General features: G+C 67.1%; 56 protein-coding genes and 1 tRNA gene (2 of these 57 only partly in view). 23 read left to right on the top strand and 34 right to left on the bottom strand.

What is annotated here, in order from left to right; all coding sequences use genetic code 11:
- From A3M1_RS0100975 to A3M1_RS0100930, 10 genes are all read right to left on the bottom strand, one after another.
- Positions 1-552, bottom strand: partial view of an ATP-dependent helicase gene (locus A3M1_RS0100975; RefSeq protein WP_018387078.1) — the 5' end (the start) only. It extends 1,521 nt beyond the left edge of the window; 552 of the gene's 2,073 nt are visible here — the first part of the coding sequence; the start codon lies at positions 550-552; the stop codon falls past the left edge of the window.
- A 187-nt stretch (positions 553-739) separates the two neighbouring features.
- Entirely contained in the window at positions 740-1,084 is a 345-nt protein-coding gene (locus A3M1_RS0100970; protein WP_018387077.1) for a hypothetical protein, read from the bottom strand.
- A 313-nt stretch (positions 1,085-1,397) separates the two neighbouring features.
- Positions 1,398-1,697, bottom strand: a complete 300-nt coding sequence (locus A3M1_RS0100965) for an HdeA/HdeB family chaperone (protein WP_018387076.1) — start codon at positions 1,695-1,697, stop codon at positions 1,398-1,400.
- A gap of 80 nt (positions 1,698-1,777) precedes the next feature.
- Positions 1,778-2,083, bottom strand: coding sequence for an alkylphosphonate utilization protein (locus A3M1_RS0100960; RefSeq protein WP_026221072.1), 306 nt, complete (start codon positions 2,081-2,083; stop codon positions 1,778-1,780).
- A gap of 123 nt (positions 2,084-2,206) precedes the next feature.
- Positions 2,207-4,039 (bottom strand): dihydroxy-acid dehydratase, encoded by a 1,833-nt coding sequence (ilvD, locus tag A3M1_RS0100955; RefSeq protein ID WP_018387074.1) that lies wholly within the window; start codon positions 4,037-4,039, stop codon positions 2,207-2,209.
- An 87-nt stretch (positions 4,040-4,126) separates the two neighbouring features.
- Positions 4,127-4,435, bottom strand: coding sequence for a hypothetical protein (locus A3M1_RS0100950; protein ID WP_018387073.1), 309 nt, complete (start codon positions 4,433-4,435; stop codon positions 4,127-4,129).
- Positions 4,436-4,769: 334 nt separating this feature from the next.
- Positions 4,770-5,099 (bottom strand): hypothetical protein, encoded by a 330-nt coding sequence (locus A3M1_RS0100945; RefSeq protein ID WP_018387072.1) that lies wholly within the window; start codon positions 5,097-5,099, stop codon positions 4,770-4,772.
- Positions 5,100-5,155: 56 nt separating this feature from the next.
- Positions 5,156-5,386 (bottom strand): hypothetical protein, encoded by a 231-nt coding sequence (locus A3M1_RS0100940; RefSeq protein ID WP_018387071.1) that lies wholly within the window; start codon positions 5,384-5,386, stop codon positions 5,156-5,158.
- 190 nt (positions 5,387-5,576) lie between these two features.
- Complete coding sequence (locus A3M1_RS0100935) at positions 5,577-5,876, bottom strand: hypothetical protein (RefSeq protein WP_018387070.1); 300 nt, start codon at positions 5,874-5,876, stop codon at positions 5,577-5,579.
- A gap of 179 nt (positions 5,877-6,055) precedes the next feature.
- Positions 6,056-6,131, bottom strand: a tRNA-Ile gene (locus A3M1_RS0100930).
- A gap of 370 nt (positions 6,132-6,501) precedes the next feature.
- Between A3M1_RS0100930 and A3M1_RS0100925 the strand changes: the two genes are divergently transcribed.
- On the top strand, positions 6,502-7,236 hold the full coding sequence (locus A3M1_RS0100925) for an SIMPL domain-containing protein (protein WP_018387069.1): 735 nt from the start codon (positions 6,502-6,504) through the stop codon (positions 7,234-7,236).
- A 54-nt stretch (positions 7,237-7,290) separates the two neighbouring features.
- On the opposite strand, the gene A3M1_RS0100920 is transcribed toward A3M1_RS0100925, so the two are convergent.
- The 3 genes from A3M1_RS0100920 to A3M1_RS0100910 form a co-directional block, all read right to left on the bottom strand.
- The gene (locus A3M1_RS0100920) at positions 7,291-8,256 is read right to left on the bottom strand and encodes a diacylglycerol kinase family protein (RefSeq protein ID WP_018387068.1); all 966 of its coding nucleotides are present in this window, start codon (positions 8,254-8,256) and stop codon (positions 7,291-7,293) included.
- A gap of 192 nt (positions 8,257-8,448) precedes the next feature.
- Entirely contained in the window at positions 8,449-8,838 is a 390-nt protein-coding gene (locus tag A3M1_RS0100915; protein WP_018963929.1) for a hypothetical protein, read from the bottom strand.
- Positions 8,839-8,858: 20 nt separating this feature from the next.
- Positions 8,859-9,845 carry a tetratricopeptide repeat protein gene (locus A3M1_RS0100910; RefSeq protein WP_245261540.1) on the bottom strand — a complete coding sequence of 329 codons (987 nt, stop codon included), beginning with the start codon at positions 9,843-9,845 and terminating at the stop codon, positions 8,859-8,861.
- Between the two features lie 327 nt (positions 9,846-10,172).
- Between A3M1_RS0100910 and A3M1_RS0100905 the strand changes: the two genes are divergently transcribed.
- The 4 genes from A3M1_RS0100905 (at position 10,173) to A3M1_RS0100890 (ending at position 13,998) form a co-directional block, all read left to right on the top strand.
- Positions 10,173-12,482: a TonB-dependent siderophore receptor gene (locus tag A3M1_RS0100905; protein WP_018387065.1), complete on the top strand. Its 2,310-nt coding sequence runs from the start codon at positions 10,173-10,175 to the stop codon at positions 12,480-12,482.
- A gap of 86 nt (positions 12,483-12,568) precedes the next feature.
- Entirely contained in the window at positions 12,569-13,252 is a 684-nt protein-coding gene (locus tag A3M1_RS0100900) for a Fe2+-dependent dioxygenase (protein ID WP_018387064.1), read from the top strand.
- Between the two features lie 84 nt (positions 13,253-13,336).
- On the top strand, positions 13,337-13,603 hold the full coding sequence (locus tag A3M1_RS0100895) for a SemiSWEET transporter (protein WP_018387063.1): 267 nt from the start codon (positions 13,337-13,339) through the stop codon (positions 13,601-13,603).
- Positions 13,604-13,641: 38 nt separating this feature from the next.
- Complete coding sequence (locus A3M1_RS0100890) at positions 13,642-13,998, top strand: DMT family protein (RefSeq protein ID WP_018387062.1); 357 nt, start codon at positions 13,642-13,644, stop codon at positions 13,996-13,998.
- A 3-nt stretch (positions 13,999-14,001) separates the two neighbouring features.
- On the opposite strand, the gene A3M1_RS0100885 is transcribed toward A3M1_RS0100890, so the two are convergent.
- From A3M1_RS0100885 to A3M1_RS0100875, 3 genes are all read right to left on the bottom strand, one after another.
- Positions 14,002-15,141, bottom strand: coding sequence for a PQQ-dependent sugar dehydrogenase (locus A3M1_RS0100885; protein WP_018387061.1), 1,140 nt, complete (start codon positions 15,139-15,141; stop codon positions 14,002-14,004).
- Between the two features lie 226 nt (positions 15,142-15,367).
- Entirely contained in the window at positions 15,368-15,724 is a 357-nt protein-coding gene (locus A3M1_RS0100880) for a hypothetical protein (RefSeq protein ID WP_018387060.1), read from the bottom strand.
- A 174-nt stretch (positions 15,725-15,898) separates the two neighbouring features.
- Positions 15,899-16,540 carry a glutathione S-transferase family protein gene (locus A3M1_RS0100875; protein ID WP_018387059.1) on the bottom strand — a complete coding sequence of 214 codons (642 nt, stop codon included), beginning with the start codon at positions 16,538-16,540 and terminating at the stop codon, positions 15,899-15,901.
- Between the two features lie 145 nt (positions 16,541-16,685).
- Between A3M1_RS0100875 and A3M1_RS0100870 the strand changes: the two genes are divergently transcribed.
- From A3M1_RS0100870 to A3M1_RS0100855, 4 genes are all read left to right on the top strand, one after another.
- Complete coding sequence (locus tag A3M1_RS0100870) at positions 16,686-17,888, top strand: pyridoxal phosphate-dependent aminotransferase (RefSeq protein ID WP_018387058.1); 1,203 nt, start codon at positions 16,686-16,688, stop codon at positions 17,886-17,888.
- Positions 17,889-17,996: 108 nt separating this feature from the next.
- Positions 17,997-18,488: a DUF992 domain-containing protein gene (locus A3M1_RS0100865; RefSeq protein ID WP_018387057.1), complete on the top strand. Its 492-nt coding sequence runs from the start codon at positions 17,997-17,999 to the stop codon at positions 18,486-18,488.
- A 166-nt stretch (positions 18,489-18,654) separates the two neighbouring features.
- Complete coding sequence (gene msrP, locus A3M1_RS0100860) at positions 18,655-19,653, top strand: protein-methionine-sulfoxide reductase catalytic subunit MsrP (protein ID WP_018963930.1); 999 nt, start codon at positions 18,655-18,657, stop codon at positions 19,651-19,653.
- Between the two features lie 345 nt (positions 19,654-19,998).
- Positions 19,999-20,517, top strand: coding sequence for a DUF2380 domain-containing protein (locus A3M1_RS0100855; RefSeq protein ID WP_245261539.1), 519 nt, complete (start codon positions 19,999-20,001; stop codon positions 20,515-20,517).
- A 7-nt stretch (positions 20,518-20,524) separates the two neighbouring features.
- Here the strand turns inward: A3M1_RS0100855 and A3M1_RS0100850 are convergent, their stop codons facing one another.
- Together A3M1_RS0100850 and trxB are read right to left on the bottom strand one after the other, a co-directional pair.
- Entirely contained in the window at positions 20,525-21,424 is a 900-nt protein-coding gene (locus A3M1_RS0100850; RefSeq protein WP_164714572.1) for a LysR family transcriptional regulator, read from the bottom strand.
- 47 nt (positions 21,425-21,471) lie between these two features.
- The gene (gene trxB / locus A3M1_RS0100845; protein ID WP_018387053.1) at positions 21,472-22,452 is read right to left on the bottom strand and encodes a thioredoxin-disulfide reductase; all 981 of its coding nucleotides are present in this window, start codon (positions 22,450-22,452) and stop codon (positions 21,472-21,474) included.
- A gap of 284 nt (positions 22,453-22,736) precedes the next feature.
- Between trxB and A3M1_RS0100840 the strand changes: the two genes are divergently transcribed.
- From A3M1_RS0100840 to A3M1_RS0100825, 4 genes are read left to right on the top strand one after another with little or no spacing between them, the layout of a single operon-like run.
- Entirely contained in the window at positions 22,737-23,213 is a 477-nt protein-coding gene (locus A3M1_RS0100840; RefSeq protein ID WP_018387052.1) for an Lrp/AsnC family transcriptional regulator, read from the top strand.
- Positions 23,210-24,106 carry a glycosyltransferase family 8 protein gene (locus A3M1_RS0100835; RefSeq protein WP_018387051.1) on the top strand — a complete coding sequence of 299 codons (897 nt, stop codon included), beginning with the start codon at positions 23,210-23,212 and terminating at the stop codon, positions 24,104-24,106. Before A3M1_RS0100840 ends, A3M1_RS0100835 begins: the two co-directional genes overlap by 4 nt.
- A gap of 2 nt (positions 24,107-24,108) precedes the next feature.
- Positions 24,109-24,747 carry a methyltransferase domain-containing protein gene (locus tag A3M1_RS0100830; protein WP_018387050.1) on the top strand — a complete coding sequence of 213 codons (639 nt, stop codon included), beginning with the start codon at positions 24,109-24,111 and terminating at the stop codon, positions 24,745-24,747.
- Positions 24,744-25,790 carry an ELM1/GtrOC1 family putative glycosyltransferase gene (locus tag A3M1_RS0100825; protein ID WP_018387049.1) on the top strand — a complete coding sequence of 349 codons (1,047 nt, stop codon included), beginning with the start codon at positions 24,744-24,746 and terminating at the stop codon, positions 25,788-25,790. Before A3M1_RS0100830 ends, A3M1_RS0100825 begins: the two co-directional genes overlap by 4 nt.
- A 59-nt stretch (positions 25,791-25,849) precedes the next feature.
- Here the strand turns inward: A3M1_RS0100825 and A3M1_RS0100820 are convergent, their stop codons facing one another.
- The 5 genes from A3M1_RS0100820 to carA form a co-directional block, all read right to left on the bottom strand.
- A complete protein-coding gene (locus A3M1_RS0100820; protein ID WP_018387048.1) occupies positions 25,850-26,926 on the bottom strand; it encodes a glycosyltransferase family 4 protein in 1,077 nt (358 codons plus the stop codon).
- Between the two features lie 19 nt (positions 26,927-26,945).
- The gene (greA, locus tag A3M1_RS0100815) at positions 26,946-27,419 is read right to left on the bottom strand and encodes a transcription elongation factor GreA (protein ID WP_018387047.1); all 474 of its coding nucleotides are present in this window, start codon (positions 27,417-27,419) and stop codon (positions 26,946-26,948) included.
- Between the two features lie 142 nt (positions 27,420-27,561).
- Entirely contained in the window at positions 27,562-30,882 is a 3,321-nt protein-coding gene (gene carB, locus A3M1_RS0100810; protein ID WP_018387046.1) for a carbamoyl-phosphate synthase large subunit, read from the bottom strand.
- A gap of 348 nt (positions 30,883-31,230) precedes the next feature.
- On the bottom strand, positions 31,231-31,665 hold the full coding sequence (locus A3M1_RS0100805; protein WP_018387045.1) for a hypothetical protein: 435 nt from the start codon (positions 31,663-31,665) through the stop codon (positions 31,231-31,233).
- Between the two features lie 174 nt (positions 31,666-31,839).
- Positions 31,840-33,042 (bottom strand): glutamine-hydrolyzing carbamoyl-phosphate synthase small subunit, encoded by a 1,203-nt coding sequence (gene carA, locus A3M1_RS0100800; RefSeq protein ID WP_018387044.1) that lies wholly within the window; start codon positions 33,040-33,042, stop codon positions 31,840-31,842.
- Between the two features lie 244 nt (positions 33,043-33,286).
- On the opposite strand from carA, the gene A3M1_RS0100795 reads away from it, so the two are divergent.
- The 3 genes from A3M1_RS0100795 to A3M1_RS0100785 are packed head-to-tail and all read left to right on the top strand — an operon-like array spanning position 33,287 to position 34,818.
- Entirely contained in the window at positions 33,287-33,742 is a 456-nt protein-coding gene (locus A3M1_RS0100795; protein WP_018387043.1) for a GatB/YqeY domain-containing protein, read from the top strand.
- Between the two features lie 45 nt (positions 33,743-33,787).
- Entirely contained in the window at positions 33,788-34,513 is a 726-nt protein-coding gene (locus A3M1_RS0100790) for an AzlC family ABC transporter permease (protein WP_018963931.1), read from the top strand.
- The gene (locus A3M1_RS0100785; protein WP_018387041.1) at positions 34,510-34,818 is read left to right on the top strand and encodes an AzlD family protein; all 309 of its coding nucleotides are present in this window, start codon (positions 34,510-34,512) and stop codon (positions 34,816-34,818) included. Before A3M1_RS0100790 ends, A3M1_RS0100785 begins: the two co-directional genes overlap by 4 nt.
- A 63-nt stretch (positions 34,819-34,881) precedes the next feature.
- On the opposite strand, the gene A3M1_RS0100780 is transcribed toward A3M1_RS0100785, so the two are convergent.
- Both A3M1_RS0100780 and A3M1_RS0100775 read right to left on the bottom strand, forming a co-directional pair.
- Positions 34,882-35,430 (bottom strand): SRPBCC family protein, encoded by a 549-nt coding sequence (locus tag A3M1_RS0100780; RefSeq protein WP_018387040.1) that lies wholly within the window; start codon positions 35,428-35,430, stop codon positions 34,882-34,884.
- The gene (locus A3M1_RS0100775; protein ID WP_018387039.1) at positions 35,427-35,807 is read right to left on the bottom strand and encodes a helix-turn-helix transcriptional regulator; all 381 of its coding nucleotides are present in this window, start codon (positions 35,805-35,807) and stop codon (positions 35,427-35,429) included. Before A3M1_RS0100775 ends, A3M1_RS0100780 begins: the two co-directional genes overlap by 4 nt.
- Before the next feature lie 187 nt (positions 35,808-35,994).
- On the opposite strand from A3M1_RS0100775, the gene dnaG reads away from it, so the two are divergent.
- Both dnaG and rpoD read left to right on the top strand, forming a co-directional pair.
- Positions 35,995-37,935 carry a DNA primase gene (gene dnaG, locus A3M1_RS0100770; protein WP_018387038.1) on the top strand — a complete coding sequence of 647 codons (1,941 nt, stop codon included), beginning with the start codon at positions 35,995-35,997 and terminating at the stop codon, positions 37,933-37,935.
- 175 nt (positions 37,936-38,110) lie between these two features.
- The gene (rpoD, locus tag A3M1_RS0100765) at positions 38,111-40,114 is read left to right on the top strand and encodes an RNA polymerase sigma factor RpoD (protein ID WP_018387037.1); all 2,004 of its coding nucleotides are present in this window, start codon (positions 38,111-38,113) and stop codon (positions 40,112-40,114) included.
- A gap of 53 nt (positions 40,115-40,167) precedes the next feature.
- On the opposite strand, the gene A3M1_RS0100760 is transcribed toward rpoD, so the two are convergent.
- Entirely contained in the window at positions 40,168-40,443 is a 276-nt protein-coding gene (locus A3M1_RS0100760; protein ID WP_018387036.1) for a DUF2798 domain-containing protein, read from the bottom strand.
- A gap of 298 nt (positions 40,444-40,741) precedes the next feature.
- Here A3M1_RS0100760 and A3M1_RS0100755 point away from each other — a divergent pair, with 298 nt between their 5' ends.
- On the top strand, positions 40,742-42,577 hold the full coding sequence (locus tag A3M1_RS0100755) for a peroxidase family protein (RefSeq protein WP_018387035.1): 1,836 nt from the start codon (positions 40,742-40,744) through the stop codon (positions 42,575-42,577).
- A 22-nt stretch (positions 42,578-42,599) separates the two neighbouring features.
- On the opposite strand, the gene A3M1_RS27050 is transcribed toward A3M1_RS0100755, so the two are convergent.
- The 3 genes from A3M1_RS27050 to A3M1_RS0100740 form a co-directional block, all read right to left on the bottom strand.
- On the bottom strand, positions 42,600-42,731 hold the full coding sequence (locus tag A3M1_RS27050; RefSeq protein WP_018387034.1) for a hypothetical protein: 132 nt from the start codon (positions 42,729-42,731) through the stop codon (positions 42,600-42,602).
- A 174-nt stretch (positions 42,732-42,905) separates the two neighbouring features.
- On the bottom strand, positions 42,906-43,079 hold the full coding sequence (locus A3M1_RS25595; protein WP_018387033.1) for a DUF1328 family protein: 174 nt from the start codon (positions 43,077-43,079) through the stop codon (positions 42,906-42,908).
- A 72-nt stretch (positions 43,080-43,151) separates the two neighbouring features.
- Positions 43,152-44,516: an MFS transporter gene (locus A3M1_RS0100740; RefSeq protein ID WP_018387032.1), complete on the bottom strand. Its 1,365-nt coding sequence runs from the start codon at positions 44,514-44,516 to the stop codon at positions 43,152-43,154.
- 98 nt (positions 44,517-44,614) lie between these two features.
- On the opposite strand from A3M1_RS0100740, the gene A3M1_RS0100735 reads away from it, so the two are divergent.
- A complete protein-coding gene (locus A3M1_RS0100735) occupies positions 44,615-45,529 on the top strand; it encodes an aldose 1-epimerase family protein (protein ID WP_018387031.1) in 915 nt (304 codons plus the stop codon).
- Positions 45,530-45,623: 94 nt separating this feature from the next.
- On the opposite strand, the gene A3M1_RS0100730 is transcribed toward A3M1_RS0100735, so the two are convergent.
- From A3M1_RS0100730 to otsB, 4 genes are all read right to left on the bottom strand, one after another.
- Positions 45,624-46,655: a c-type cytochrome gene (locus A3M1_RS0100730; RefSeq protein WP_018387030.1), complete on the bottom strand. Its 1,032-nt coding sequence runs from the start codon at positions 46,653-46,655 to the stop codon at positions 45,624-45,626.
- A gap of 91 nt (positions 46,656-46,746) precedes the next feature.
- Positions 46,747-48,168: an alpha,alpha-trehalose-phosphate synthase (UDP-forming) gene (gene otsA / locus A3M1_RS0100725; RefSeq protein ID WP_018387029.1), complete on the bottom strand. Its 1,422-nt coding sequence runs from the start codon at positions 48,166-48,168 to the stop codon at positions 46,747-46,749.
- Positions 48,153-49,949 (bottom strand): glycoside hydrolase family 15 protein, encoded by a 1,797-nt coding sequence (locus A3M1_RS0100720; protein ID WP_018387028.1) that lies wholly within the window; start codon positions 49,947-49,949, stop codon positions 48,153-48,155. The genes otsA and A3M1_RS0100720 overlap by 16 nt, the downstream gene beginning before the upstream one ends.
- Positions 49,946-50,716 (bottom strand): trehalose-phosphatase, encoded by a 771-nt coding sequence (otsB, locus tag A3M1_RS0100715; protein WP_018387027.1) that lies wholly within the window; start codon positions 50,714-50,716, stop codon positions 49,946-49,948. The genes A3M1_RS0100720 and otsB overlap by 4 nt, the downstream gene beginning before the upstream one ends.
- Before the next feature lie 373 nt (positions 50,717-51,089).
- On the opposite strand from otsB, the gene ettA reads away from it, so the two are divergent.
- The 3 genes from ettA to A3M1_RS0100700 are packed head-to-tail and all read left to right on the top strand — an operon-like array spanning position 51,090 to position 54,825.
- A complete protein-coding gene (ettA, locus tag A3M1_RS0100710; protein ID WP_018387026.1) occupies positions 51,090-52,745 on the top strand; it encodes an energy-dependent translational throttle protein EttA in 1,656 nt (551 codons plus the stop codon).
- Between the two features lie 24 nt (positions 52,746-52,769).
- Positions 52,770-53,537 (top strand): trans-aconitate 2-methyltransferase, encoded by a 768-nt coding sequence (gene tam, locus A3M1_RS0100705; RefSeq protein WP_018387025.1) that lies wholly within the window; start codon positions 52,770-52,772, stop codon positions 53,535-53,537.
- Positions 53,538-53,592: 55 nt separating this feature from the next.
- Entirely contained in the window at positions 53,593-54,825 is a 1,233-nt protein-coding gene (locus A3M1_RS0100700) for a lytic murein transglycosylase (RefSeq protein WP_018387024.1), read from the top strand.
- A 57-nt stretch (positions 54,826-54,882) separates the two neighbouring features.
- Here A3M1_RS0100700 and prmB read toward each other — a convergent pair whose 3' ends face one another.
- Positions 54,883-55,206 carry the end of a 50S ribosomal protein L3 N(5)-glutamine methyltransferase gene (gene prmB, locus A3M1_RS0100695; protein WP_018387023.1) on the bottom strand. 618 nt of this gene lie beyond the right edge of the window, so 324 of the gene's 942 nt are visible here — the last part of the coding sequence; its start codon lies off the right edge, out of view; it ends in the stop codon at positions 54,883-54,885.

Raw genomic sequence — 55,206 nt, 5'->3', positions numbered from 1 at the left:
CGGGAAGGCGCGGCCGATCACCTCCTCCAGCTTCTGCTCGGCGTTCACCGCGCGGGAATAGATGGCGATGAGCGTACCCTTGGTGGGAAAGCGCTTCTCGGTCTTCGAGAAGCCGAGCTCATGGCGGATGAGGTTGATGAGGTCGGCGCTGTCCTCACGGTCGTGGATGGTGAAGTTCGGGTCGAGGCCGATATCCAGCGCATGGTCGCGCAGCAGGCGGGCGCCGATGCCGTGGAAGGTGCCGGCCCAGTTCAGCCCCTCGGTCAGTGCCCTGGCGTCGGGGCCCAGCACCTTTGCGGCGATGCGCTCGACGCGGCGCGCCATCTCCGCTGCCGCCCGGCGCGAGAAGGTGAGCAGCAGGATGCGGCGCGGATCGGCCTTGTTGACGATGAGATGGGCGACGCGATGGGCGAGGGTGTCGGTCTTGCCCGAGCCGGCCCCGGCAATGACGAGCAGCGGCCCGCCAATCACCTCGCCGATACCGGCGATGCCATGTTCAACCGCGCGCCGCTGCTGCGGGTTGAGCCGGTCGAGATAGGCGGCGGGGAGCATGGGCGGACGAATCTCCGGGTGGGGAACCTCCTGCCCAGAGAGCACGTTTCGCGTTTTGTTCCAATCGCACCGCACGTGGAGGGGCGGTAGGAACAGGGGTCGCCATGCCTCTCAGCCCCTCTTCCGAAACGAAAAAGGCCGCCCCGGGGAGAGGCGGCCTTTCCAGTAAAGCAACGGTTGCGCGCGATCAGCAGGGGGTCTGCTGGCTGGTGCAGTCGCGGTTGGAACTGGTGTCGTCCGGCCGGTCGGCATTGGCCGGGGCGGTCGCGCCGGCATCCGTGCCCATGGTGCCGGAGGTGGTGTTGCGACCTTCCGACGAGTTCATGCCCGAGCCCGCAGCGGGGTTCATGCCGCCGGCAGTGCTGTCGGTGGTGCCCGAATTGCCCGTCGCCGAGCCGCCAGTGTTGCCCGAGTCTGAAGCGCCAGCGCTCGACGATGAGCCGCCCGTGCCGGAGCTCTGGGCGAAAGCCGGGGCGCTGAGAGCAAGCATCGCGGCGAGAACGGCCGCCGAAGTCGTCTTGACGTTAATCATAGGATATCCTCCGGTTTGTGTGAGGAATAATCCTGAAGATTACGTATGGTTCCGAGATAAGTTATGTTATCTCTGCCTTAAATTGCTACCACTCGACTGCAAAATGGTAGTCATTATGCGTCTGTTGCACCAGATATTACCGGTGATACATGAAAATAACACCGGCAAAGGCGCCGGGACGGGGTCTCGTCGCGAGGCGTTTTTACGCCAGAGGAAAGCCAGCGCCGACCAGCCCGCGCCGCAGGCTGATCGGACAAAGTGTCGTCGATACTAAAGTGAGGGCGTCCCGCGACGGCCCGCCCCCGCGAGCGCCTCAGTTGTCGAACATCTCGTCGGCGGCGGTGATGAGGCCGATCGTGGGATTGGCGGCGCAATATTCGCCGAGCTTGCCGGCATTCTCGACGAATTTGTCGGTGTCGATGACAGGCGGCGCGTCGACATCCTTGTAATAGGCGTCGAGCCAGGCCAGCGTCAGCATGATCTCGGTCTTGTCACTCTCCAGGAACTGCGCGCAGGTCGTGGTGGAGAGGTCGATCTTATCCGCCAGAGCGGCGTGGGGCAGGCCTGCGGCGGCAGCGCCGGCAAGGGCGAAGGAGAGGACAAGCTTTCTCATGGATCAACCTGCGGGGGGTGAGCGGTGGCACGCCGAAAGCTACCATGCCACCACGCCGCGCGCCACGCGGCCCCGCCCTCTCAGCCGCGCTTGCGCACGAATTCGGTGCGCAGGACCAGGCCCTTGATGCCCTCGAAGCGGCAGTCGATTTCCTCCGGATTATCGGTGAGGCGGATGGTCTTGATCACCGTGCCCTGCTTCAGCGTCTGGCCGGCGCCCTTCACCTTCAGGTCCTTGATGAGGACGACGGAATCACCGTCCACCAGCACGGTGCCGGAGGCATCGCGCACTTCCGGCGCGGCGGTGGCGGCCGCTTTCATTTCCGAGGCCGGGCGCCATTCGCCGGTGGCTTCGTCATAGACATAGGCGTCGTCTTCGTCGGCCATGCGGGCCTCCATGGGTCGTCTTCAAAGGATCGAAGCGAAGAAGGCGGAGCCCGCGGCCCCGCCTCCTGTGCTGTTGCGGCTGACAGCCGGCGCGGTTGGCGCGGCCATCGGGTCATTGCCCGCTCAGGGAATCTGCCGCACGGCGCCCTTGGCGGCGCTGGTGGCGAGCGCGGCATAGGCCTTGAGCGCGGTGGTGACGTTGCGCTTGCGCGGTTCGGCCGGAACCCAGCCCTTGGCCTGCTGCTCCTCGCGGCGGGCGGCGAGTTCGGCCTCGTCCACCGCGAGGTGGATCCGCCGGTTGGGGATGTCGATCTCGATCACATCGCCCTCGCGCACCAGCCCGATCGTGCCGCCTTCCGCCGCTTCCGGCGAAACATGGCCGATCGAAAGGCCCGAGGAGCCGCCGGAGAAGCGGCCATCGGTGATGAGCGCGCATTCCTTGCCGAGGCCCTTCGACTTCAAATAGCTGGTCGGGTACAGCATTTCCTGCATGCCCGGCCCGCCGCGCGGACCCTCATAGCGGATGAGCACGATCTGGCCCGGCTTCACCCGGTTGCCGAGAATGCCGGAGACGGCGTCGTCCTGGCTCTCGAACACACGGGCGGTGCCGGTGAACTTCAGGATGCTCTCGTCGACGCCGGCCGTCTTCACGATGCAGCCATCCTCGGCAAGGTTCCCGTAGAGCACGGCGAGGCCGCCATCGCGGGAGAAGGCGTGCTCCAGGTCGCGGATCACGCCCTTTTCGCGGTCGAGGTCGATTTCGTCATAGCGGGCGGCCTGGCTGAAGGCGACCTGGGTCGGCACCCCGCCCGGCGCGGCGCGGAAGAACTCGTGCACCGCCTCGCTTGCGTTGCGCTTTACATCCCAGTGCTCCAGTGCCGCGCCGAGCGAGGTGGCGTGGATGGAGCCGACCGAGGTGTCGAGCAGGCCGGCCCGGTCGAGCTCACCCAGAATGCCCATGATGCCGCCGGCGCGGTGGACGTCTTCCACATGCACATCAGGCACCGCCGGGGCGACCTTGCACAGCACCGGCACGCGGCGCGAGAGCCGGTCGATATCGGCCATGGTGAAGGGCACCTCGCCCTCATGGGCGGCGGCGAGCAGATGCAGCACGGTGTTGGTAGAGCCGCCCATGGCGATGTCGAGCGTCATCGCGTTCTCGAAGGCGGCGAAGCTCGCCACCGAGCGCGGCAGGATGCTGGCATCGTCCTGCTCGTAATAGCGGCGGGCGAGATCGACGATGGTGTGGCCGGCCTCGACGAACAGCCGCTTGCGGTCGGCATGCGTCGCCAGCGTCGAGCCATTGCCCGGAAGAGCGAGGCCGAGCGCCTCGGTGAGGCAATTCATCGAATTGGCGGTGAACATGCCCGAGCAGGAGCCGCAGGTCGGGCAGGCCGAGCGCTCGATGACGGCGACGTCTTCCTCGGACACTCGGTCGTCGGCGGCGGCGACCATGGCGTCGACCAGGTCGAGCGCCTTGGTCTTGCCGTTCAGCACCACCTTGCCGGCCTCCATCGGGCCGCCGGAGACGAACACGGTCGGGATGTTGAGGCGCAGCGACGCCATCAGCATGCCGGGGGTGATCTTGTCGCAATTGGAGATGCAGACCATGGCGTCGGCGCAGTGCGCGTTGACCATGTACTCCACGCTGTCGGCGATCAGTTCGCGCGAGGGCAGCGAATAGAGCATGCCATCATGGCCCATGGCGATGCCGTCATCGACCGCGATGGTGTTGAATTCCTTAGCGACGCCGCCCGCCGCCTCGATCTCCCGCGCCACCAGCTGGCCGAGGTCCTTCAAATGGACATGGCCGGGCACGAACTGGGTGAAGGAGTTGACCACGGCGATGATCGGCTTGCCGAAATCGCCGTCCTTCATGCCGGTGGCGCGCCAGAGGCCGCGCGCGCCGGCCATGTTGCGCCCATGGGTGGTCGTGCGGGAACGATAGGCGGGCATGGAATTCCTCCAAACTCTTTGCCGCGCTTATGCCCCCCGTCGGCGTATCGCGCAACCGTTTAGGAGGTGCGGAACCCCGGCATGGCCTCAACGCCAGCGAAAGCGCCGCTCGCGGCAGAGCTGGCCGACGAGGCATTGGGGATTGTCCCGCGTGGCGATCCAGGCCGGCTTGGAGCGCTGGGACTGGCAATAGCCGGCATCGGTGACGAAACGGTCATAGAGGTTCGGCCCGGTGCCGATGACCACCGCCCCCTCGCGCTGCACCAGCGCCCGCGCCTGCGCGCAGCTCATGGTGAGCGAGTTGGGCATGGACTGCGCGGCGGCGGGCAGGGAAAGACCGAAAAGGGCGGCAAAAGCTGCCGCCAGCCAGGCGGAGGTGACGGAAGGGGTATGCATTATCGGGCCTCGTCGTTTCTCTCTCCATGGGCGGAGCGTCGCCCTCGAAATGACGCCGGGGTGCCGAAGGTCAAGTGCCGCCGCTGGCGGAGGCGATCACACGCGCGCGCGCCGCCGTGCGGGCACTGACGCGGCGTCGCGGATCGTGGCCTTGCGTGCCCCAAAAGGAAAGGGAGGGGGAGACGCTCGTCTCTCCTCCTCCCATCGGTCCTGGAAGCGCGGCTACCCCTGCATCCAGAGACGGTCGCAGGGGCACGATCAGCCTGCCGCGCCCTATTTGAGAAGGAAGGCTGTGCCGGGTTGGGACTCAGGCCGCAGCCCAGCGCCGGACGTCCTAGCGACGCCCAGAGGCCAAATAGGCGATCAGCCCAATCGTCAACAGGCCGGCGATCGCGATGGCCGGATGCCGGCGGACCTGCGCCGCCACTTCGTCGGCCGCGTGCCGGGCGTGGCCGCCGGCTTCCTCCAGCAGGTCGGCACCACCATGCGCGGCATAATCCAAAGCCGCGCCGGCCCGTGCAGCGCCCTGACGCGCGTAGCGGCTGGCGTAGCGTCGGACACTGTCGCCTCCCTGGCTGGCAAGCGATCCGGTCAGCTTCGCCACGTCGCGGCGGAGGACATCGAGATCGCGCGAGAGGGTGGCGAGGTCGGTAGAGGTGGCCATGATTTTGCTCCTTCGTGATGAAGGGGAAACGCGGTACTGACGACCGGGTTCCGCCGTCAGGACGCATGCCGAGCAGGCATGGACGGCAGCGGCACGGCATCGACCTCTACCACGTCAACGACCAGCCGGCGGACCTGCGGACAGCCGGCCATGACGCCCCAGCCATGCACCAGCACCGCAGCTTCGTCGTAGTCGGGAACCACCGGCTGCAGCTTCATGGCCAGACGTCCCTGCTGCCGATCGAACGAAAGGCTGGAGGAGTCGATGTCGAATTTATGCGCGAGCATGGAGCGACCTCCCGTTGCAACAATCGTTAACAATTGGTGAACGAGATTGTTCCCGGCGAAGGCGGGCGACGTTCGGCCGGCGGACTGCGGGACCTGACGACGGCGTGGCGGATCAGGACGGTTGTCTCTGCGACATTGGCGGCGGGAGAGCCGGCAAACCTCGCAATCAATGGCCGGCCATGACTTTCATCTATTGCGTCTTTCCATCGATCGCGACGCGCGTCGTGCGGGCGTTCTCAAATTCGCACACAGCGGATCGCAATTCATCGTTGCGTATGAAGGCGCCCTGAACCTTGCCGTTCTGCGCGTCGCCGGTAACCGTCATCGCGGAGACCTCGCCAGCACTGAGATCGTGGCCTGTCGCGGTTTCAAGGTGGCTCTCGCATTTCAACCTAGCGGTTGTGGCGGGGGCATCGCCGCGCATGACCCACAGGCCGCCGATACCGGCACCGATAATGACGAGAGCTTTCAGGCCCGGATAGAGTTTCATGATGCCTCCTGAAAATCACTCGCTCTGCGCCGGGCGTTGCCCGCGCCGCAGGTCGCTCCCGTTGGCGAGAGCATCACAGGATGTGATGATGGAAGCTTGTGGGAAGCTTGTCGGGACGCGGCCGCACCTGAACCCGCGCGAAGCGCGGCAGGCGAAAATTCGGCACGTCGTTGAAATAATGGTGGGCCCGGTAGGACTCGAACCTACAACCAGACCGTTATGAGCGGTCGGCTCTAACCATTGAGCTACAGGCCCGGCCGGCGGTGCTGTGGAGCGGCGCGGGCGGTGGAAACTAGCAAAGCGATGCGCCCGCGCCAACTGCGTCGCGGTGGCCATCCACCTTGGCGTGAGGGAAGGGAGCGCTCCGGCGGGAAAGACGTGCGCTCGGGTCCGTTTCGGGGCTCGGGGCTCTGGGCTTGGCGCGACCGCCGCAACGCGGCCCTGCGACGTTGCGCAGCGCGGCTTGCAGCGCGGCCGCGACCCATCCCGGTGCGGCTGACGGCGTCGCCGCCGCAATCCCGCCGCCTTCGCGCGGTGCTCTGGCGTGCCGCACCGTCAGTGCGTCAGCTCAGGGACATGCCGGCCGACCGACGCCTGTCCCGGCAGTTTCAAGGAAGTGAAAGACATGAAGTTTCTCCGCGCCACCGCCTGCGCTGCCTTTCTCGGTGCCGCCGGGCTCGTCGCCAGCCTGTCGCCGCTCGCCGCGCAGGACCTCGCCCCCAACGCCCGGCGGGCGACGCTCTCGGTCTCCGGCGAAGGCCTGGCCAGCGCGGTGCCCGACATGGCGACGCTGACCTCTGGCGTGGTGAGTGAGGGCAAGACGGCGCGCGAGGCGCTCGACGCCAATTCCGCCGCCGTGGCGACGATGATCGAGGCGATCAAGGCGGCGGGCGTCGAACCGCGTGACATCTCCACATCAGGCTTCTCGGTGCAGCCGCAATACGCACCGCAGAAGAAGGAGGGCGACCCGCTTCGCATCGCCTCCTATCAGGTGAACAATGCCGTCACGGTGCGGCTGCGCGATCTCGGCAAGCTCGGCGATCTGCTGGACCAGCTTGTGACCAACGGCGCCAACCAGATAAGCGGCATCGCCTTTGACATCGCCGATCCCGCCAAGCTGGAAGACACCGCTCGGGCCGAGGCGGTGAAAGAGGCGCGCCACCAGGCCGAGATCATCGCCCAGGCTGCCGGGGTGCGGCTGGTGCGGGTGGTGTCGATCGCCAGCGACGCCGGCCCCCGGCCGATGCCGCGCATGATGATGGCGGCGCGGGCGGAGAAGATGGATTCGGTGCCGGTGGAGGCCGGCGAGACGCAGGTGCGCGCCGGCGTCACCGTGGTCTATGAGATCGAGCCGCTCTGAGGAAGAAGGCGGGCCTGCGGGCGCCGACCGAGGCGGAAACTCGGCAAAAGGGGCTCACGGCCGGGCCGTCTCGGGCGCCGCGCCGGAGGCCTCCGCCGTTGCCTCCGCCAGGGTCGCCGGCTCGCCCGGCGCGGCGGGCGGTATCAGCAGCTTGAGCCCGCGCGGTACGATGGCATAGGTGAGCGGCATGTCCTCGCGGCCGAGTTCGCCATCGGTCGAGACCCAGGCACGGGCACGATTGGCGCGGCGCAGCACGATTTCACGGCCGGTCAGGCTGATGATACCGGGATTGTCGCGCCAATTATCCGTCACCATGTCGGCCCCGGCCTTCAGCAGGGCGAGCCCGCCGCGATCCTCAGCGACGGTGAGTTCGAGCACGCCCTCGTCGAGCCGGCTGCGCCGCCAGCCTGGGCCGGTGAAGCGGTTGACCGACAGCAGCGCGGCAAAAGCCTGGAAATGGTGCGGCGTGCCATCCACTGTCACGTCGAGGTCGAAGCGGCCACTGCGGCGCAGCGCATAGACGGCGGCGATCGCAACGGCGAGAAAGCGCCAGAGTTTCCAGCGCCGGGCAGTTTCGCGGGCGCGGGCCATCTGGCTGAAGAAGCCCATGCCGGAAATGGTGTGGAAGCGCCGCCCATTCAGCGTCGCCAGGTCGATCTCCGCCACTTTCGCCTCGCTGAGGGCGAGGAGCGCCGCGTCGAGCTCGCGCGGCATGCCGATATCGGTAGCCAGCAAATTGAGCGTGCCGAGCGGCAGAATGCCGAGCGTCTTGCCGGAACCCTCAAGGCTCTGCACCGCCAGGCTCACGCTGCCGTCGCCGCCGCCGACGATGACGGTGTCGTGCTCGCCCGTGCCGGAGGCGCGGATCGCCTGCACCAGCTCCTTGCCGCGCAGCAGCTTCACCTCGACGCTCCGCCCGCCGCCGTCGAGCCCGTCGGCGATGTGCCGGCGCACCTCCTCGGCATTGCGGTCCAGCAGCGTGCCGGCATTAGCGTTCAGGAGGACGAGGAGCTGGGCCATGGGGGAACCGGATTCGGGGAGCCACGCGATACTCCCCTGCAATCGCGGCGGTGCAAAGACGTTCCCTTAACGGAAGCATGAAGTTTGCGCATCTGCGAGGGGAGGGCCGGATTCCGGCGAAAAAAGCCGCCCCGGCGAAAAAAGGCCGCCCCGGTTTACGCCGGGGCGGCCTTCGTGCAGGCTTAGGTTGGGTCAGCCGCCGACGAGATCGCGGCACAGGGCGACGATGCCGGAATCATAGGCGCGCGGCTCGGACAGGACACCGGTGCAGCGCAGCTTCTTGGCCGCCATGTCGGAGCTGCCGGCTCCCGTCCCCGCGCCGGTGCCGCCGGCTGAGGGGCCGCCCGGGGTGCCAGGTCCGCCGGGCGAACCAGGTTCGCCAGGATTCCCGCCGCCGCCACCGCCAATGCCGATGCCGATGCCAATGGCGGCTGTGTTCTCGCCGCCGACATCAACGTCGGCGCTGGCACGCAGGCCACGCGGGCCGCCCAGACGGGCGCGGCTCTCCACATCCACGGCCTGCGCACCGCCGATGGTGGCGCTGTTGTTGCTGTTCAGGCCGCGCGGGCCGAGGGCGCTCACCCGCAAGGCCCCCCGGAAGGCTATGACTTATTTGTGATTGGTCGGCGGCGGCTCAGGGAGAGCCCAAAGAGCCGGCCCAGGGCCGAAAGCGGTGTTTGCACCCGACGTCCGACCGGAGGGATACGGTCCGGCAAAGGGGCGGGAGATGCTGCCAAAGCAGCTTCGTCCGTCATCCGTCTCGCCTCCGCCTCGCGGGCGCGGCGGAAGGCGACGGCCGAGCCTTGCGGGTCAGGCTTGCCGCCCAGCCCTTCCGCCAGCGCCCCGCCGAGCACGCGCAGATCCGCCGGCTCGCCGCTCAGGGTGGCGCGTTCGAGCGCCCGCAGGGCGAGGCGCCGCAGTTCCGGGTGCGGCGCCTGCCGCAGGGCGACGCCAACATGCCGGCAGAAGGCCGGCACGCCGACCTCGATGCAGCGGGCGAACCATGGCGCGGCGAGGTCGACCCGGCCGCTGCGCTCCAGAAGCAGGCGGGCATAGTCGAACTGGCCGCGATAATCCCCGCCCTCGGCGCCCCGGCGATACCAGCGCAGCGCCGCTGCCGGGCGGGCCGGACGTTCCCAGCCAAGTTCGAGCGAGCGCCCGATCATGGTGGCCGCCTTCGCGGCGACGTCTGCTTCTCCATTACGGGCGGCGCGGACGTACCAGTGCAGAGCCTGTATCCGGTCGGCGGCGACGCCCCGTCCATCAAGCAGCAGCGTGGCGAGGTTGAACTGCGCCCAACCATGGCCGCGCTCCGCTGCCTGCCGGTACAGCGCGGCGGCGCGGGTGGGGTCGATGGGCGCGCCCCAGCCGAGCTCATGGCAGCGCCCGACCATGTTGATCCCGTCAGTGCTGCCGGCGGCGGCGGCGAGTTGGAACCAGCGCAGCCCTGCGGCCGGGTCCCGCGCCACGCCGCGACCGTCAACCAGCATTTGCCCCCAGGCGATCTGGGCATTGACGATGCCAGCCAGCGCCGCCGCTTCCACCCAACGGGCGGCGGCGGCGGGGTTCTCACTGATGCGCGCGCGCAACAGTTCGGGGCCAATTTGTGTCAACTCTGTGAAGGAAATCCAGCCGTTCCCCATCCCGTCCTGCCGCTTTGCGCGCTGTCGCGGCGCCGTCCCGGGGTGCCACCAGCGCTTAATATCCTTATAGCGCCTAATCTCAAGGGTAGTTTTCGTCAGAGTTTGTGCATTATATTCAAGTTTTAACAATTAAAAACAACAGTTTTGAATCGATATACAATTTCTACGTTGGAATACGTAAAAAACATAACGTTTGAAGGCGTTAACAATCGTAGATAATAGGCAAAAATAAGAAACATTAGGGGCTTGGATCTAATGAAGACATTGCGATCATTGCGGGATACTTCTCATAACGCCGCCTGGACGGCCGGCCTGGCGGTGACGCTGTCGACGCTGCCGCTGTTCTCCGCGCAGGCGCAGCAAGCCGCCGCGCCCGCACCCGAGGAGGATCTGCCGACGGTCACGGTCGAGGGCGAGAGCGCGCCGGACAACACGCTTGAGGGCACGACCGGCATTTCGCGTCTGCCCGGCCGGATCCAGGACATTCCCCAGGTCGTGCAGGTCATCAACCAGCAGACCATGCAGGAGCAGGGCGTCACCACGCTGGAGCAGGCGCTGCGCAATGTGCCGGGCGTCACCGTCGGCATCGGCGAGGGCGGCGGCGGCATGAATGGCGACCAGTTCCGCATTCGCGGCTTCCAGTCCAAGGGCGACGTCTACATTAACGGCCTGCGCGATTTCGGCGTCTATGTCCGCGATAGCTTCGCCTATGAGAGTGTCGAGGTCATCAAGGGCCCGTCCTCCGAGAGCTTCGGTGCCGGCACCACCGGCGGCGTCGTCAACTCGACGCTCAAGCAGGCGCATATCGGCGACAAGTACGACTTCGAGGGCCAGTTCGGCACCGGGCCGCTCTATCGCGGCGTGTTCGACATTAACAAGCAGCTCAGCGACACCTCCGCCTTCCGCATCGTCGGCATGGTGAACGAGCAGGACGTGGCCGACCGCGACCATGTCGAATCGAACCGCTACGGGCTGATGGCCGATCTCGGTTTCGGCCTTGGCACCGACCAGACCCTGCACCTGAACTATCTCTACCAGAACGGCTCGCGCACCCCCGATTACGGCGTGCCTATCGTAACGCCACGCTATGGCGACGCGGTGCGCTACGGCTCGCTCGGCAAGCCGGTGACGGAGTGGGGCGTTCCGCGCACCAATTTCTACGGCAAGGTGACGGACCACGACGACACCGAAGCCAACATGTTCACCGCCAACTACAAGCGCGAGGTGAATGACTGGCTCACCATCACCAATGACTCCCGCGTCGGCTATTACACCCGCGACTTCGCGACGAGCGTCGCTGGCTGCTCCAACAGCCCGACTGGCGTGACCAACCCGACGCCCGAGCAGTATGAGGGGACCTGCACCGGCCAGTTCTTCGCCGGCAACAACCCGGCGATCGCCTTCGGCGGCGGCAATCCCGGCTTCGACCAGACCAGCTGGTCGGGCCAGAACGTCACCACCGCCATCGCCAAGTTCAACACCGGCTTCCTGCGCCATGAAGTGGTGGCAGGCATCGACATGTATTTCGTCGATGACGAGCGCACACTGATCTCGGTGAACGGGTCGAAGGGCACGTCGACGATCTGGAACCCGGTCTACGCCAACACCACGGGCTATTTCCTCTACCCGAACCCTCTCGGCAATAACGGCCAGCGTGAATCGACGGCTACCGATTTCGGCGCCTTCGTCAGCGACCGGATCTGGCTGACCGAGCAGCTCTCGGTGCTGGGCGGCATTCGCTACGACACCTATTCGGCCGATTACAGGTTCTGGTGCGTGGGCTCGACCTGCGCCAACGGCACCAATAGCTGGACCGATGCCGAAAGCACGACCCAGTTCTCCAGCCCCAAGGCGAGCATCATCTGGGAGCCGAGCGCCAACCAGACCTATTACGCCTCCTGGGCGCGCTCCTACTCGCCGCAGGGCATGTTCCCGACCAACGACATCACCGTGGTCAATCCGACGCAGAACAACCTTCAGCCGGAAGAGAACGAGACCTACGAGATCGGCTTCAAGGTCTCGACCCCGGACGGGCGGCTCGGCTTCACCGGCTCGCTGTTCCGGGTCGACAAGAGCAACGCGTATTATGTCGACCCCTTCACCTTCGACACGGTGGAGACCGGCGAGAACCAGCGGGTGCAGGGCGTCGAACTGGGCGTTACCGGCAACATTACCCGCGCCTGGGTGATCCAGGCGGGCTACGCCTATTATGACAGCGAGATCCAAACCTCGACTACCGCAGACTACGTCGGCAACGAGGTTCCCTTCGTCTCGGAGAACAACTTCACCCTGTGGACGACCTATGAGCTGACCAAGGATGTGCTGAGCCAGATTCCCGGCAAGCTGCTGGTCGGCGGCGGCATCACCTATGCCAGCGAATACTACACCAACAGCGCCAACACCGCGATCATTCCGGAGACCTTCTCGCTGGATGCGCTGGTTTCCTATGAATACGAGAATTACCGCATCGCGCTGAACGCCTACAACCTGACCGACGAACTGAACTACGTCGCCGGCTGGGGCAACCGGGCGGTGCCGTCCTCGGGCCGCACCTTCACCCTCACCGTCGGCGCGACCTTCTGACGAGTGCCTTCAAGACCTGACCGTCTCATCTCGGGGGAAGGCCGCTCATCCGGCTTTCCCCCTCTTTTCGTTGAACGGACCCACCCATGCTGATCCAGATTCCCGACATCCTCACCCCGGACGAAGTCGCTCATTGCCGGCGCGTGCTGGAGGCCTCGCCCTGGGTCGATGGTCGCGTCACCGCCGGGCAGCAGGCGGCGCTGGGCAAGCTCAACCTGCAGATCCCGGTGGAGTCGAAAGAGGCGGCCGAACTGGGCGACATCGTGCTGCGGGCGCTGGGGCGCAACCCGATCTTCAACTCGGCTGTCATGCCACTGCGTGTGCTGCCGCCCATGTTCAACCGCTACGATGTCGGCATGAAATTCGGCGCCCATGTCGATGGCGCGATCCGCGCCATTCCCGGCACCGGCATGCGGATGCGGGCGGATGTCTCCACGACCATCTTCCTCACCGAGCCGGAGGATTATAATGGCGGCGAGCTGGTGATCGAGGACACCTATGGCACCCATGAGGTGAAGCTGCCGGCGGGCCATGCGGTGGTCTATCCCGCCTCCAGCCTGCACAGCGTCAACGAGATCACCCGCGGCAGCCGCTGGGGCTCGTTCTTCTGGTCGCAATCGATGATCAAGGACCAGGAGCGCCGCACCATGCTCTATGACCTCGACCGTGCCATCATGGGCACGCGGGCTCGGCTGCCGGACGACGACCCGTCCGTGCTGTCGCTGGCCAATGTCTATCACAACCTGCTGCGCCACTGGGCCGAGCTCTGACAGCCCCGGCGCCGCGCGATTGACAGGAGCCGGCAGGCGTGGGAACCGCCGCCCGGCGGCAAGGCGCCGCGCGAGGCGAATGGCATGGTCGGCTCCTCCCTTTCCACCGAACTGATCGGCGGCGTCGCGGCGCTGCTCACCACGCTGTGCTGGCTGCCGCAGGCGCTGAAGATCCTGCGCACGCGCGAGACCCGCGACCTCTCGCTCATCGCCTATCTGGCATTTGCCGCCGGCGTCGCGCTCTGGCTGGTTTACGGCGTGCTGATCGGCTCGATTCCGGTCATCATGGCCAATGCCGTGACCCTCGTCCTGCTGGCCGGCATCCTGTCGCTCAAGCTGCGCTATGGCTGAGCGGGGGGCTTTATTATCCTCAATCGACGGAACCGCGCATGTTCGGCTTCATCCCCCCGGCGTTGACGCCGATCCTGCTTCTCGTCGCCTCCAACATCTTCATGACCTTCGCCTGGTATGGCCACCTCAAGCACAAATCGTCGCCGCTGCTTCTCGCCATTCTGGTGAGCTGGGGGATCGCCTTCTTCGAGTACTGCCTCGCCGTGCCGGCCAATCGCTATGGCTCCGCCACCTATTCGACGGTGGAACTGAAGACCATGCAGGAGGTCATCACCCTGGTGGTGTTCGCCGGCTTCTCGGTGCTCTGGCTGAAGGAGCCCTTCCACTGGAACCACCTGATCGGCTTCGCCCTCATCGCGCTCGGCGCGTTTTTCATCTTCCAGAAGTGGTCATGACCCTCACTCGGCCGGCGCGAGGCGCAGCAGGCGGCCGTTCGAGGGGTCGTCGGTCAGCAGCCACAGCGCGCCGTCCGGGCCCTGGCGCACGTCGCGTAGGCGTTCGCCGAGATCGGCGAGGAGGATTTCCTCCTGGGCGATGCTCTGGCGCGCCGGGTCGAGCTTCAGGCGCACCAGCCGCGCGCCGGCAAGCCCGCCGGTGAACAGGTCACCCTTCCACTGCGGCATCAGCGTGCCGGTGTAGAAGGCGAGGCCCGAGGGTGCGAAGGACGGGTCCCAGTATTTCACCGGCTGTTCCAGGCCCGCCTTTTCCGTTCCCTCGCCGATCTTGGCGCCGGAATAGTCGCGACCATAGGTGATGACCGGCCAGCCATAGTTCTTGCCCGCTTCCGGGCGGTTCAGCTCATCGCCGCCGCGCGCGCCATGTTCGATGGTCCACAGGAGCCCGGTGGCGGGGTCGAGCGCCGCGCCCTGCACATTGCGGTGGCCATAGCTCCAGATTTCCGGCCGGGCGCCATTTTGCTGCCGGAACGGGTTGTCGGCGGGCACGCTGCCATCGGGGGCGATGCGGACCACCTTGCCGATATGGTTGGTGAGGTTCTGCGCCTGGTCGCGCAGCGAGGCGCGGTCGCCCAACGTGACGAACAGCGTGCCGTCGCGGGCGAAGACGAGGCGCGAGCCGAAATGATTGCCGCCGCTGGCCGCTGGCGACTGGCGGAAGATCACCTCGACATTGTCCAGCCGGGCATCGCCGTTCTGCTCCACCAGTTGGCCCCGCGCCACCGAGGTGCCGGCAGCGCCTTCGCGTGGTTCGGCATAGGTGAGAAAGACAAGCCGGCTATCGGCAAAGTCAGGCGCCCGCGCCACGTCGAGCAGCCCGCCCTGTCCGCGCGCCAGTACCGGGGGCACGCCGGCAACCGGCGCCGAGACGGTGCCGCTGCGGCTGACAATCCGCAACTGGCCGGGCCGCTCGGTCACCAGCATGCGGCCATCGGGCAGGAAGGCGAGGCCCCAGGGGCTGTGCAGCCCGCTGGCGACCGTCTCGACGCTGAGCGGCCCGATGGAGGAGGGGGCCTCGACCGGCTCGCCCGTAGCCGATTGCGCGGCCGCCGGGGCGCCGCTCGCCGCAAGCAGCAGAGCCATCACGCAGGCCGCAGCGCGTGTCGCGCGGCGAGTGTCGGGGCGGGGCGGGGCAGAAGGGTGGCGGCTCACGGCGGCGCTCCGGGGTTCGGTTGCGAGCCGTATGGTTAGAACACCCGGCCCGGCAGGCCAACCGCCGCCGCACGCACGATGCCGTTAGGGAAATGCCGCCGTCAGGCGATCGCGGCGCGGCGGAAAGGCGCTGCCGCGCCGGCAAAATCCGGGGCGTTCAGCCCCGGCGCCCGCGGTTGCCGCGCGGCTCGTCGGCGCTCAGCGCGCCGGATGTCTGCAAGGTGTTGCGCAGCATGAAGGTGGTGAGGCCGCACAGGCCGACAAACGTCGCCAGCAGCACCGCGCCAATGGCGAGGCGCTCCTCCGAGGCCGCGTGGACGACCTCGAAGGCGGAAGCCCGCTGCAAACCGAACAGGCACAGCACGGCGATGATGGCAAAGGTCAGCGACAGCACGACGCCCGCTTCCATCGCGGCGCGGCGCAGCCGCCGGCCGGCGGTGTGGCGGGTGGCAAGAACGTCGCCGGCGCGGGGCGCGGCGGCAATTGTCTGGTTCGGCATGGTCTTGTCCGGCATGGCGAAACCCCTTCGGTCCGTCCGGGCTGCTGCCCCTTTGGATGACGGTAACTTGGGAGGGGAAGGCGGCTCCGCGTGGACGCCACTTTGTGCAACCCGGTGCCATTTCGAGGCCATTTCACGGCAACCGGTTAAGGCGCGTTAACCAGGGTCAAGGCGCGACAACCCCGGGGCTCAGGCGCTGTCGGCCCGGGGCGCGGCGTGCTCCGGGCGCCACTCCATGCCGACATGGCCGGGCTGCGCCGCCACCCGCGCCAGCCAGGCCCGCACCGCCGGGAAGGTGGCGAGGTCAAAGTCGCCCTCCCGCGCCACATGGATGTGGGCATAAAGGGCGAGGTCGGCGATGCTCAGCGTGCCGTCGACCACGAAGGGGCGGCGCGCCAGATGACGCTCCATCACGCCCAGCGCGGCATAGCCCTCCTCCATCCACCGGTCGATGTCGTGGGTGCGCAGATCGCGCCCGCCGCGCACCAGCTTGAGCCAGAACCGCGCCAGCCCGATCGAGGAATCGACGCTGTGCTGCTCGAAGAACATCCAGCGCAGCGTCTCCGCCCGGCCCAGCGGATCGTTGGGCAACAGGGGCGTGCCGTCGGCGAGGTAGAACAGGATGGCGTTGGATTCGGGCAGATAGCGCCCGCCCGGCAGTTCCAGCAGCGGCACCCGGCCCTCCGGGTTCTTCATCAGGAAATCCGGGGTGCGGTTCTCCCCGCGCAGCAGGTCGACATCAATGAGCTGGAAGGGCAGGCCGAGCCGGGCGAGCAGCAGCCGCACCTTGTAGGAATTGCCGGAACTCTGCATGGCATAGATCTTGAGCATGCAGCAAACTCCGGCAGAACGGTCTGGATCGCGGCCGCGTCAGGAAAACGTGGCCCTCGTGACGCCCGGAGGTAGGGAATCGCTTGCCGGGGCGCAAGGGCTCGACTAGTTGTCGCGCGCAAAACCCTCAAGGGAGAAACCGGCCATGAGCCTGATATCCGCCGCCCTGAAGCGCATCAATCCCTCCCAGACCATCGCCATTTCCAACAAGGCGCGGGAGCTGAAAGCGGCCGGGCGTGACGTGATCGCGCTCGCGGCCGGCGAGCCCGATTTCGAGACGCCGGACAACATCAAGGAAGCCGCGATCAAGGCGATCCGCGACGGCCAGACCCGCTACACCGCGGTGGACGGCATTCCCGAGCTGAAGGCGGCCATCGTCGCCAAGTTCAAGCGCGAGAATGGCCTCACCTACAAGCCGAGCCAGGTCACGGTCGGCACCGGCGGCAAGCAGGTGCTGTTCAACGCGCTGGTGGCCACCCTTGATGCGGGCGACGAGGTCATCATCCCCGCGCCGTACTGGGTGAGCTACCCGGACATCGTGCAGTTCTGCGGCGGCACGCCGGTGCCGGTGGAGACGAAGCTTGAGGACAATTTCAAGCTGAAGCCGGAAATGCTGGAAGCGGCGATCACCCCGAAGACCAAGTGGCTGATCTTCAACTCGCCGTCCAACCCGACCGGCTCGGCCTATTCGCGCACCGAGATGAAGGCGCTCACCGACGTGCTGATGAAGCACCCGCATGTCTGGGTTCTTACCGACGACATGTATGAGCACCTGGTCTATGACGATTTCGAATTCGTCACCCCGGCGCAGGTCGAGCCGGCGCTCTATGATCGCACCCTCACCATGAACGGCGTCTCCAAGGCCTATTGCATGACCGGCTGGCGCATCGGCTACGCCGCCGGCCCGGAGGCGCTGATCAAGGCGATCGGCACGCTGCAGTCGCAGTCGACGTCCAACCCCAACTCCATCGCCCAGTGGGCGGCGGTCGAGGCGCTGAACGGCCCGCAGGACTTCATCGTCGCCAACAACAAGGTGTTCAAGGAGCGCCGCGACCTCGTGGTCTCGATGCTCAACCAGGCCTCCGGCCTCACCTGCCCGAAGCCGGAGGGTGCGTTCTATGTCTACCCGTCCTGCGCCGGGCTGATCGGCAAGACCACGCCGGCCGGCAAGGTTATCGACAATGACGAAGCCTTCGCCTCCGAGCTTCTGGAGGCCGAGGGCGTCGCGGTGGTGCATGGCTCGGCCTTCGGCCTCGGCCCGGCCTTCCGCATCTCCTACGCCACCTCCACCAAGGATCTGGAGGAGGCGTGCCTGCGAATCCAGCGCTTCTGCGGCTCTCTCCGCTGAGGTAGAATGATATTGACCGGCCGGGAGACGCGCCCCGGTCGGCAAGCGCCTTAGGGCGGGGGCGCCGGTTCCCGTGAGCCGGTCGCGCGTCATCTTCAGGAGATTTGAATGTTCCGTACTGTTCTGTCGCGCGGGCTGCTCGCCTCTGCGCTTGTCGCGGGCGCCGCCACCCTCGCCGCCGCGCCCGCCTCGGCCCAGACCAAGAGGGTTGAAGTCGGCTCGCTCGCCTGCGCCGGGTCGAAGTCGGTGAGCTTCATCATTGGTTCCAAGCGCACGCTCGACTGCACCTTCACCACGGCCCGCGGCAAGAAGTACGCCTATGAGGGCTCGATCCGCCGCTGGGGCCTCGATCTCGGCGTGACCGGCCGCAACATCCTGCTGTGGACCGTGCTGGCCCCCACCAAGGGCGTGCGCTCGTCTGATCTCGACGGCACCTATGTCGGCGTGTCCGGCAGCGTCGCGCTCGGCGTCGGCGTGGCCGGCAACGTGCTGGTCGGCGGTTCCAACAAGACCATCGCCCTGCAGCCGCTCAGCGTCGAAGGCCAGACGGGCGTGAATGTCGCCCTCGGCGTGGGCGACCTGCGCCTCGTCTCCAAGTGAGCTGATGCTCTAAGCCGATGCCCGCCTGCGGGCGGCGTAATTTTGCTGAAGGCCCGTCGGCACCGCCGTCGGGCCTTTTGCTTTTCTGCACGAGAAGTTGAAAGAGCGGCTGAAATAAACCACCCGGTTCCAGCGTACTCTCCTCGTCACTCAAGAGGAGTCCGCTATGCCGATACGCCGTCGCCGGTCCTGGGAGTTGCCAGAGAGCGCGGTCACGCCCGAAGCCACCTATCTCTCCCGCCGGAATTTGCTCGGCGCGGGGGTGGGCCTGCTCGGCGTCGCGGGCTTGTCCGCCGCGCTCTCCCCCTTCGCCGATGCCGCCCCGGCGGTGGGCGACCCGGCCAATGACCCGACCAGGGATCTCTATCCCGCGAAGAAGAACCCCGCCTTCACCGCCGGCGACCGGCCGATCACGCCGGAGGAGATTTCCGGCAACTACAATAATTTCTATGAGTTCGGCTCGGAGCGTTCCGGCTACCAGATCGCCGACGTGGCGGCGCGCATGCCGCGCCGGCCCTGGACGGTGAAGATCGATGGGCTGGTCGAGCAGCCGCGCGAGGTCGGCATCGACGATCTCATCCGCGCCATGGCGCTGGAAGAACGCATCTACCGCCACCGCTGCGTCGAGGCGTGGTCGATGACGGTGCCGTGGACCGGCTTCGCGGTGAAGGACCTCGTCGCCTATGCCAAGCCGCTCTCGGGCGCCAAATATGTGCGCTTCGAGACCTTCATGAATCCGGAAGTGGCGCTGGGCCAGCGCCGCTTCATCTACCCCTGGCCCTATTTCGACGGGCTCACCATGGCGGAGGCCACTAACGACCTCGCCTTCCTCGTCACCGGGATTTACGGCAAGCCGGCGCCCAACCAGTTCGGCGCGCCGCTGCGCCTCGCCGTGCCATGGAAATACGGATTCAAATCGGTGAAGTCGATTGTCCGCATCTCCTTCGTGGCCGAGCGGCCGGTAGGGCTGTGGGAGCAGGTGCAGGGCCGCGAATATGGCTTCTGGGCGAACGTGAACCCGGAGGTGCCGCATGCCCGCTGGAGCCAGGCCAGCGAGCGCGACATCGGCACCGGAGAGCGCCGGCCGACGCTGATCTATAACGGCTATGGCGAAGAGGTCGCCGGCCTCTACAAGGGGCTTTCGGGCGAGAAGCTGTTCATGTGAGGTGAGCGGCCCGCTGCCGCCGCGGCACAGAAAAAAGGCCGGGTCCCAAAAGGGCCCGGCCTTAAGTTTTCGCTGCCGAAGCAGCGAACCTTCCAGAGGGGAACAGCCGAAACGCGAGGCGCCTCGGTGTCTGGGGTTCATATGCTCACATCGCGGGCACTCTGCAATAATGTATGCCTGCATAGCAGGCATGCGTAATTGCATCGGGCGTTTCGCACGCCTGTCATGCCTGCGAATTGGGCGCCGCGATTACCTCCGAGTCGCCGCGTGTGCATGATGAAGTCGACTGAAACGCGCGTCATCACTGCAACGCTGCGCCAGCGCAGCCCCGATGGAGGACACGCCGTGCCCGTCTTTAGCGCCGCTACGTGCCACCGTGCCCCTGTTCTGATCGCGGTCCTGATGTCGCTGGCGCCCGCTGGGGCCGCGTGCGCGGCGGAGGCGGCGCGGGTCGCGGTCGCCGATATCGGCTTCACCGATTCGTCCGGCGAGGCGCGTGACCAGAGCCGCGACCACGAGGCGCGGCGCCTTTCGCTCACCCGGGAGGTGCGAGCCGACATCGCGCGTGCGGCGAGCCTCGACATGCTGGCTCTTCCCTGCGAGGGCGCCTGCCGGCTGGATGCGGAAGGGGTCGAGACGCTGCGCCAGCGGGCACGGCAGGCGGGGGCCGGCTTCCTGCTGGTGGGAAGCGTGCACAAGATGAGCACGCTGGTGCTGTCGATGCGGGTGGCGGTGCTCGATGCCGCGAACGGCAAGCTCGTGTTCGAGCGTCTGCTGAGCTTTCGCGGCGACAATGACGAGGGCTGGCGCCACGCCGGCGCCTATGTCGCCCGCGAGGTGGCCGAGCAACTGCCTCCCCGCTGAGCGGCGCTCAGAAGCTCCAGCGCTGCGCCTTGGCGACAAGGAAGTCGCGGAACACCTGGATGCGCGCCACGGAGCGCATTTCCTGCGGGTAGACGAAATAGGCTTCCAGCGTCGGCGTGGTGCGTTCGGGGAAAAGCTGCACCAGCGTGGCGGAGTCTTCCAGCAGATAGTCCGGCACGATGCCGATGCCGACGCCGCGTTCCACCGCCCGCTTCAGCCCGAGCACGTTGTTGACCGAGAGCGAGGGCACGCGGCCCTCCTGGTCGTCTTCCAGCCCGGCGCGCTCCAGCCAGTTCAGCCCCTGGAAATAGGAGGGGATGGGCCCGCCGAGCAGGATGATGCGGTGCTTGTCCTTGTCCAGCTCGTCCAGTGTGCGCGGATGGCCGTTGCGCTTGAGATATTCCGCCGAGGCGAAGGCATGGAAATGCACGGTGAACAGCTTGCGCTGGATCAGGTCCGGCTGCACCGGCTGGCGCAGGCGGATAGCGACATCGGCCTCGCGCATGGCGAGATCGAGCTCGTCATCGGTGAGAATGAGAGTGATGCGGATATCGGGATAGAGTTCGAGGAACTCGCCGATCCGCGCCGTCAGCCAATGGGTGCCGAGGCCCATGGTGGTGGTGACGCGCAGTTCGCCGTTCGGCTTCTCGCGCGAATCCGTCAGCTTGGCCCGCGCCGCTTCCAGCTTCATGAACACTTCATGCGCGGTGCGGTAGAGTAGGTCGCCCTGCTCGGTCAGGATCAGCCCGCGCGCATGGCGGTGGAACAGCGGGATGTTGAGTTCCTGCTCCAGCGCCGAAACTTGCCGGCTCACCGCCGATTGCGACAGGCCGAGCGCCTCACCCGCATGGGTGAACGACCCCGCCTCCGCCGCGACATGGAACACTTTGAGCTTGTCCCAGTCCATGTCGCGAGCGCGATTGGCTTTGTTGTCCATCCGGCGAGGGCCCTCGTTCATTCGGCGGCTTGCGCGAGCGGCTCGCGGACGGCGAGGAAGCGCTCGACCTCCAACGCCGCCATGCAGCCCATGCCGGCGGCGGTTACCGCCTGGCGGAAAATATCGTCGGCGACGTCGCCGGCGGCGAACACGCCTTCCACCGAGGTCTGGGTGGAGTGCGGCGCCGTCCAGACATAGCCGCTGGGCTTCAGCGTGAGCTGGCCCTGGACCAGATCGGTTGCCGGGGCATGGCCGATGGCGATGAACACGCCATCGGCCGGACGCTCGGAGAGCGCGCCGGTGGCGACATCCTTCAGCACCACGCCCGTCACCTTCGGCGGCTCGTGCTGGCCCTTCACCTCATGCAGGGCGGCGTTCCACACCACCTCCACCTTGGGATGGGCGAACAGGCGCTCCTGCAGGATCTTCTCGGCGCGGAAGCTGTCGCGCCGGTGTACGACCGTGACCTTGGAGGCGAAATTGGTGAGGAACAGCGCTTCCTCGACCGCGGTGTTGCCGCCGCCGATGACCATGACTTCCTTGCCACGATAGAAGAACCCGTCGCAGGTGGCGCAGGCGGAAACGCCGTGGCCGCGATAAGCCTGCTCGGATTCGAGATCGAGCCAGCGCGCCTGCGCGCCGGTGGCGAGGATGATGGTCTCGGCGATCCACACCGTGCCGGAATCGGTTTCGGCGCGGAAGGGGCGGCGGGACAGGTCGAGCCGCGTCACCAGGTCGTTGACGATGCGGGTGCCCATCTTCTCCGCCTGCGCCTGCATCTGCTCCATCAGCCACGGGCCCTGGATCGGATCGGCGAAGCCGGGATAGTTCTCGACATCGGTGGTGATGGTCAGCTGTCCGCCGGGCTGGATGCCCTGGATCAGCACCGGTTCCAGCATGGCCCGCGCGGCATAGACGGCGGCGGTATAGCCGGCCGGGCCCGAACCGATGATGAGGACCTTGACGTGGTTGGCCGGGCTGGCGGAGGGGGCCGACATGGCAGGCTCACTGTGTTGCGACGAACGATTCGCCGGGCGGGACGATCCGGCTGTGGAGACGCTGCTGGGGCCCGCGCCTGCGCGCGCTGCAAAGGCCGCCCCGGCAGCCATGCGAAAATGTAGGGGCTGACCTGGGCAACCGCAAGGCAGCGGCCTTCTATCCATTAGTTTTCCATAAGGAAGATTGCGCGAGGCTCGCGCGCAAGATAATTGCTCTCGCGGCCGCCGCACTCCTCGCGCTGCCGCAGGCGCGCCGCCCCGGCCGCCGGAAACGGAGACCCCGCTTGGTTCGCCGCATCGACGCGATCGACTGGAACATTCTGCGCGAGCTGCAGGGCGATGGCCGCATCACCAATGTGGAGCTGTCGCAGCGCGTCGGCATTTCCGCCCCGCCCTGCCTGCGCCGCGTGCGCTCGCTCGAGGAGGAAGGCATCATCAAGGGCTACCGGGCGCTTCTTGACGAGAAGAAGCTCGGCTTCGACCTGATGGCCTTCGCCATGGTGCACCTGATCAGCCAGGCCGAGGGCGACCTTTCCGCCTTCGCCGCGCAGGTGGAGCGCTGGCCGCTGGTGCGCGCGTGCTGGATGCTGTCAGGCGAAACCGACTTCATCCTGCTCTGCGTCGCCCCTGACCTGCGCACCTTCCAGAACTTCGTGCTGGAACTCACCGGTGCGCCCAATGTGCGCAATGTGAAGACCGCGCTCACGCTGCAGCAGTCCAAGGACGCGGCGGTGGTGCCGATGGAAGGGGAAACCCGGTGATCGTCGCCACCGCTACCGATACCGCCTATGTCGAGCTGACCGGGGTGATGCTCGCCTCGCTCGCCGACAAGGCCGGCGGCAGCTTCGACCGGGTCTGCGTGTTCTGCGACCGTGTGTCGGAGGAGGACAAGACGCGCCTCGCCGCCGCCTATGGCTTCGACAATATCGACTTCGTCGACATGAGCGACGACATGGTCCGCCACTTCGCGGCGCGGCCGGTCAACCACCACCTCTCACGCACCGCCTATGCCCGCATCCTCATGCCGCTGAGCCTGTCGCAGGCGACGGGGCGGCTGTTCTACATTGATTGCGACACGCTGGTGAACGCCTCGCTGGCCCCGCTGGCCGACCTGCCGATGCAGGGCTTCGCGCTGGCGGCGGTGGACGACATCGCCCATCAGGTGCCCGAGCGCCATGCCAAGCGCAATCGCGACATCGGCCTGCCGGATGCCATGCGCTATTTCAACAGCGGCGTGCTGCTGATCGACCTGGAGGCCTGGCGCGCCCAGCGGCTGACGGAGCGGACGCTCGATTTCATCGCCTCGCGGCCGAGCCTGCCGATGATGGACCAGGACGCGCTGAACGGCGCCCTGCAGGGCGAATGGCTGCCGCTCGATGAGAGCTGGAACCTGCACCGCCGGCTGGAGAAGGGCATCTACACCGACGATCCCGCCATCTGGCAGGAGGCCCGGATCATCCACTTCATCGGCCAGGTGAAGCCCAACTACACCGATTGCAACCACCCCGCGCGCGACCTGTTCCTTGCCTATCGCGCCGGCACGCCCTTTGCGCATGCGCCGCTGAAGACCCGGTTCGGCCGCAAGGTCGAGAAGCGGGCGCGCAAGTTGCGGCGCTTCTTCGGCAAGCTCAAGCGACGCCTTTTCGGAGCCTAGGGATGGCACATAGCCTCGTCGACGAATATGCGAAGCTGCATGCGCGCCATCGCTACGGCGCCACCGCCCGCCACGCGCTGGCCGACATGCTGCCGCACATCCTGGCGCTGAAGCCGGCCTCGCTGATCGATTTCGGCTGTGGCCAGAGCAACCTCGCCTTCCTCATCGCCGCCAAGGCGGGGATCGGCGAGATCCACCGCTACGACCCCGCCATCCCCGCCATTTCGACCCTGCCGGACCGGCGGGTCGAGCTGGCGGTGAATGTCGACGTGATGGAGCATATCCCGGACGAGGAAATCGACGCGGTGCTGGCCTCCATCGCCGCATCCGCGCGCGATGCGCTGTTCGTCATCGACATCGGCCCGGCCAAGATGCTGCTCTCCGACGGGCGCAACGCCCATGTGTCGCAGCATGGCGCGGACTGGTGGCTGGCGCGGCTGAAGCCGCATTTCCCCACCATTCGCGAGATGCCGATCCATCGCCGCGCCCGCGTCGCCTTCAAGACCTGGGACGGCGAGGTGAGGGGGTTCACCGGCCTTGCCGTGCGGGCGCGCGAACGGGTGATCTACCGCACGCAGAAGCTGACCCGCTCGGCGCATCGCAAGCTGTTCGGGACGAAGCCGCGCGGAGCCGCCCGGTGAAGCTGCTGGTCCTGCGCGACAAGAAGCCGGGGCATTTCAACCAGGCGGAAGGCGTCGCGCGGGCGGTCGGGCGTCTCGCGCCCACCGAGGTGGCGCGGCTCGATATCCGCCCGACCTGGTTCGCCCATGACGACGTGCGCAAGATCGTCATGCGCCGCTACGGCCGCGACGCCCGCTACTGGCTGAAATCCATGTACGCCATCGCGGCGGAGAGCCTCGATAAGCCGGATGTCATCATCGGCTCGGGGCGGCCGACCATCGCGGCGGGAATCCTGCTCAGTCGGTTCTTCGGTGGCGTGCCCTTTCTCTATTCCGGCGGCATCGGCGGCTATGACACGCGCGAGGTCAGCCTGATGATCGTCGCCTCGCCACGCGCGGCGGGCAATCCGCGCTCGGCCTGGGCGCCGATTCCCTCCATCGTCGATCCCGCCGACTACCCCGCCCCGCGCCGGCTTTCGACACTTGCCGATCTCCGGGGGGCAGAAATCGCGCTGCTGGTCGGCGGCACTGCCTATCGCAAGGAATGGCCGGCGAAGGAATGGGATGCGCTGATCGCGCTGGTTCGCGCGGTGGCGAAGGAGCATGGCGTGCGCTGGCGGGTGACGACCTCGCGCCGCACGCCTGATGAAGTCGGGGAGCGCCTCGCGGCTTTGGCCGGGGAGGGCGTGCTGGCCGAATTCATCGACTACCGCAATGCCGGGCCCGGCTCCGTGCGGGCGCTGTTCGGCGCCGATGCGGTGGTGGTGACGGAAGATTCGATGAGCATGCTGGTCGAGGGGCTGACGGCCAAGCGCCCCGTCATCGGCCTGCGCTCGGCCAAGGTGCATGACGGCTATGCCAGCGAGGCGATCTCGGCCTGGGCGGCGAAGAGCTGGGCCGCGCCCGCCTTTGGCCCGAGCCTCGCCATCCTGCCGCTCGGCACGGTGACGGCCGCGCAATTCGCCGGCACGCTGATCAAGCTGGATCCGCCGACGCTCGATGTGCGCGGCGAGATCGCTGGCATCGTCGCCCCGGTGCTGGGTCTGGACGCACCAGCGATCTAATTCTCTGTTTTGTCGCGTTTTCTTCACGCGAGCCGGTCGTCACTTCGCTCGAAAACGCCCTAGGCCGCCGCCCAGACCTTCTCGTAGACCGCGTTGATCTTCTCGGCCTCGGTGGCGATAGAATGGTTGTCGACGACATGCTGGCGCGACGCAGCCGCCATGTCGGCGCGGTGGGCATCGTCCAACGTCACGAAGGCCGTCACCGCCGCCGCCATCGCCAAGACATCGCCGGGCGGGATGATGGCGCCGGTCGTCCCCTCCACCACCAGTTCCTCGAAGGCGCCGACTTGTGTGGCGACGACCGGCACGGCGCAGGCCATCGCCTCCAGCGGGGTGACGCCGAAGCCTTCCCAACGCTGGGGGGCGACGTAGAGGTCGAGCGCTCGGTACCACAGCGCGATGTCGGAGGTCGCGACCTCGCCGGGGAAGAGGATGCGGTCGGCGAGACCGGCCTTCTCCACCTTGGCGCGCTGATCGGCGAAGAAGGCGGTGTGCGCGCCGGTGGCCCGCCCCAGCACCACGCCGCCCCAGTCGGGATGGTCGGGGAGCACGCGGATCAGCGCGTCGACAAACACGTCCGTCCCCTTCTGGGCGCGGATGCGGCCGAAGCAGCCGATCATCCTGAGATCATCCGGCAGGCCCACCGCCCGCCGCGCCGCCGCCTTGTCGGGCGCGGGGGCGAAGCTGTCCATGTCGATGCCGTGGTGAATGACGGTGGAGGGGCGCTGGAGATAGCCCGCCGTCTTCTCCGAGGTCGCGATCACCGCGTCCATGCGGGAAATGAGGAAGCGGCTCCAGCGCGTATGCCAGCGCTGCGAGGCGGAGGTGAAGACGAGGCTCAGCTTCATCCGCAGCAGATCGCGCAGCACCACGCCGGCGAGCATCTCGACATTACGGCGGGCGTGCCAGATGCGGGTGGGGCGGCGGGCCGGCCGGCGCCAGAAATGGCTGAGGTCGGCCACGCCGATGCGCGGCACGCTGTCCGCCAGGCCGGGGCCGAAGGCGGCGATGCCGATGGAGCGCGCCTGAAAGGGCAGCACGCGCTCCAGCGTCGAGGTGACGCCGGAGAGGCGGCGCTTGAAATTCGGCGCCACGACTTCGAGCCGTGCCGGATCGATCGCCGCCTTCTCCGTCATGTCGGGCCTGCGTCCGTGCTCAGGCGAAGCGGACGGCGGCGATCTCGTAGGAGCGGGCGCCCTTGGGCGTCACCACTTCCACCGACGTGCCGAGCTTCTTGCCGATCAGCGCGCGGGCCATGGGCGAGGAGATGGAAATGCGCCCCGCCTTGGCGTCGGCTTCCATGTCGCCGACGATCTGCCAGACGCGCTCTTCCTCGGTGTCCTCGTCGATCAGCTTGACCGTGGCGCCGAACATCACGGTGTCGCCGGTCAGCTTGGCCACGTCGATGATCTCGGCGCGGGACAATTTGTCCTCAAGCTCGGCGATGCGGCCCTCGTTGAGCGCCTGCTGTTCCTTGGCAGCGTGATATTCGGCATTCTCCGACAGGTCGCCATGGGCGCGCGCTTCCGAGATGGCCTCGATGATGCGCGGGCGCTCGACCTGCTGGCGGCGCTTGAGTTCTTCTTCCAGCGCGGCGTGGCCGCCGGCGGTCATCGGAATCTTTTCCATTGGTCTGTTCTTGACCTCCCAAAAGCAAACGAAGCCCCCGCGGGCGGAAGATCGGGCCACCTCGGCCTCGATCGAACCACCCGCGCGGGCTTATCCGTTGTCCGGCTCCTAACGCCGCGAGGCGCCGTCAGGTTCGGCCGGTCTAGAAATAGTCCTGCAGGGCCCGCACTTCCAGATCGCCGCCAATATAGGCCTTGATCCCGCGCGCCGCCGCAATCGCTCCGGACAGCGTGGTGTAGTACGGCACTTTATGCAAGAGGGCGGCACGGCGCAGCGAACGCGAGTCCGCGAGCGCCTGGGCACCCTCGGTGGTGTTGAACACCAGCTGGACCTCGCCATTCTTGATCGCGTCGACAATGTGCGGGCGGCCTTCCAGCACCTTGTTGATCTTGGCGCTGGGCACGCCGTTCTCCACCAGGAAGCGCTGGGTGCCCGAGGTGGCGATCACCTTGAAGCCGAGCGAGACAAGAAGCCGCGCCGCGTCGAGAATGCGGGACTTGTCGCCGTCGCGCACCGAGATGAACACCGTGCCCGAGGTGGGCACCTTGGTGCCGCCGCCGAGCTGGCTCTTGGCGAAGGCGACGGCGAAGGACTTGTCGAGACCCATCACCTCGCCGGTGGACCGCATTTCCGGGCCGAGCACCGTGTCGACGCCGGGGAAGCGGGCGAAGGGGAACACCGCCTCCTTCACCGCCACATGGTCGCCGGCAAAGGGTTTTAGCCCGAACGAGGCCAGCGGCTCGCCAGCCATGATGCGGGCGGCGATCTTGGCGATCGGCTGGCCCACCACCTTGGCGACGAAGGGCACGGTGCGGGAGGCGCGCGGATTGACCTCCAGCACGAAGATCTTGCCGTCCTTGATCGCGTACTGGACGTTCATCAGCCCGCCGACGCCGAGCGCCAGCGCCATCTTGCGGGTCTGCGCCTCCAGTTCCGCGATCATTTCAGGCGACAGCGAGTAGGGCGGCAGCGAGCAGGCCGAATCGCCGGAATGGATGCCGGCTTCCTCTATGTGCTCCATGATGCCGCAGACGAAGGTGTCGGTGCCGTCGGCGAGGCAGTCGACATCCACCTCGATGGCGTCCGAGAGATAGCGGTCGAACAGCAGCGGGTTCTTGCCCAGCAGCGTGTTGATCTGCCCGGTCTTGTCGTTGGGGTAGCGGGCCTTGATATCGTTCGGCACCAGACCCGGCAGCGTCTCCAGCAGGTAGTCGCCGAGCTGGCTCTCCTCATGGATGATCTGCATCGCCCGCCCGCCCAGCACATAGGAGGGGCGCACGACAAGGGGATAGCCGAGCTCGGCCGTCACCAGCCGGGCCTGCTCCACCGAATAGGCGATGCCGTTGGCCGGCTGGCGCAGCTTCAGCTTGTCGAGCAGGGTCTTGAAGCGGTCGCGGTCCTCGGCGAGGTCGATCGCCTCGGGCGAGGTGCCGAGAATCGGGATCTCCGCCTCTTCCAGCGCCCGGGCGAGCTTCAGCGGGGTCTGGCCGCCGAACTGCACGATGACGCCGTGCAGCGTGCCGTTGGAGCGCTCGCGCTCCAGAATCTCCAGCACGTCCTCGGCGGTCAGCGGCTCGAAATACAGCCGGTCGGAGGTGTCGTAGTCGGTCGACACGGTCTCCGGGTTGCAGTTGACCATGATGGTTTCATAGCCGACCTCCTTCAGCGCGAAGGCGGCATGGCAGCAGCAATAGTCGAACTCGATGCCCTGGCCAATGCGGTTGGGGCCGCCGCCGAGGATGACCACCTTCTTTGCGTCCGTCGGGCGCGATTCGTCGGCCGGGACGCCAGCGAAGGGCATCTCGTAGGACGAGTACATATAGGCGGTGGGGGCGGCGAACTCGGCGGCGCAGGTGTCGATGCGCTTATAGACCGGGCGCACGTCCAGCGCCCGGCGGCGCTCGGAGACCTCGGCCTCGGAAAGCCGGGCAAGGCCGGCGAGGCGCGAATCCGAGAAGCCCATCGCCTTCAGGCGCCGGAAGGCACCCGCCGTCTTCGGCAGGCCGTGGGCGCGCACCTTGGCCTCGGTGTCGACGATCTCGCGGATCTGTTCGAGGAACCACGGGTCGATCTTGCAGCCGGCATGGATGGCCTCGTCGTCGAGGCCGAGACGCATCGCCTGCGCCACCTTCAGCAGGCGGTCCGGGGTGGGGGTGCCGAGCGCCGCGCGCACGGCGTTCTTGTCGTCGCCGAGGCCGAGACCCTCGATCTCGATCTCGTCGAGGCCGGTGAGGCCGGTCTCCAGTGAGCGCAGCGCCTTCTGCAGCGATTCCTGGAAGGTGCGGCCAATGGCCATCGCCTCGCCGACCGACTTCATCGAGGTGGTCAGCGTCGGCTCGGCGCCGGGGAACTTCTCGAAGGCGAAGCGCGGAATCTTGGTGACGACATAGTCGATGGTCGGCTCGAACGAGGCCGGGGTGGCGCCGCCGGTGATGTCGTTGGCGATCTCGTCCAGCGTGTAGCCGACCGCAAGGCGCGCGGCGACCTTGGCGATGGGGAAGCCCGTCGCCTTGGAGGCCAGCGCCGAGGAGCGCGAGACGCGCGGATTCATCTCGATGACGATCATCCGACCCGATTCCGGGTCGATGGCGAACTGGACGTTGGAGCCGCCGGTCTCGACGCCGATCTCGCGCAGCACGGCGAGCGAGGCGTCGCGCATGCGCTGATATTCCTTGTCGGTCAGCGTCAGCGCCGGGGCGACGGTGATGGAATCGCCGGTATGTACGCCCATCGGGTCGATGTTCTCGATGGAGCAGACGATGATGCAGTTGTCCGCCTTGTCGCGGACGACCTCCATCTCATACTCCTTCCAGCCCAGCACGCTCTCTTCCACCAGCACTTCATTGGTGGGGGAGGCGTCGATGCCGCGCTCGATGATCTCGATATATTCCGACTTGTTGTAGGCGATGCCGCCGCCGAGCCCGCCCATGGTGAAGCTCGGGCGGATGATGGCCGGCAGGCCGACCTCATCAAGCGCTTCCAGCGCCTGCGGCAGGGTCTTGATCTGGCGCGAGCGCGGCGTGTCGAGGCCGATCTTGGTCATCGCGTCGCGGAAAAGCTCGCGGTCCTCGGCCTTGTCGATGGCCTCGGCGGTGGCGCCGATCATCTCGACATCATATTCGTCCAGCACGCCCATCTTGCGCAGTGACAGCGCGCAGTTGAGCGCGGTCTGGCCGCCCATCGTCGGCAGCAGAGCGAAGCCGCCGGGGATCGCATGGCGCTCCTTGGCGATGATCTTGGCGACGATCTCCGGCGTGATCGGCTCGATATAGGTGGCGTCGGCCAGATCCGGGTCGGTCATGATCGTTGCTGGATTGGAATTGACCAGCACGACCCGATACCCCTCGGCCTTCAGCGTCTTGCACGCCTGGGTACCGGAATAATCGAATTCGCAGGCCTGCCCAATGACGATGGGGCCGGCGCCGATGATGAGGATGGTGGAGATATCTGTGCGTTTCGGCATCGGATCCCGTGCGGCTCGCGCATTGGTCCGGGCGCACAAAAAAGGACGCGCTGTGCGACGCGTCCTTGGGCGGACCCGGATTGAACTTTCTGGGCGAGGTCACGCCCCGCAATTGGGGGCTTCCCTTAACGCAGATTCCCTCGGGGGGGAAGGGCGCGGGTGCCTTTAAGCCCTGCAGTCGACGCACGGGGCGCATGAATTCCACAGGCCACGCGGCTCTTCGGCCGAACACGATGGCGGAGGGTATGTCCCGCGCGTCGTTTTGTGTCCTTGTTGCCCGAGTGCAGGCGGCGGCTGGCCGAGAGCAGCCGCGCGCCGCATATCGTCCGCCCCGGGGCGTCCCCTGTTCTATTTGGTCATCTTGAACAGCCCGCAGGACACCGCGTTCCACTTTGGCAGGCTATCGATCCAGCAGAGTTCGAGCTTGTCGTCGACAAGGCGGCCTTCCACCGTGCCGCTGTCGCCGGACATCAGGATTTCCTTGTTGTCGAACCGGATGACGCCGACGATGGCCTCGCTCTTGCCCTGCGGCCCGGTGGCGACGCCATGGAAGGCACGGCCGTCCTGCGCCTCGATCGTGTAGGTGAAGGCCTGGTCGGGCGTGCCGAAGGTGGGCTTGGGCAGATCGTCGAAATATTTGTTGCCGGAGCCGGCGCGCGAGGCGGCGAACGCCTCGTCGGCGAGCGCCCAGGTGCCGATGAGGCTGGGCACCGTGTCGGCGCGGGCGGTAGCGGCCGGCAGCAGGGCGAGGGTCAGCGAGGCAAGCAGCAGGGGGGGCTTCATGGCGGGGCTCCTCCGAAAGCGGCGGCGCTTGGCGCGTCGCCGCATCGGGCGAGCGCGCGGCACCGGCAGGGCCCCCGCAATGCCGCCGCGCGCCGCCCGCATGGTGACAGGCCCCCATGCAAGCGCAATGACCTTGCCGGCGCAGCCGCCGGCACGGTTCAGCGCAAAGACGGCTCAGGCCGCCTTGTTCTTCGCGATCATCTCGACGAAGCGGTCGAACAGATAGTGGCTGTCCTGCGGGCCCGGGCTGGCTTCGGGGTGATACTGCACCGAGAACACCGGCTTGTCGGACAGTGCGATGCCGGCATTGGAGCCGTCGAACAGCGAGACATGCGTCTCGGTGGCGGTAGCCGGCAGGCTGTCGCGGTCGACAGCGAAGCCGTGATTCATCGAGGTGATCTCGACCTTGCCTGTCGTGTTGTCCTTCACCGGATGGTTCGCGCCGTGATGGCCCTGGTGCATCTTCACCGTGCGCCCGCCGACCGCGAGGCCGATCATCTGGTGGCCGAGGCAGATGCCGAAGGTCGGTACGCCGCGGGCGATGATCTCGCGAATCACCGGCACGGCGTATTCGCCCGTCGCCGCCGGGTCGCCGGGGCCGTTGGAGAGGAACACGCCGTCCGGCTGGAGAGCCATGATCTCTTCCGCCGAGGTGGTGGCGGGCACCACCGTCACCTGGCAGCCGGCGCGGGCGAGCAGGCGCAGAATGTTGCGCTTGATGCCGTAATCGACAGCGACGACATGGTGGGCGGGGGCGGTCTGCCGGCCATAGCCCTCCGGCCAGCTCCAGGTGGTCTCGTCCCAGGTGAAGCGCTGGGCGGAGGTGACCATCGGTACCAGGTCCATGCCCTCGAGCCCGGGCCAAGCGGCGGCTTCCGCCTTCAGCGCCGGCAGGTCGAACTGGCCGTTGGCGGCATGGGCGATGACCGCGTTCGGCATGCCGCCGTCGCGGATGAGTGCGGTCAGGGCGCGGGTGTCGATGCCGGAGATGGCGATGATGCCGCGCGCCTTCAGCCAGGCATCGAAATGCCGGGTGGCGCGGTAGTTCGACGGGTCGGTGATGGCGGAATGCAGCACCACGCCGCGCACGCCGGAGGCGCCGGCCATCGAGATGGTCTCGACATCCTCCTCATTGGTGCCGACATTGCCGATATGGGGGAAGGTGAAAGTGATGATCTGCCCGGCATAGGACGGATCGGTCAGCACTTCCTGATAGCCGGTCATGGCGGTGTTGAAGCACACTTCGCCGACCGCATGGCCGGTGGCGCCGAGGCCGAAGCCTTCAAGCACGGTGCCGTCGGCAAGAACGAGGATGGCGGTCGGGAGCGGCTCGGCCCACACGTCGTCGCCGGAGTGCTGTTCAGCGCTACCGTTCATTGATCTTGTTCCCTGTCATCTCGTGCCCTAATTAGTCCGTTGCCGCGCCGGATGCCAGCCTTGCCGCTGCGTATCTGGGCTACGATTTGCGGATGGCTGCGCCGGAACCGGCGGCGGCGCGTCCGGGTCCGCGCGGCGACCCCCGGAAAGCGCGGGGCGATATCCATTGGAGCGCGAGTGGCGTGCGGCCCGGTTTCTCGGGGTTTTGGCGCGCCGTCTCGCGGATTGCAGGAAGGCTTGAGCCGTGTTGCGCGACGAGATCAACCAATCGCTGAAAAGCGCCATGAAGGCGCAGGACAAGCTGCGCCTGGGCACGCTGCGGCTCGTCAATGCCGCGATCAAGGACCGCGACATCGAGGCGCGCGGCCATGGCAAGGACCCGCTCTCCGACGACGAACTGCTCGGCCTGCTGACCAAGATGATCAAGCAGCGCGAGGAATCGGCGAAGGTCTATGAGGAAGCCGGCCGCGCCGATCTCGCCACCCAGGAGCGCGAGGAAATCGTCGTCATCCAGTCCTTCCTGCCCGCCCAGATGAGCGAAGCCGAGGCGCAAGCCGCCATCGCCGCCGTTATCTCTGAGATCAACGCCCATGGCCTCAAGGACATGGGCCGCACCATGGCGGCGCTGAAGGAGCGGCATACCGGGGTGATGGATTTCGGCAAGGCCAGCGGCACGGTCAAGGCGCTGCTCACCGCGTGAGCGGCGACGCCGGCCCAACACACCCTTTCAGCGCGTAGCCCCGCCATGCCGCCAGCCTCCGAACCGCACCCGCCCGGTGCCACGCTCACTTTGGCGGGATGCTGGCGCGGGGCGCGGGCGATTCTTCCCGTCCTGCCGCCCGTCTTCGTGTTCGGCATCGCCTTCGGCATTGCCGCGCGCGGCGTCGGGCTGGAAGGCTGGATCGCGGCGTTGATGAGCATGGCCGTCTTCGCCGGCGCGGCGCAGTTCGCCGTGCTGGACCTGTGGACGAGCCCGGTGCCGTGGCTGCCGCTGCTGGTGGCCACCTTCGCCATCAATGCGCGGCACATCCTGCTCGGCGCCTCGTTGCGGGCGCTGTGCCGGGGGCTTTCGCCGTGGAAGGTCTATGGCGCGATGACGCTGCTCAGCGATCTCAACTGGGCGGCGCTGATCGCCGCCGAGCGCAAGGGCGAGCGCGACCTCGGCTATCTCGTCGGCGGCGGCGCCCTGATGTGGGCCACATGGGTGTCGGCGACCATCATCGGCGCGGTGGCCGGCGGGCTGACGCTGGACGATGTGAAGACCTATGCGCTCGACCTCGTATTGGTCACTTTCTTCGCCGTCACGCTGGTGGGGCTGCGGCGGGGACGGGTCGATGACCTGCCCTGGCTGGTGGCCGGCGTCGCGGCGATGGGGGCTGTGTGGTTCCTGCCGCCCAACTGGCACGTGATGGTTGGCGGGCTGGCTGGCGGCCTCGCCGGCCTCATCCGAGACGAGCTGAAGCGGTCATGAACACCTCGCAGGCCCTCCTCGTCGTCCTCGCCATGGCGCTCGTCACCTATGCGACGCGGGCGGGCGGCATTTTTCTGGTCGGCTTCGTGCCGATGTCGGCCCGCACCGAGAATTTCCTGCGCTATCTCGCCGGGGCGGTGCTGGTGGCGCTTGTCGTGCCGGCGACGGTGCGCGGCGGGCCGGAGGGCTATGTCGCGGTCGGCGTCGCCATCCTTGCCCGGCTGGTGCTGCGCAAGGCGCTGCCGGCCATCGCCCTCGGCATCCTCGCGGCGGCGCTATGGCGCGCTTATATGGGAGCCAGCTGAGGGCTGGGGACGCCTGAGCGGCATCGGCCGGGGCTGGCCCCGGCCGATTTCCTGGTGCTCGCCTTATTCCGGCAGGCGCTGTTCGTATTCGTCCCGGTAGCGGGCGACGAGGGGCCAGAAAGCCGGGCGCGCGGCATTGTCCAGCTCGGCCTCCAGCAGGGCGAGGTGGGAGTGCCAGCCTCCAGCGACGCCGAGCAAGGTGCTGCGCGTGGCGAGGCGACGGTGGGTGACGGTAAGCAGCACCCGCTCGCCGCGCGGGGCGAGTTCGAACGTGACATCCGATTCGGAGGGCGACCCGGCTTCCCAACTGAAACGCAGCAGGCGGTTGCGCTCGCAGGCGATCACCACGCCCTTGTTGTGAAATTCGCCGGAATGGCAGGCGAAGCGCTCCGGCGGCGGCTCGTCGCCGCCCAGTTCGCCATTGCGGAAGACGAGATCGACCGCACCGCCGGGCGCCAGCTGCATCGGTCCGTCGGCGAGCCAGAGCCGGCGCTTCTCCGGCTCGGTGAGATAGGCCCATACCCGCTCGATCGGGCCGGGCAGAAGGCGCTCGAAGCGCAGAGTGTCGGCAGCTTGACGGGTGGCATATCCATTCGCGGCGTGCGTGTTCATGCGTCGTCTCCCTTGGGTTCAGATGGAGGCACTATGTCGGGTTCGGGCTGTCGCAGCAGGGCGTCGAGGGCGTCGAGGCGCTCGGTCCAGAAGCGTTCGTAGAAGCTCAGCCATTCATGCGCCTCGGCGAGGCGCCCGGGCTGGAGCCGGCACAGATGCTGCCGGCCCCTGATGTCGCGTGCCACCAGCCCGGCAGCCTCCAGCGCCTTGATGTGCTTTGAGGCGCCGGCCAGTGACATGGCGAAGGGCTCGGCGAGTTCGCTCACCGTGCGTTCGCCGGAAGCAAGGCTTTGCAGCATCGCCCGCCGCGTCGGATCGGCGAGGGCGTGGAAGACGTGATCAAGTCGGCTGTCGGCGATGAGTAGATGTTCAACCATAAGGTTTAATATCAGTGCGTCGAGCCGGAATGTCAACCGATTGGTTTAGTGTCGTCATATTTTTCCGCGGTGAATTGCGGGGATTGCGGGATCAGCGCCGCGCCGCCACCTCACAGGCCAGACGCCCGCGAACGGCCCGCCTCTTGCCTGCTAGAAGGTGCGCTTCGACCGAAGGACCGAATCTCCCATGCGCTTTCCGCCCTCGTTCCTCGACGAGATACGCGCCCGCCTCCCGGTGTCGGAGGTGGTGAGCAAGCGCGTGCCGTTGAAGAAGCAGGGGCGGGAATGGCGCGGCCTGTCGCCGTTCAACCCGGAGAAGACCCCGTCCTTCTATGTCAACGACCAGAAGGGCTTCTATCACTGCTTCTCCTCCGGCAAGCATGGCGACCAGTTCGACTTCCTGATGGAGGCCGAAGGCCTGCCCTTCCCGGAAGCGGTGGAACGGCTCGCCTCCATGGCCGGCCTCGCCATGCCGGTTCAGTCGCGCGAGGAGGAAAAGCGCGAGAGCCGGCGCAAGACGCTGCACGAGGTGATGGAACTCGCCGCGCAGTATTTCGAGGCGACGTTGCAGGGCCGCGCCGGTGCCAAGGGGCGCGGCTATCTCGCCGATCGCGGCCTCGGCCCCTCGGTGCAGGCCCGCTTCCGCCTCGGCTACGCCCCGCCGGACCGATTCGCGCTGAAGGAAACGCTGGGCGGGCGCGGCGTGCCGGTGGAGGACATGGTCGAGGCCGGTTTGCTGATCGCGGCCGAGGACATTGCCATCCCCTATGACCGCTTCCGCGATCGGGTGATCTTCCCGATCACCGATCTGCGCGGGCGGGTGGTCGCCTTTGGTGGGCGGGCGCTGGAAAAGGACGTGCCGGCGAAGTACCTCAATTCGCCGGAAACGCCGCTCTTCCATAAGGGCGCGCTGCTCTACAACGCCTTCAACGCCCGCACGGCCGCCCATAATGGCGCCGCCGTCATCGCGGCTGAGGGCTATGTCGACGTCATCGCCCTGGTCGAGGCCGGCTTTGCCGGGGCGGTCGCCCCGCTCGGCACGGCGCTGACCGAGGAACAGCTGGCGCTTTTGTGGAAGATGGCGCCCGAGCCGGTGCTGCTGTTCGACGGCGACAAGGCCGGCCGTCGCGCCGCCTGGCGGGCGATGGACCTCGCTTTGCCGCACCTCAAGCCCGGGGTGAGCCTTTCCTTCGGCCTGCTGCCGGAGGGGCAGGACCCGGACGACCTCGTGCGGGCCGGCGGCCGCGAGGCGGTGGACGCGGTGCTGGCGCAGGCCCGCCCGCTGGCGGATGTGCTGTGGGCGCGGGAAATCGAGAGCGCGAGCGTCGATACCCCCGAGCGCCGCGCGGCGCTGGAGGCGCGCATCGGCGAGATCGTCAAGGTGATCGGCGACGAGACGGTGCGCAAACATTACCGCGCCGAGCTGATGGACCGCTTCCGCCGCCTGTTCGCCCCCGCTTCCGGGGGCGGTGAGGGCGGACGCCGCTCGGCCAATGACTATTCCGGCTATTCCGGGCGTGCCGGCGCAAAGGGCGGGCGCCGGCCCGGCACCGGGCGGCCGCTGGCGGGGCGCGGGGCGAGCGAGACCATGCGCCGCTCGGCGTTGGTGCGCGGCGCGGCGGCTGACATGCCGCGCAACGAGGCGCTGCTGCTGTTCGCCCTGATCAACCATCCCTGGCTGATCGACCAATGCGCCGAGGAACTTTCCGACCTGCATCTGCAGCATCGGGAACTGGCCGATCTGCGCCGGGTGCTGCTCGACGCCCATATGGAGGGCGAGACCGAGGCGCCGGAGACTTTGGCGGCGCGTTTGGAGGGGCAGGGGCTGGCACCGCTGGTCGACCGGCTGAGCCGCCTGGCGGTGGCGCGGCACGACTGGCCGGCCTTCTCGGATGCCGGCCGGGTCGATGTCGAGCTGTGGTGGCACCAGCGTCTGGTCTTGCACCGGCGGGGGCACGCCCTATCTAAGGACCTGAAAGAAGCCGAGAAACGGCTGGCCGAAGAACCCACCGACATGAACTGGGCGCGGTTTCTCGACGTACAAAGGCAGCTCGCGGCACTTGACGGAACCGAAGCTTTGGTAGAGGGGTTCGGCGCTGCGTCGGGTCGCCCGGCGCGGTCGATGTAAGGTCCCATCGGGCTGCACGCCCGCGCGTCTTCAGTCGCGTGGTGCGCGTGGCCCTGTTTGTGTCTCGTGCCGGGCACTGTGCGGGACGCCGGGTTGAACGATCGAAGGGTGGTTCCGCGAGGGCCGCCATCGCACGCCGGGACGCAGGTCGCTGGCGCTTGAGGAGCACACACGCATGGCGAAGCAGGCAGCGGAAGCGACGGAAGCCCCCGAGAAGGAAGGCGACACCCCGGACAGCCCGTTGCTGGACCTTTCGGACGCTGGCGTCCGGAAGATGATCAAGCTCGCCAAGAAGCGCGGTTACGTGACTTATGACGAGCTGAACGAGGTTCTCCCTTCCGAACAGAACACCTCGGACCAGATCGAGGACATCTACGCGATGCTCAACGAGATGGGCATCAATGTCGTCGAGGCCGAGGAGGCCGAGGCTGAGGCGGAGGGCGAGGAAGCCGCGCCCGAGGCGGCCGAGGAAGAGGAAGAGACCAGCGGCGAGCTGGCCGAGACTGGCTCGCGCACGGTCATCCGTTCCGAGACCAAGTCCGAGCCGGGCGAGCGCACCGACGACCCCGTCCGCATGTATCTGCGCGAGATGGGCTCGGTCGAACTGCTGTCGCGCGAGGGCGAAATCGCCATCGCCAAGCGGATCGAAGCCGGCCGCGAGGCGATGATCGCCGGCCTGTGCGAGAGCCCGCTGACCTTCCAGGCCATCATCATCTGGCGCGATGAGCTGGTGGAGGGCAAGGTGCTCCTCCGCGACATCATCGATCTTGAAGCCACCTATGCCGGCCCCGAGGCCAAGAACGGCCCGATCGTCGAGGGCGGCGGCACGCTGGCCCCCGAGGCCGAGGAAGAGCGCGAGCCGACCATCGGCGAGACCATTGCCGGCGACGATGACGACGACATGGAGAATTCCCTGTCGCTGGCGGCGATGGAAGCCGAGATCAAGCCGAAGGTGCTGGAAACCTTCGACCGCATCGCCGACGCCTACAAGAAGCTGCGCCGCCTGCAGGACCAGAACGTCGAGTCCAAGCTCAAGAACGAGAGCCTCTCGCCCTCGCAGGACCGCAAATACAAGAGCCTGAAGGACGCGCTGATCGTCGACGTGAAGTCGCTGTCGCTGAACCAGGCGCGCATCGACAACCTCGTCGAGCAGCTCTACGACATCAACAAGCGCCTCGTGTCGCTGGAAGGCCGGCTGATGCGCCTGGCCGAGAGCTTCGGCGTCTCGCGCGAGGACTTCCTGCGCCAGTACCAGGGCTCCGAGCTCGACCCGAAATGGGTCGCCCGGGTGAAGAACCTGACCTCGCGCGGCTGGAAGGGCTTTGTCGGGCAGGAGCTCGACGGCATCAAGGATCTGCGTTCGGAAATCCACGCTCTGGCCACCGAGACCGGGCTGGAGATCCAGGAATTCCGCAAGATCGTGCAGATGGTGCAGAAGGGCGAGAAGGAAGCCCGCCAGGCGAAGAAGGAAATGGTGGAGGCCAATCTGCGCCTCGTCATCTCCATCGCCAAGAAGTACACGAACCGCGGCCTGCAGTTCCTCGACCTGATCCAGGAAGGCAATATCGGCCTGATGAAGGCGGTCGACAAGTTCGAGTACCGCCGCGGCTACAAGTTCTCGACCTATGCGACCTGGTGGATCCGGCAGGCGATCACCCGCTCGATCGCCGACCAGGCCCGCACCATCCGCATTCCGGTGCACATGATCGAGACGATCAACAAGATCGTCCGCACCTCGCGCCAGATGCTGCACGAGATCGGCCGCGAGCCGACCCCGGAAGAGCTGGCCGAAAAGCTCGGTATGCCGCTGGAGAAGGTGCGCAAGGTCCTCAAGATCGCCAAGGAGCCGATTTCGCTGGAAACGCCGATCGGCGACGAAGAGGATAGCCATCTCGGCGACTTCATCGAGGACAAGAACGCCATCCTGCCGATCGACGCGGCGATCCAGTCCAATCTGCGCGAGACGACGACCCGCGTGCTGGCCTCGCTCACCCCGCGCGAGGAGCGCGTGCTGCGCATGCGCTTCGGCATCGGCATGAACACCGACCACACGCTGGAAGAGGTCGGCCAGCAGTTCTCGGTGACGCGCGAGCGTATCCGCCAGATCGAGGCCAAGGCGCTGCGCAAGCTCAAGCACCCGAGCCGCTCGCGCAAGCTGCGCAGCTTCCTCGACAATTGAGAAACACCGTCTCGGGATGAAAAGGCGGCCTTTGGGCCGCCTTTTCTTTTGTGTCAGCGCCTGGGCGCCTCCACCACGAGGCCGACGATGCGCCGGACAATCGGCAGCACGAGCAGGAGGGTGGGAAAGGCCACCAGCCACGACAGGCCCCAGGCGACCGGCCAGGTGGCGAGGAAGTCGGGGCCGGGCCCGAGGCTGCGCAGGGTTGCGATGGCCGAGACCACGAAGGTCATCAGCACCGACAGCACGAACGGCAGGACGATGGCGCCGTAGCGCGCCGGCAGCTTGCGGGAAGGGGGCGTGGGGTTTGGGGAAGCGGGTGTTGGCATGGGCCATCCTCGTCGGATGGTCTCGGCTGGTCCGGACCGCCACGCGCATCCGGCCGGCCGAAACCGGGTTGGATGCGTTGCCTGACGTTGGACGCTTACGGCTGAACTCATGTCAGCCTTCGCTCTCTAGCGCAAAAGCGCGCCCGCTGCCAGAGGCGGCGCCGAGCGCTCCGTCGAGGTGTCGCTCTCCACGCCGTTGGGCAGTGTATGCAATCAAAGCGGGTGTTATCTAAATTTAAAGTTGTAACAATGTAGATCGGTGCTAGCCTACCCCCTTAGAGATAACTGGGGGGTCGACATGTCGCATCACGGCTGGGTTGACGTCATCAACCCGCAAACGCTCGCCCCGGAGGGGCTCAAGGCGCCTTTCGGACGGCTGTTCGCGTCCGAGGATCATCAGTACAATTCGTTGGCCCTTGCCCTCTTCGCGGGGCCGATGGGGCCGCTGCACCGGCTGACGCCGCTGCCGGCAGGCGGTAAGCCGGCCAATCTCTCCGGCTTCACCTTTCTCGGCCAGTTCATCGACCACGACCTGACCGAGTTCCGGGTGATAGGCCGCGATTTCGGCATCATCCCGCAGAACCCTACCATCGGCCAGCGCCAGCATGTTCTTGAGGATGTGCGCGACCCGACGCAGGATCTGCCCTCAACCACCAATGGTCGTTCGGGCAAGCTCGATCTCGATTCGGTCTATGGCCTGCTGGGCGCGCCGCAGCCCGAACTCTATGACAAGGACGGGCTGTTCCTGCTCTACCAGCCCGGCCCTGGCACGACAGCGCAAAGCTATGTGCCCGATGCCAACGTCGTGCCCGACATCTGGCGGGGCAATGGGTATCGCAACAAGCGCCTCATCGCCGATCCGCGCAATGATGAGAACAAGCTCATCCTGCAGGTTCACCTGCTGTTCGAGCGCCTGCACAACAAGATCCACGCCGCCCGCACCGGCGCGCCCCGCGCCCCGAGCAGCCTCGCCTTCAAGGACACGCGCCGGCAGGTGGAGGAGGTCTATCGCCGCATCGTGCTGTTCGACTATCTCCCGCGCATCGTCCAGGCCGACCACATCCGCGCCGTGCTGGCCAAGTTCGCCCGCCAGGAGACGCTGTTCCAGGCGATGAACGCGCGCAATGACGGCATCCTGCGCGCGCTCGGGGTCGCTGAGAAGGTGATCGCGCAGGCGGTGGCCATTCCGGTGGAGTTCTCGCATGCCGTGTTCCGACTGGGGCACACGCAGCTGCGGAACTTCTATTTCCTGCGCCAGGGTTTCGGCGTTGCGCTGTTCGATACCTCACGGCGCGGGCTCGACCTGCGCGGCGACCAGCCGCTGCTGTCCCATGGCGTCGATCCCACTACGGGAACGCTGGAGGTTCGCGACTTCCATCTCGACTGGCGGCTCTTCTTCCAGGTCGCGCCTTCGGCCAGCTTCACCGATGCGGCCGGCATGGTCCACCCGGTCCCGCAGCATGGCGAACCGCTGGACGCCCATCTGCCGCCCGCCATCTTCCGCCTGCCGCCGCCCTCCATCGGCGAGCCGCCGCAATCTCTGGCCGAGCGCAACCTGCGTCGCGGCGTCGATTTCGGGCTGCCCTCCGGCCAGTCGGTTGCCGGCCAGCTGGCCGATGTCTACGGCTTCATCCAGCCGCTGGGGCGCGAGGATCTGTTTCCGAAGGGAGACTTCGCGACGTTCGACGAATTGTTCGCGCTGGAGCCGTCGCTGCTGTGGAACACGCCGCTGTGGTTCTACATGCTGCAGGATGCGGCCGTCCTCGCCGGGAAACCGCAACTCGGCCCGGTGGGCGGCTACATCGTCGCCGAGACGCTGATCGGTGCGCTGCTCGAAGCGTCGGTCGACATTGTCGACGATCCGCGCAACCCGCCCGTCCGCGCCCCGGCCATCGCTGCGATGGCAGGGACTTTGCTGGGCGAGTTCAACACCCACCGCCCGACCGGCGAGGATGTGCTCGACACCAACTCGGCGCTGTACTGGGACAAGCCGGTGGCCGGCCCCGCCGACATTTTCACCATGAGCCAGCTGGTTCGCTACGTCACGCAGGACGAGGTCAGGCCGGTGCTGCCTTCCCCATGCCCGCCGACCGACGACACGTCCGACATCGAGGCCGATGTGGCGGGCGGCTGACCGGGGCGGTGGCGCCTGCCGCTCACTCCCCGGGGATCGGGTGGTTGGTGCGGCGCACCGCCTTGGTCGAGGCCTCGACATAGGCCAGCGTGGCGGCAAAGCCACTGAAGGCGATCACGATGGCGGCGACGAAAAACAGGGTCTCGGTCGGCATGGCATCCTCCTGCTGATTTTCCAGGAGCTTAGCGCCACGGCCGGCCGGCGCCTTGCGCTAGGTCAAACCGCGCGGCGCTACGCGTGGAACGATGTGCACGGCCCATATCAAGGCGCTGCTGGGTGAGAGCGTGAACTGGGCCGCTGCCGGCGACAGGCTGGGCGCGTGATCTCTTTACGAGACCGCCTGGTCGACCAGCATGGCGAAGCCGATCAGCAGCAGGAAACCGAGGAAGAACAGCCCGAACAGAACCAGCGAGATCTTGCGGGCGAGCTGCGAGACGCCGGTCAGGCCGATGCCGCCGGCGATCATCGAAATCACCAGGAAGATCACGGCGTATTTGATCATGCTTAAGTCCCCGGAGGCGCGGGTGGCGGGTGCGGTATCAACGCACGCACGCGGCATCGGTTCCCGCGTGGCTCAGGCGCCGTCGGAACGTCCGTCCTGCGCGGAAGGGAAGTCCTCGCGGGTTGCCGGGCTTTCCGGTGCGGGCTTGGTCGGGGCCGGGCGGGTCGGGGCGGGCGAAGAGGCGCGGCGCCAGCGCTTGAGCCGCGCCAGCGGTGCCTCCCTGCGCTCCTTGTCCGGCCGGGGCACGGTGCCGGTCGCCGCTGAGGCGATCGGTTCGCTCTTGGTGTCGACCTGCCGCCCCCTCTCGCGCAGCAGGACGCGCCAGAGCACAAAGATGAGCAGCAGCCCATAGGCGCCGGCGGTGAAGAAGAACAGCGCGCCGGGTCCGTAATGCTGCATGCCGAGCGCCGCCAACGCCGGGCCGACCACCGAGCCGAGGCCATAGAGCAGCAGCAGCCCCGCCGCCGTTTCCACCGCCTCGGAAGGGGCGGTGCGGTCATAGGCGTGGGCGGCGGCGAGCGAATAGGCCGGCAGCGAGAGCGCGCCATAGACCATGCCGAGCAGGCTGAGGCCGAGAAGATCGAAAGGCAGCGCCCCCAGCGCCAGCCCCGCCAGCAGCGCCCCCACCAGCAGCGCGGCGAGGATGCGGCGGCGGTCCATGCGGTCGGAGAGATAGCCGATCGGCCATTGCGCCAGCGCACCCGCCACCACGACGGCGCTCATGAAGGTCGCGGCGCCGTCCGAGGTCAGTCCCCGCCCTATGCCGAAGATCGGCCCCAGCGACCAGAGCGAGCCATTGGTGAGGCCGATGGCGAAGCAGCCGACCATCGCCACCGGCGCCGCCCGGAACAGGCGCGGCAGGCGGATGCGCGCGGTCTCGATCGGGGCCGGCTGGGTGCTGGAGCCGATCGCCACCGGCAGGGTGGCGAGCGAGAACAGGATGGCGGCGATGGCGAACAGGTCGAAGCTGCGCACGGGATAGAGGGTGATCATCATCTGGCCGGCGGTCAGCGCGGCATAGTCGACGATGACATAGGCGCTCATGACGAAGCCGCGCGTCTGGTTGGTGGCGCGGTCGTTGAGCCAGCTCTCGATCACGAGATAGAGCCCGGCGAAGCAGAAGCCGGTGATGGCGCGCAGCACGAACCAGAAGATCGGGTCGACGAAGAGCGGGTGCGCCATCATCGCCGCCACCACGCCCGAGGTGAGGGCGGCGAAGGCGCGGATGTGGCCGGTGCGGCGCACCAGATGCGGCACGGCGAGGCAACCGACGACGAAGCCGAGATAATAGCTCGATCCCAATATGCCGAGATTGATCGCGCTGAAGCCCTCAAAGGCGCCGCGCAGAGGCAGCAGGGTGTTCTGCAGGCCGCTCCCGGTTACCAGAAAGAACACGCCGAGCAGGAGTGCGGCGACAGGGCCGAGAGTCTGGGCCATGATGGGAACCGGACGATGAGGGTGGCGGGCGCGCGGAATCGTTGATCCGCAAGGTCCCGTTAGACCTGATCTTGGGCGAAGTCGAGACGGGGATTGGTATGAGCGAGGGTGCGGTGCGGCTGAAATCGGAATTCCTTGAGGTCGAGATCTCGTCCCAGGGCGCGGAGATGGTGGCTTTGCGCGACCGGCACGGGCATGACCTGCTGTGGAACGGCGACCCGGCCTTCTGGACCGGCCGCGCGCCGCTGCTCTTCCCCATTGTCGGGCGCCTGCCGAACGACCAACTGCTGCATGACGGGAAGGTTTACCCGATGGCGCAGCACGGTTTTGCCCGCCGCCGCGCCTTCACCCTTGAGGAGGCGAGCGAGCAGGTGGTGCGGCTGGCACTTCACGATGACGAGGAAACGCGCAAGCAATACCCGTTTGCCTTCTCGCTCACCGTCACCTACCGGCTGGCCGAGGCGACGCTGAGCATCGAGGTCGAGGTGGCCAATACCGGCGAGGGGGTGCTGCCGGCGAGCGTCGGCTTCCACCCGGCCTTCCGCTGGCCGCTGCCCTATGGCGGCACGCGGGACGACCACAGGCTGGTGTTCGAGAAGGCGGAAGCCGAAGCCATCCACCGCCCGGTGGGCGGGCTTCTCTCCACCGCCACCGAGCCGAACCCGGCGGTGGACGCGATCCTCGAGCCGACCGATGCGCTGTTCGAGCGCGACGCGCTGATCTTCCTCGATCTGCGCTCGCACCATGTGCGCTTCGGCGTGCCGGGCGAGCCGGGGCTGGAGATCGCTTTCCCCGACATGCCGCATCTCGGCCTCTGGTCGAAGCCCGGCGCGCCGTTTTTGTGCATCGAGCCCTGGGCCGGCTATGCCTCGCCGGAAGACGGGCCGGCCGAGTTCATGGAAAAGCCCGGCCTGTCGCTGATCGCGCCGGGGGAGGCGAAGCGCTTCGCCATGGCGATCCGCTGGCTGCCGGATGTCGGCCGGCTGATCGGCGCGCATGAGGCGGAGGGATAGGGTGGATCCAGAACCATGGGATGCTGATTGAATGTAGCTTTATCATCCGTCAGCATCCCGGACGTTCCCGGCCTCGCCCGTCATGTGGTCTCTGTCACCGGTTGGGATTGGGCACTTCGCCGCGCGTTTCCCTCAGCCGGGCGATTTCCGCCCTGATCGGTGCGAAGGGGCCGAAGCGATGTTGCTCCACAGAGAAGCTGTCGGCATAGGGCGGATAGCCCGCATCCACCGGTTTCAGCAGCAGGTCGGGGAAATCGCGCTCAATGCCAGCCAGTTGGGGCCGAGGTTGTGACAGCACGAATGCCGCCACGTCCCAGGCGTCTTCCGGCGCGAGCGTCGGGGCGATCCATGAGGTGCCGTTCGGCATGTTGTCATGCACGAAGTTGGCGAGCGTGATCAGCCGCGCGGTGCCCGCTCCATCGTTGAAGCTGGCCGGGCCCCACAAGGGCGGGATGGCATAGCCCATGTTCGGCAGCGCCTCATTGCGCCGGACGCCGAGGCCATCGCGGCGATGGCAGTCCGCACAGGTGCGGGCATAGACCGCTGCCCCCCGTGACAGGTCCGCCGCGCGATCCAGTTCCGGCATGGCTCCCGCTCCGGCCCCAATGATCGTCGCATCGGGCGGAATATGGGTCGAGAGGACGTCGAGATAGGCGAGGATCGCCTGCATCGGCCGCTCATCCCGAGGCATCGGCCGTCCGTTCATGCTGCGCTTCAGGCACTGGTTCACCCGGTCGAAGATCGAGCTGACCGTGCCGGTCCGCGAGCTGTAGGCGGGGTAGTCGGCGGACGCCGCAACCAAGGGAAGGCCGAATTTCTTCAGGCCAGCGTGCAGGTGGCAGTTGGCGCAGGCCAGATTATTGCCGGCATAGCGGGCTGCAGGGTTGGCGGCAGCCGGACCAATATGCGCGTAAGTGGCCTCGATGATGGAGCGGCCATAGCGGGCGAGCCGGCCATTCTCGTCATCCGGCAGGGCATCGAACGCCGGGACGTCCCAAATGACGATACCCTTGCGGGGCGAGGGGGGCGGTTTATCGGTCTGCGCAAAGGCCAGCAGGGTTGAAAATGCCAGCGCAGCGGTGAAGCCGGCGATGACCTTTAGGCCGCAAAAACCGTAACGTGTCATGTTCACAGACGACTAGAGTTGCGTCCCGATAATCTCAGACTCCCATACTCCCATATCCAAGGCAATCGGGCTCGACGAGCGCCGGTTCGTTTCACTGCGGCCGGGCATTGCCCCATTGGTCGCCGGGGGGGCCGAACTGGTCGGTGACGTTGGTCAACTCGTCGATGAAGCGCTGGCACCAATGGTGGATGGTGTTGGTCTCCACATTGTCCATGTTGGTGCGCCAGCGCTGCCGGCGCTCCTCCAACGGCATGGTCAGCGCCCGGTCCATCGCCGCCGCCATGCCCTCAATGTCGTAGGGGTTGACCAGCAGCGAGCCCTTCAGCTCGTCCGCCGCGCCGGCAAAGCGCGAGAGTACCAGCACGCCGGGGTCTTCCGGGTCCTGCGCCGCGATGTACTCCTTGGCGACGAGGTTCATGCCGTCGCGCAGCGGCGTCACCACTCCCACCAGGGCGCGCCGATAGATGGCGGCGAGCGTGGCGCGCTGGAACGGGCGGTTGAGGTAGCGCAGCGGCACCCAGTCGAATTCGGCGAATTCGCCATTGATCGCGCCGCCCAGCTCTTCCAGCTCGCGGCGCAGCGCCTGATACTCGGCGACTTCGCTGCGCGAGAGCGGCGCCACCTGCATCATCGTCACCTTGGAGCGGTGCTCGGGGTAGCTGCGCAGCAACTCGCCGAAAGCGGCGAACTTGCCGGGCAGGCCCTTGGAATAGTCCAGCCGGTCGACGCCGACGGCCAGCATACGGCCGGCGAGGCTCTCGTTAAGGCGTCGCTCCTCGTCCTTGCCGACCGACTTTTGAGCGTCGCTGACGAAGGCTTCGGCGTCGATGCCGATCGGGTAGGCGGCGACGCGGAAGCGTCGGTCCTTCAGCCCCACCGTACCGCCCGGGGCGATCCAGCCGTGGATCTCGGAGGAGATATAGGTCAGCAGCGCCCGCACATCGTTCTCGGTCTGCAGGCCGACAAGGTCGTAATGCGAGAGGTCGTCCACCAGCGCCGCATGCGAGGGCAGGCTGAGATAGACCTCGGGCGTCGGCCAGGGAATGTGGTGGAAATAGCCGATCCGCCCCGTGAAGCCGAGTTTGCGCAGCTCCGCCGCCAGCGGGATGAAGTGATAGTCATGCACCCAGACGATGTCGTCGGGCTTCAGCAGCGGCAGCAAAGCGCGGGCGAAGTGCTCGTTCACCCGGCGATAGCCCTCCCAGTCGGCGCGGCGGAAGGTCAGCAGGCCGAGCCGGTAATGGCACAGCGGCCAGAGCGTGCCATTGGCGTAGCCGGCATAATGGGCGCGCTGGTCTTCCGGGTCGAGAGTGAGCAGGGCATAGGTTACGCGGCCGGAGCGGAAGACCTTGGGCGCGTCCGGCGGGTTGACCTCGGTCTCGCCGCTCCAGCCGAACCAGAGCCCGCCGCGCTCGCTGAGGGCCTCGCGCAGGGCCACCGCCAGGCCGCCCGCCTTGGCGGCCCGCTCTTTCGGCGACGCCACCCGGTTCGAGACGATTACGAGCCGCGCCAAAAGGCTTCCTCCCATGTCTTCGACAGACGCATGGCGGTATCGATCAGGCCGACCATGGAATAGGTCTGCGGAATATTGCCCCACAGCTCCAACGTCTGGTTGTCGATGTCCTCGGACAGCAGCCCCGCCGGGTTGCGCCGGGCGAGCAGGCTGGTGAACATCTCGCGCGCCTCGTCGCGGCGGCCGATCAGGTCGAGCGCGCCGGCATACCAGAACGAGCAGATGGTGAAGGAGGTTTCCGGCAGGCCGAAATCATCCTCGCCCGCATAGCGCATGAGATAGCCGTTGCGCTTCAGCTCGCGGCCGATGGTCTCCACCGTGGCGACATAGCGCGGATCGTCCGGCCGCACGAAGCCCAGTTCCGCCAGCAGCAGCAGGCTGGCGTCGAGCTGGCCGTCCTCCTCCGCGTCGACGAAGGAGCCGCGCGTCTCGTCCCAGGCGAAGGACATGATGCGGGTGCGGATCTCGTTGGCGTTCACGGTCCAGAATTCCGCCCGCTCGGGCAGGTCCAGCACCCGGGCGATGCGCGCCAGCCGGTCGCAGGCCGCCCAGCTCATGACAGCCGAGAAAGTGTGCACCCGCCGCTTGCCGCGCAGCTCCCACAGGCCGGCATCGGGCTCGAAGGCGAATTCCACCGCCCGCGCGCCGACCCCTTCCAGCAGCTCGAACAGCGCCTTGTCGCCGCGGTTGGGCAGGCGTTCGTCGAAGAACATCTGCGCCGCCGCCAGCACGACATGGCCATAGCCGTCATTCTGCACCTGCTCGCCGGCCTGGTTGCCGACGCGCACCGGTCCCATGCCCTGGAAGCCGGAAAGCGCGGGTGCGAAGCGCTCCTCCAGCGGCGTGCCCGGCACGATGGAATAGACCGGCGCCAGCCGGCCCGAGGGCTCGGAGGCGATTACCGTGGTGAGGTAGCGGATATAGTCTTCCATGGTGCGGGTGGCGCCGAGCATGTTCAGCGCCCGCACGGTGAAATAGGAATCGCGCAGCCAGCAGTGGCGGTAGTCCCAGTTGCGGATCGAGTGCGGCGCCTCGGGAATCGAGGTGGTGAGCGCGGCCACGATGCCGCCGGTCTCCTCGAAGGCGCAGAGCTTGAGCGAGATGGCGGCGCGGATCACCGCGTCCTGCCATTCATAGGGAATGGAGAGGTAGCGCACCCATTCGTGCCAGTACTCGCGGGTCTTCTCCTCGAAGCCGCGCGTGGTGTCGGCGATGCTGGCGGGGAAGGGCTCGTCCGGCCCCAGCACCAGCGTCGCCGGCTTGCTGAGCACGAAGGGGCGTTCCTCCATCACATAGACGATGGGCAGGTCCGTGGTGGCGCGCAGCGTCACGTCGTCGCCGGAAAAGCGCATGTGGTTGGAGCCGCGCACCGGCGCCGGCCGCTGTTCGCCCCAGTTGAAATGCGGGCGCAGCCGCAGCGTTACCCGGCACATGCCGGTAATCGGCTCGATGCGGCGCACCAGCATGGCGGGGCGGTAGATGCGGTCATAGAGCTTGAAGCGCGGGGCGAAGTCGATGATCCGCAGCTTGGCGCCCTGGTCGTTCTCCAGAATGGTCTCGATGATGGCGCTGTTGGTCTGGTAGCGGCGCGTCGCCTTGACCTGCCCCTCCAGCACCACATCGAAGAAGCCGGCTTCCGGCTCGGCACCGCCGAGCAGCGAGGAGAACACCGGGTCGCCGTCAATGCGCGGCCAGCAGCACCAGCCGATGCGCCCGTTGCGGTCGATCAGCGCGGCGATGGTGCCGTTGCCGATGGCGGCCAGGTCGAGATGGGTGCTCACGAATCCACGCGCTCCAGTGCCTTGGGAAGGTCGGTCAGCCAGCGGCGCACCTCGCTCGGCGAGGCCAGCCGGAAATCGGCCTGATCGGTCGGGCGGGCGCCGACGGCAAAGGCGAGGCCGCCTGCGGCGCGGACGGCGCGGAAGCCGTCCTCATCGGTCACATCGTCGCCCAGAAATACCGGGCGGCGGCCGGTGAACAGCGCCGAGTTCATCAGCTCGGCCACCGCCGTGCCCTTGTTGCGGCCGGCCTGCCGGACCTCGATGACATATTTGCCCTTGAGAAACTCGACCCCGCCATCGATGCCGGTGCCGATCTCCATCACCTTGTCCATGATCGCCTCGCCGAAATCCGGCACGGCGCGGAAATGCACCGCCAGCGACAACGGCTTATGCTCGACGAAGACGCCGGGCCACGTGGCGAGGACGGTGCTCAGCGCCTCTTCCAGCGGCTGGCGCCAGCGCGGCAGGGGAATCGGCACGGAGGGCGCGTCGGGGGCAAGGCGCACCTCGGCCCCATGCTGGCCGGAAGCGGCGAGGCGGGTGGGGGCAAAGCGGCGGTCCATCCAGTCGATGGTGCGCCCCGAAACCAGTGCTACCGCGCCGTCCAGCGCCACTTGCAGGTGCGCCAGCAGGTCCGGCAGGCCGGTGGGAATGCTCACGCCCTCGGGATGGTCGGCGTGCTCGATCAGGGTGCCGTCAATGTCGAGGAAGAGGGCCCAGTCGGGGCGCGGAAGCAGGGAGAGGGGTTCGGTTGGTTCTGTCGCCATGCTGTCGGTATACCCGCCCGGTTCCGGCTTCTTGAGGTAAGAAGATAGTGGGTTGCGCCCGGCGTGTGTGCCGGCAGCTGTCAACGCCCGACGGCCAGAGGCGTTCCAATACCTTGGTCGAAAAAGCCGGTTGGCCGCGCCGGGATGGGCAGAAACGTCGGCCGGGCGATGATGATCTGGCGCCCCGGGGCACGCTTGCGCGCCGCCCCGGGGCGACGCCGTCGCGCTGCGGGGAGCCCATAAGACAGGCGGGTCTTCGCGGGACGGCCTTGCCGCTCAACGGTGCGCAGTTTACATAGCGCGCAACCCACACCGTTTGACGCCGCGGCAGCGCGGCCCCATCTCGGCTCGCCCGCACGCGCAGGATTTGGACATGGCTTCGTATCAATACATCTACCACATGCACGGCATGACCAAGGCCTATCCGGGCGGCAAGAAGGTGCTCGACAACGTGCACCTCTCCTTCTACCCCGACGCCAAGATCGGCATCCTCGGTGCCAACGGCTCGGGTAAGTCCACCCTGCTCAAGATCATGGCCGGGATGGACAAGGACTTTTCCGGCGAGGCCTGGGTCGCGGAAGGCGCGCGTGTCGGCTACCTGCCGCAGGAGCCGCTGCTCGACCCGACCCTCTCGGTGCGTGAGAATGTGATGCTCGGCGTCGCCAAGCAGAAGGGAATTCTCGACCGCTACAACGAACTGGCAATGAACTATTCCGAGGAGACGGCGGACGAGATGACCGCCCTCCAGGACGAGATCGAAGGCCAGGGCCTGTGGGACCTCGACAGCAAGGTCGACCAGGCGATGGACGCGCTCGGCTGCCCGGAGGAAGGCTCCGACGTGTCGAAGCTCTCCGGCGGCGAGCGGCGCCGCGTGGCGCTGTGCCAGCTGCTGCTTTCGCAGCCCGAGCTGCTGCTGCTGGACGAGCCGACCAACCATCTCGACGCCGAGACCACCAATTGGCTCGAAGGCCATCTGCGCAGCTATCCCGGCGCGATCCTGATCGTCACCCATGACCGCTACTTCCTCGACAATGTGACCGGCTGGATTCTCGAACTCGATCGCGGCCGCGGCATTCCCTATGAGGGCAACTATTCCTCGTGGCTGGCGCAGAAGGCCAAGCGCATGGCGCAGGAAAACCGCGAGGACGAGGCCCGCCAGCGCGCGATCGCCTCCGAGGCGGAGTGGATGGGGGCCTCCCCGAAGGCCCGTCAGGCCAAGAACAAGGCGCGTATCCAGCGCTATGACGACCTGGTGAAGAAGGCGTCCGAGAAGGGCCCGACCACCGCGCAGATCGTCATTCCGGTGTCCGAGCGGCTCGGCAACAACGTCATCGAGTTCAACGGCCTCACCAAGTCGTTCGGGGACAAGCTGCTGATCGACGACCTCTCCTTCAAGCTGCCGCCGGGCGGCATTGTCGGCGTGATCGGCCCGAACGGCGCCGGCAAGACCACGCTGTTCCGCATGATCAACGGGCTGGAGACGCCGGATGCCGGCTCGATCACCGTCGGCGACAGCGTGCAGCTCGGCTATGTCGACCAGAACCGCGATGCGCTGAACGACAAGAAGACCGTGTGGGAGGAAATCTCCGGCGGCAATGAGGTGCTCTATCTCGGCAAGCGCGAGATCAATTCGCGTGCCTATTGCGGTGCCTTCAACTTCAAGGGTGGCGACCAGCAGAAGAAGGTCGGCATGCTCTCGGGCGGCGAGCGCAACCGCGTGCATCTCGCCCGCATCCTTCAGCAGGGCGCCAACGTCCTGCTGCTGGACGAACCGACCAACGATCTCGACGTCGAGACGCTGCGCGCGCTGGAAGAGGCGCTGGAAGACTTCGCCGGCTGCGCGGTCATCATCTCGCATGACCGCTTCTTCCTCGACCGCATCGCCACCCACATGCTGGCCTTCGAGGGCGACGGCCATGTCGAGTGGTTCGAGGGCAACTTCCACGACTACGAGGAAGACAAGAAGCGCCGCCTCGGCGTCGACGAGATCATCCCGCACCGGATGAAGCACAAGAAGCTGACGCGCTGACCAACACAGAGAAGGAGGGCGGCGATGGCCGAAGACTGGAACCCCGCCCTCTATCTGAAGTTCGAAGACGAGCGCACCCGGCCGCCGCGCGACCTGCTGGCGCGGGTGCCGCTCGCCCGGCCTCGCCGCGTGGTCGATCTCGGCTGCGGGCCGGGCAATTCGACCGAGCTGCTGGCGCAGCGCTGGCCTGATGCCGAGGTGATCGGCGTCGACAACTCCCCCGCCATGATTGAGCAGGCCCGCGCCCGCCTGCCGGGCGCCCGCTTCGAGCTCGGAGATCTCGCCACCTGGCAGCCGCCCGAGGGCACCGATCTCCTCTTCGCCAATGCCGTGTTCCAATGGGTGCCGGACCATCTCGACGTGCTGGCGCGGCTGCTGGCGGCGCTGCCGCAGGGCGGGGTGCTGGCGGTCCAGATGCCTGATAATGTGAACGAGCCCTCGCATCTGCTGATGGAAGAGGCCGCCGCTGCCGGTCCCTGGGCGGAGCGCGTTTCTGGCGTGGCGCGCGACCGGCTGCCCGGTGTCGGCGCCTATTACGACCGGCTGGTGCCGCTGGCCCGCCATGTCGACATCTGGCACACGCTCTACAACCACCCTCTGGCCGGGCCCGACGCCATCGCCGAATGGTTCCGCTCCACCGGGCTGCGGCGCTATCTCGCGCCGCTTGATGAGGCCGAGCGCGCCGCCTTCCTTGCCGACTACACCGCGCGGCTGGCGCAGGCCTATCCCGCCCGCGTCGACGGAAAGGTGCTGCTGCGCTTTCCCCGGCTGTTCATCGTCGCGGTGCGCTGAGCGGCCCGGCACGGCCGTCATTCGCAGCGGGCGCGATCTGCGCTATTTCAGGGGCATGATGTTCCACTCGCTCCGCCGCCCCCTTCTCGCCGCCGCCCTCTCGCTTCTCGTCCTCGCCGGGCCGGCGCTCGCCGATGCCGGATTCGAGCGCTGGCTCGCCGCGCAATGGCCGGCGGCGCAGGCCATGGGCATTTCCCGCGCCACCTTCGAGCGCGAGACGGCCGGGCTGGAGCCGGACTTCTCGCTGCCCGACCTCGCGCTGCCCGGCAAGCCCAAGGCGCCGGACCGGCAGGCGGAATTCGTGCAGACGCCGGCCGCCTATGTCTCCGACAAGGCGATCGCCAGCTATGCCGCGCGCGGGCGCACGCTGGCGGCGCAGTACCGCACGCAGCTCGCGGCGCTTGAACGCCAGTTCGGCGTGCCGGGGCCGATCCTGCTCGCCATCTGGGCGCGCGAGACTTCCTATGGCGGCGCCAAGCTCAGCCATGATGCGCTGCGGGTGCTGGCGACGCAGGCCTATGTCGGCCGCCGCAAGGAGGAGTTCCGGTCCGAATTCCTCGCCGCGCTGAAGATCCTCGACGAGGGGCATGTCACCCGCGCCGGCATGAAAAGCTCCTGGGCCGGGGCGATGGGGCTCACCCAGTTCCTGCCCACCGGCTATCTCGCCTATGGCGTCGATCTCGATGGCGACGGCACCGCGAATATCTGGAGCAATGTGCCGGAGGCGCTGGCCGCCACCGCCAGCCTGCTCAAGGAAAAGGGCTGGCAGAGCGGCAAGCGCTGGGCCTATGAAATCACCCTGCCGCAAGGCTTCGACTGCACGCAGGCGGAGCCGGAGGTGCAGCGGCCGATCGGCGAATGGCTGAAGCGGGGCGTCAGAATTGCCGACGGGCGCCGGGTGACGCCGGCGGCGCTGAAGGACGAGGCCTCCATCATCATGCCGGCCGGGCCCTATGGACCGGCCTTCCTGACCCCGGCCAATTACTTCGTGCTCAAGAGCTACAATTTCGCCGATCTCTATGTGCTCTATGTCGGCCATCTCGCCGACCGCATCGAGGATGACCGGCCCTTCGCCCATGATTGGGAGAAGATCGCGCTGGTGAAGACGCGCGATCTCGAATTCATGCAGAAGGTTCTGGCGCGCGAAGGCTTCTATGCCGAGAAGATCGACGGCAAGGCCGGCATGAAGACCCGCGCCGCGCTCGGCGCCTACCAGAAGGCCAACGGTCTCCCTGTGGATTGCTGGCCCGACGCGGCCGTGCTGGCGCATATGAAGAAGGGCGGCTGAGGCGCGGCACCCGATCCCGGAGACGGCCGATGGCCGTTCCGGGATGACGAAGCGGGTTCAGCGCGGCATGCGGTTGATGACGCGCAGATCGGCGTTGACCGTGAGGTCGGCGGCGGACAGCCAGAACACCTCGCCCTCGCTATCCTCGGTGTCGAGCCAGAGGAAAGGCAGATGGGGGTATTCGGCCTCCAATATTTCCTTGCCGGTGCCGAATTCGCAGATGAGGCCGCCGCCGGGCGTCAGATATGCTGGCGCCTCGGCGAGGATGCGGCGCACGATATCGAGCCCGTCCGGCCCGCCGGCAAAGGCGAGGCTCGGTTCGTGGCGGTATTCCGCCGGCAGCGCCGCCATCGCGTCCTCGTCCACATAGGGCGGGTTGGT

This window comes from Ancylobacter sp. FA202, from assembly GCF_000380205.1.
In the GTDB taxonomy this organism is placed as follows: domain Bacteria; phylum Pseudomonadota; class Alphaproteobacteria; order Rhizobiales; family Xanthobacteraceae; genus Ancylobacter.
This window is presented reverse-complemented; position numbering and strand designations above follow the sequence as displayed.

Coding starts and splice junctions, on each gene's coding strand:
- A3M1_RS0100970 (WP_018387077.1), bottom strand. CDS start 1,084: ATGATTAACGTCAAGACGACTTCGGCGGCCGTTCTCGCCGCGATGCTT.
- A3M1_RS0100965 (WP_018387076.1), bottom strand. CDS start 1,697: ATGAGAAAGCTTGTCCTCTCCTTCGCCCTTGCCGGCGCTGCCGCCGCA.
- A3M1_RS0100960 (WP_026221072.1), bottom strand. CDS start 2,083: ATGGCCGACGAAGACGACGCCTATGTCTATGACGAAGCCACCGGCGAA.
- ilvD (WP_018387074.1), bottom strand. CDS start 4,039: ATGCCCGCCTATCGTTCCCGCACGACCACCCATGGGCGCAACATGGCC.
- A3M1_RS0100950 (WP_018387073.1), bottom strand. CDS start 4,435: ATGCATACCCCTTCCGTCACCTCCGCCTGGCTGGCGGCAGCTTTTGCC.
- A3M1_RS0100945 (WP_018387072.1), bottom strand. CDS start 5,099: ATGGCCACCTCTACCGACCTCGCCACCCTCTCGCGCGATCTCGATGTC.
- A3M1_RS0100940 (WP_018387071.1), bottom strand. CDS start 5,386: ATGCTCGCGCATAAATTCGACATCGACTCCTCCAGCCTTTCGTTCGAT.
- A3M1_RS0100935 (WP_018387070.1), bottom strand. CDS start 5,876: ATGAAACTCTATCCGGGCCTGAAAGCTCTCGTCATTATCGGTGCCGGT.
- A3M1_RS0100925 (WP_018387069.1), top strand. CDS start 6,502: ATGAAGTTTCTCCGCGCCACCGCCTGCGCTGCCTTTCTCGGTGCCGCC.
- A3M1_RS0100920 (WP_018387068.1), bottom strand. CDS start 8,256: ATGGCCCAGCTCCTCGTCCTCCTGAACGCTAATGCCGGCACGCTGCTG.
- A3M1_RS0100900 (WP_018387064.1), top strand. CDS start 12,569: ATGCTGATCCAGATTCCCGACATCCTCACCCCGGACGAAGTCGCTCAT.
- A3M1_RS0100895 (WP_018387063.1), top strand. CDS start 13,337: ATGGTCGGCTCCTCCCTTTCCACCGAACTGATCGGCGGCGTCGCGGCG.
- A3M1_RS0100890 (WP_018387062.1), top strand. CDS start 13,642: ATGTTCGGCTTCATCCCCCCGGCGTTGACGCCGATCCTGCTTCTCGTC.
- A3M1_RS0100885 (WP_018387061.1), bottom strand. CDS start 15,141: ATGGCTCTGCTGCTTGCGGCGAGCGGCGCCCCGGCGGCCGCGCAATCG.
- A3M1_RS0100880 (WP_018387060.1), bottom strand. CDS start 15,724: ATGCCGGACAAGACCATGCCGAACCAGACAATTGCCGCCGCGCCCCGC.
- A3M1_RS0100875 (WP_018387059.1), bottom strand. CDS start 16,540: ATGCTCAAGATCTATGCCATGCAGAGTTCCGGCAATTCCTACAAGGTG.
- A3M1_RS0100870 (WP_018387058.1), top strand. CDS start 16,686: ATGAGCCTGATATCCGCCGCCCTGAAGCGCATCAATCCCTCCCAGACC.
- A3M1_RS0100865 (WP_018387057.1), top strand. CDS start 17,997: ATGTTCCGTACTGTTCTGTCGCGCGGGCTGCTCGCCTCTGCGCTTGTC.
- msrP (WP_018963930.1), top strand. CDS start 18,655: ATGCCGATACGCCGTCGCCGGTCCTGGGAGTTGCCAGAGAGCGCGGTC.
- A3M1_RS0100850 (WP_164714572.1), bottom strand. CDS start 21,424: ATGGACTGGGACAAGCTCAAAGTGTTCCATGTCGCGGCGGAGGCGGGG.
- trxB (WP_018387053.1), bottom strand. CDS start 22,452: ATGTCGGCCCCCTCCGCCAGCCCGGCCAACCACGTCAAGGTCCTCATC.
- A3M1_RS0100830 (WP_018387050.1), top strand. CDS start 24,109: ATGGCACATAGCCTCGTCGACGAATATGCGAAGCTGCATGCGCGCCAT.
- A3M1_RS0100820 (WP_018387048.1), bottom strand. CDS start 26,926: ATGACGGAGAAGGCGGCGATCGATCCGGCACGGCTCGAAGTCGTGGCG.
- greA (WP_018387047.1), bottom strand. CDS start 27,419: ATGGAAAAGATTCCGATGACCGCCGGCGGCCACGCCGCGCTGGAAGAA.
- carB (WP_018387046.1), bottom strand. CDS start 30,882: ATGCCGAAACGCACAGATATCTCCACCATCCTCATCATCGGCGCCGGC.
- A3M1_RS0100805 (WP_018387045.1), bottom strand. CDS start 31,665: ATGAAGCCCCCCCTGCTGCTTGCCTCGCTGACCCTCGCCCTGCTGCCG.
- carA (WP_018387044.1), bottom strand. CDS start 33,042: ATGAACGGTAGCGCTGAACAGCACTCCGGCGACGACGTGTGGGCCGAG.
- A3M1_RS0100790 (WP_018963931.1), top strand. CDS start 33,788: ATGCCGCCAGCCTCCGAACCGCACCCGCCCGGTGCCACGCTCACTTTG.
- A3M1_RS0100785 (WP_018387041.1), top strand. CDS start 34,510: ATGAACACCTCGCAGGCCCTCCTCGTCGTCCTCGCCATGGCGCTCGTC.
- A3M1_RS0100780 (WP_018387040.1), bottom strand. CDS start 35,430: ATGAACACGCACGCCGCGAATGGATATGCCACCCGTCAAGCTGCCGAC.
- A3M1_RS0100775 (WP_018387039.1), bottom strand. CDS start 35,807: ATGGTTGAACATCTACTCATCGCCGACAGCCGACTTGATCACGTCTTC.
- dnaG (WP_018387038.1), top strand. CDS start 35,995: ATGCGCTTTCCGCCCTCGTTCCTCGACGAGATACGCGCCCGCCTCCCG.
- rpoD (WP_018387037.1), top strand. CDS start 38,111: ATGGCGAAGCAGGCAGCGGAAGCGACGGAAGCCCCCGAGAAGGAAGGC.
- A3M1_RS0100760 (WP_018387036.1), bottom strand. CDS start 40,443: ATGCCAACACCCGCTTCCCCAAACCCCACGCCCCCTTCCCGCAAGCTG.
- A3M1_RS0100755 (WP_018387035.1), top strand. CDS start 40,742: ATGTCGCATCACGGCTGGGTTGACGTCATCAACCCGCAAACGCTCGCC.
- A3M1_RS27050 (WP_018387034.1), bottom strand. CDS start 42,731: ATGCCGACCGAGACCCTGTTTTTCGTCGCCGCCATCGTGATCGCCTTC.
- A3M1_RS25595 (WP_018387033.1), bottom strand. CDS start 43,079: ATGATCAAATACGCCGTGATCTTCCTGGTGATTTCGATGATCGCCGGC.
- A3M1_RS0100740 (WP_018387032.1), bottom strand. CDS start 44,516: ATGGCCCAGACTCTCGGCCCTGTCGCCGCACTCCTGCTCGGCGTGTTC.
- A3M1_RS0100735 (WP_018387031.1), top strand. CDS start 44,615: ATGAGCGAGGGTGCGGTGCGGCTGAAATCGGAATTCCTTGAGGTCGAG.
- A3M1_RS0100730 (WP_018387030.1), bottom strand. CDS start 46,655: ATGACACGTTACGGTTTTTGCGGCCTAAAGGTCATCGCCGGCTTCACC.
- otsB (WP_018387027.1), bottom strand. CDS start 50,716: ATGGCGACAGAACCAACCGAACCCCTCTCCCTGCTTCCGCGCCCCGAC.
- ettA (WP_018387026.1), top strand. CDS start 51,090: ATGGCTTCGTATCAATACATCTACCACATGCACGGCATGACCAAGGCC.
- tam (WP_018387025.1), top strand. CDS start 52,770: ATGGCCGAAGACTGGAACCCCGCCCTCTATCTGAAGTTCGAAGACGAG.
- A3M1_RS0100700 (WP_018387024.1), top strand. CDS start 53,593: ATGATGTTCCACTCGCTCCGCCGCCCCCTTCTCGCCGCCGCCCTCTCG.